This is a genomic window from Stackebrandtia soli, assembly GCF_965137155.1.
GTDB classification, from domain to species: domain Bacteria; phylum Actinomycetota; class Actinomycetes; order Mycobacteriales; family Micromonosporaceae; genus Stackebrandtia; species Stackebrandtia soli.
In genome coordinates, this window is the sequence record NZ_CBCRZX010000008.1 from 1 (window position 1) to 56,806 (window position 56,806).

A 56,806-nucleotide genomic window follows, 5' to 3' on the forward strand; every position below is an offset into this window, starting at 1 on the left:
CCCCCGCCCCCGCCTGCACGGCCGGAACACCCACTCAATTGGCCCTAGCCGACGAACTCCTGTCTCTGCTGCGGACGACCACGACCGAGACGCGCTCCGATGAACAGCTCGAAGCGCTCACCCTCGCCGTGGCAGCGGACCTGCCCGTGTTGCTCTGGGGCGAGCCGGGCATCGGTAAGACCGCGGTCCTGACACAACTCGCCGACTCCCTTGACCTGCCGCTGACGACCGTGATCGCCAGCGTCCATGAACCGTCCGACTTCTCCGGTCTGCCCATAGTGGGCGACGATCCGGAGCAGCGCGGCGTGCCGATGGCACCACCGCGGTGGGCTGTGGACCTCGTGCGGGCCGGTCGCGGGCTGCTCTTTCTGGACGAGTTGTCCACCGCCACTCCGGCCGTCCAAGCGGCACTGCTGCGGGTCGTGCTCGAACGGCGGGTCGGTGCGCTGCGACTCCCACCAGATGTGCGGATCGTGGCCGCCGCCAATCCGCGCGCCTCGGCGGCGGACGGATGGGAACTGAGTCCGCCGTTGGCGAACCGGTTCGTCCATCTCCATTGGGTGCACGACCGAGAGGTCGTCGTGCGGGGCTTGGGCGGGGTCTGGCCCCGGGCCGAACTGCCCCGTCTGGTGCCGGAGCGACTACCGGAGGCGGTGGCGTTCGCCCGCAGCGCGGTCTGCGGCTTCTTGACGGCCCGGCCGAAGCTGATCCACCGGCTGCCGAGTAGCGAGACCCGGCGAGGGGGAGCCTGGCCATCGCCGCGCAGCTGGGAGGCCGCGATGACCCTATTGGCCTTCGGGACTGCCGCCGCGGTCTCCAGGGACGTGCTGGCACTGCTGATTCGAGGTGTCGTGGGCGACGGCCCGGGGCTTGAACTCCTCGCTCACCTCGACCGGATGGATCTCCCGGATCCAGAGTCGCTATTGGACGATCCGGCGTCCGCAGAACTGCCCGTGCGCGGCGATCTGCGTCAAGCGGCGCTTGAGGCCATGGTGATCGCGGTCGGATCACGGCCGGAAAGGGAGCGATGGGAGGCGGCATGGGAGGTGCTGGCACGAGCTTTGGAGACCGGTGCTCCGGACCTGTTGGCCGCTCCTGCCATGGGCTTGGCGCGTTTGCGGCGCGACGACTGGGAGGTCCCCGAAACGATAGAACGGTTGACCGGATTGGTCGGCATCACCCGGCAGGCGAATCAATCGGTCGAACGGGTCGAGGCCGAGCGCGCGGCGGAGGCACACCGATGAGCGGAGATCGAAAGGCCCCAGTGCCCCGACCGACGGCGCAGCGTTCCACCCGACCGCGGCGGGCAGGGCCCGGTGGGTCGAACAGTCGGACCGGACCTCCGCTGGACATGGCGAAGTTGCTGACGGCCCGACTCCACGCGGTGAAGGTCCGGCCCTACCTGGCCGACGCGCTCTTCGCGCTCCACGTGGTCGAGGACTGGTCGGTGCCCACAATGGCGGTCGACACGCACTGGCGGTGCTACGTGTCGCCCGGTTTCGTGGCGCGAACCCCGGTGGAGCAACTCGCGGGCGTCTGGGTTCACGAGGTTTCCCACCTGCTCCGTGACCATCACGGTCGAGGTGAGCGGTATGCGGTGGAGCACGGGGAGCACGGGCCGGGAGAAAGGCTGCGTCGCAACATCGCCGCCGATTTCGAAATCAACGACGACATCTATGGTGACGGTCTGTCGGTGCCGGCCGGGGTGGTGCAGCCTTCCCTGTTGCGGCTGCCCAATGGGCTGCTGATGGAGGAGTACTTGCAGACGACATCGCTGTCCGGGCTCGCCACGGAACTCGCATGGCTCGACTGCGGCAGCGGTGCAGATGGGCACGAACGGCCGTGGGAGCTGGGCTCCGACGGAGCGCACGGCCTGAGCAGGCAGCAGCGGGACGCGGTCCGTTTCCGGGTCGCGGAGGGAATCAAAGGCCGGCCCGGGGACGCGCCGGAAGGCTGGCGCCGTTGGGCGCATCGGGCGTTCCAACAACCGCAGCCCTGGCGGCGACTGCTGGGGGCCGCGGTCCGTTCGGCGGTGGGAACACCGGGAGTGGGCGAGAACCACAGCTACCGGCGGCCTTCTCGGCGCTCCGCCGGGGTCCCCGGGGTGCTGTTGCCGAGCCTGCTTCGTACTCCACCCCGGGTCTGTGTGGTGATCGACACTTCCGGGTCGGTGAGCGACGCCGAACTGGGCAGTGCCCTCCTGGAAGTGGCGGCGATCTCGCGAGCCGTGGGCGGACGACGTGACCTGGTCTCGGTGATCTCCTGCGACGCGGCGGCCGGCATCGCCGTTCCACTGTGTCGCGCCGAGAACATCGAACTGATCGGTGGCGGTGGGACGGATCTGCGTTCCGGTTTCGCCCGCGCAATCCGTTCCCGGCCGCGCCCGGACGTGGTCGTGGCACTGACGGACGGGCAGACGCCGTGGCCGGTCACGCGACCACCCTGTCGTACCGTCGTCGGGCTTTTCCCCCGCACTTCCCGTGCGGTGGACGAGATGAACCTCGACTATGTTCCGGATGCCCCACCTTCGTGGGCGCGCGTCGTCACGATTGGCTGAGGACACTGGCGGCCCGTCGCCCGTCGCCCGTCGCCCGTCGCCCGTCGCCCGTCGCCCGTGAGGCGGTGAGCGAGACGGGCGATGGCGCTACCCGGTTCAGCCAAGAAACTGGACTCAAACCCGGCCCGGCCATTCTGTCCAGACCGTCCGAGCAGACGGCGAGTACGCACCATCCGTTTCGATGAAGTAACCCGAGATGTCGGTGGCCGACATAATGGACGATGCACCTTACTGCCTGATGGCGGCATTCTGCCGACGTCGTTCTCTGTGTCGTCCATGGCGTCCACCAATGGCGACATCGGTCCGCTTTCAGGCGAGACGTACTCCTCGGCGGCCGACTGCGCGGAGCTCCGTCGCAAAAGGATCAGGATCAGAACTCCTGAACCATAAGGCCTCAGTGGTATCCCGGAATGTCGCCAGTGGTCGCACCGTGCCGCACTTGGCTGCACATGGGAGAAGGCCCGCCTGTCAGGGTTTCCCCTGGCGGGCGGGCCTTCTCGGAGTTCGGAAGTTGTGGGGCGGGTCGGGCTCGAACCGACGACCGGCGGGTTATGAGTCCGCTGCTCTAACCAGCTGAGCTACCGCCCCTCGCGGCGTCATAATACCGGGTGTTCGCCGCGGCTCGCCACGTCCTATCGGACGGCCTCACGAGCAAGGTGGTGGCGATCAGGGTGGCGGCCATCGTCGGTGGTGCCATCCTGGCCGCCTGCCAGTGGGGGCGCGGTCACGTCGTCTCAGGTGGCTCGTTTCGCGGTATCGCGCGCCAGACGCGTTCGAGGCGTCCGCCGGGCGCCTGCCTGAAACCCGCGGTCTTGCAACCGGCGACCCCGTTTCGGCTGTGCGTCCACCTACCGTCGTCCGACCTCATGATCGAGAGGCCGCAGTGGTTGCATTCGGCTTCGACGGTGAGGGCGGCTCGTTCGGCCTCGTCCTCACGTTCACATTCGGATCGATACTCGATGAGCGCTTGGAGGACTTCATCTCCGGTCGAGTCGGGATTCGCGTCGAGTATCGCCTGGACCAGACTGACCGCCTGCTCCGCCGTGTACCGCTTGAACGCGCTGTCCAACAGGCCCATTGAATCTCATTCCATCGCCGGCTTCGACTGTTCGGGCAACGCATGGGAGACACCTGTGGTGCGAACGTCCAAAGGTCACATCGGATGTCCGATCGTGACGATCCGGGCATGCGTCGCCTGCGACCATCATGACACGATCCGTATATGGGGCGGACACGCGATCGTACGTCCGGGGACGACCGTCACGCCGCGATTCTCCGCCCGACATGGAAGCGATCCGCGTCGATGTCCTTGGTCGAGGTGGGGGCCATCCGTGCCTCAGCTCGCGCGGGAGCGGAGGATCTCCAGGGCTCGGTCCGCGTGCGCCGTCATCGAGACTTCGTTGTGGATCATGCCGAGGACGGTGCGGTCGGTGTCGATGACGATAGTCGTCCTCTTGGTGCGCAACGGTCCCAACGGAAGGGCGCGGCGGACGTCCAGTTTGGAGGCCACTGTGCCGTCCGGGTCGGACAGCAGCGGGTAGTCGAAGCCGTGAGCCTCCGCGAAGCGGCGCTGCGCGGCCACGTCGTCGCGGCTGATGCCGACGCGCTGCGCCCCCAGCGCCGCGAACTCGGCGCCGAGGTCGCGGAAGTGACACGCCTGGGCGGTGCAGCCCTTCGTCATCGCGGCCGGGTAGAAGAACAGGACCACCGGGCCGTCGGCGAGGAACTCGGTGAGGCTGCGGGCTTGGCCCTGGTCGTCAGTCAGGGTGAAGTCCTCGACCACGTCTCCAGCATGGACTGTCATTGCGGTCCGCCTTCCTGAGTTGTTGGGCCGATTCTACGGGCGGCCGCGAGACGCCGCCCACCGTGAGCCCCGCCCGAGCGGACCTCGGCGGTCAAGCCGGTGAGTGCTCCATGGCGAGCCCATGGGACTCAACGTGCTCCGATCGCTCCGGTTGGATCGACGAACGTGTCCTCCGGTTGGTCCGACAGCTCCCCGTCAACCCAGACCTGCATCCCATGGCTACCGCGGGCCCGCGCTTTAGGCGTCGGGGTGCATACCGGCGGTGTCGCGGAAGATCGGGCCACCGCTCGTTTCCCGCCTGGTACGCGCGGAGCGGAACTCGCGGATCGGTTTCCATCGTGTGGACTGATCCAATGCGGCTCCGGATCCGGCGCGCACCAAGCGAGGTGCCGGGTGAGCGGTCAGCAGCCGCCGCAGTTGTAGTAAGTGATGTCCCAGTGGTTGCCTTCGAGGTAATAGATGTTTCCCGATCCGGACTGCCACTTGCTGCCGCCGATCGAGGTGAACGTTCCCGTGATGTAGTTCTGGAGGCAGGTCGACAGGCTCGTGTCGAGCTTGTAACCGTTCCAGTGGCTGTAGGTGCCGTCGGCGTGCCCGGTCTCGGTTCCACCGGTGACGTTGATGGCGCAACCGCTGGCGGACTTGAGGGTGATGATGCCCGAGATCGTCGCCGAGTTGATCTGGGTGAAGGAGGTGCACGTGGGGTTGTTCCGGTCGGAACAGCCTCCGCTGGACGACCAGGTGATGCCCGCGGCGCTGAGGCGGCTGGCCGCTTGGGCGTGGGTCAGTTTGGCGTTCGCCTCGACGTCGCCGGCGATGGAGACACCGGGAGCGCCGAGGGTGAGCATGGCGGCGGCCGACATGGTCGCCAGCACGCGCATGATGAGTCTCTTGAAGGACATCCGGTAGGGCCTTTCATTCATGGTCATCGATTGACGACCATGAATGTCAGGATTGTCCATGTGTGAATCGATTGTCAAGGGATGTCGGGGCCGTCCCCATGTTTCCGTCTCGCAACGACGTCGATGCGTCCCACGTTCGCGGACTGATCGTCTCGGGGCCGATCACCGTCACGGCTGCGGCGTGCTCCACATCAATGTCCACATCGGCCATCGCGAAGATCGACGCGTCGTGGTTCGGCATCGAGACCAGCCGAGCCGGGTCGTCGGAGCCACTCACGATGACCGCCGACAGGGGAGCTCGCAGACCGTCCCCGGTGGCCTTGACGACCGACTCCTTGCGAACCCAGTACCGGTAGAACGCCGCAGTCCGCTCCGCACCGTAGAGCCGCTCCAGGAGGGCCCGTTCCGAAGCGGCGAGAACGATCGACACCGGCAGCTTCGCGCGCTCCGACACCTCCTCGACGTCCACGCCGACAGGACCCGACCGCGTCACCGCCACGACGACGTGGTCACCCGAATGCGACACGGACAGGTGGACGGGATCGCCGACGACGCGCGGCTTGCCGTGGGGCCGCTCGCAGGTCCCGCACTTGCGGGTCAGCGGCACTTCCGCCGGCGTGCAACCGAGGACATCGGCGACGACGAGGCGGCTCAGGGCGCAACCGACGATGAACCGTCCCCGATCGACGTCGTGGCGATACGCGGCGGCGCGGGTGCGTTCGGCGTCGGTGAACCACGACAGGTGGTCGTCCTTCGCGTCACTGGGGCGCGCCCACCACAGGTCGAGTGACATCGGTGCCTTTCGAAGATCGGAGGGGGTGACGATGATCCATGTCTCGCGGTCGAAGCGACCGCGAGTGCCTCGGTACCGTGGACGCGGTGAAGCTTATCGACCGGCTCGTTCCGCCATCGGACGCCACCGACGGGGCGCCCGAGGCGGCTCCCCCGTTTCGCTGGTGGGTCAACATCGTCTGGTGGGTGTGCCTGGCCGGTCCCGTCAACCTCGCGCTCGCGCTCGATTCCGGCTCGCATTGGCTCTTTGGCGTGGCTCTGCTCAGCGTGGCGATCGCCGCCGTCCTGCGGCTGCGCTACACGGTTCCCGTCGGCGCGTTCGTGCTCGTGGTCGTGCTGACGCTGTGGGCGGTTCTGGGGATGCGCGTAGCGTCCTCGACGCCCCAGGTGCTGCTGATCTCCCTGACCTTCCTCAGCTACCTCGTCGGGCGCCGCGATCACTCGCCGCTGCCGGTGACGGTGCAGCTCGGCGTGGCCAGCGTCGTTTGCCTCATCGGGGGACCGCTGACCGGTTTCCGGCTGATGGACTGGCTGTCACTCGTGCTGACGTTGACGTTCCTCATCATCTTCCCGTGGCTCGTCGGCCGATATCGCTACCAGCACGCCCGCCTGTCCGTGAGCGGCTGGCGTCGTGCCGAGCAACTCGAACGCGAGCAGCAGGCCGTCGCCGCGCAGGCGCGGCTGCGCGAACGGGCTCGCATCGCCGAGGACATGCACGATTCGCTCGGCCACGAGTTGAGCCTCATCGCGCTCCGCGCCGCCGCGTTGGAGATCGACCCGGCCCTGCCCTCGGCCCAGCAGGGTGCCGCCGGGGAACTGCGTCAGTCGGCGGCGATCGCGACGGAGCGTCTTCGCGAGATCATCGGGCTGCTGCGCGAGGACGCCGCCAGCATCACGCCTGTGGACGAGACGATCGCCGATCTGGTGACCCGCGCCCGCGAGTCGGGCATGACCATCACCCTGACCCACGACGCGGGTCGTGCGCTGCCGCGTCGGGCCGATCGGGCGGCCCACCGTGTTGTTCAGGAGGCGTTGACGAACGCCGCGAAACACGCGCCCGGCGTCGCTGTGATGGTGACCGTCGAACACGACGACGACATCACGGTCGTGCGGGTCGTCAATGATCTGGCCCCGGGCACGACCGGCTCCGGCATCGGCAATCGGACGGGTCTCGTCGGTCTCGCCGAGCGGGTGCGGCTCGCCGGCGGTGGCCTGACGGCGGTCGCGGTCGGGGGCCGGTTCGTCGTCACCGCGCGCCTGCCGCACGACGCGGACGCCCAGCCGGTGGCCGTCGTGGAGCCGCTCAGCGAGTCCGCGCAACGGCATGTCGCCGAGCGTCGGCGCACTCGCCAGCGGCTCATCACCGTCTTCGCGATCCCGACGGTCCTCATGGTGACCCTCGGCGTGGTCTCCTTGGCGACGAGTGTCATCGTGGCGATGGGTTCGACGATGACGCGTGCGGAGTACGCCGAGATCTCCATCGGGACGACGCGGGAGGAGCTCGAGGACACTCTGCCGATGTTCGAGACGATTGACCCGCCGACGTGGGTCAAGCCGCCGAAGGCCGTGGCCGGTCTCGACGCCGAGTGCCTTTACTATGATTCCGAAATGGAACCCACCATGCAGCAGTCCAATGTGTATCGATTTTGTTTCGTCGACGGAGTGCTGCGGTCCAAGGACATCGTCACCTCTTAACGAAGGGTAATCCGTGCGTATTGTGCTGGCCGACGACGAGGCGATGATTCGCGCCGGGGTACGGGCGATCCTCGCCAGCGACCCGACGATCGAGGTCGTCGCGGAGGCCGCCGACGGAGCCGAGGCGGTCACCGCCGTCGAGCGCCACCGCCCCGATATGGTGCTGCTGGACATCCGCATGCCACGTGTCGACGGATTGACTGCGGCGGAACGCATCCGCGACGCCCATCCCGACGTCGGCGTCATCATGCTGACCACCTTCGGCGAGGACGAGTACATCGCGCGGGCGCTCGGGATCGGCGCGAGCGGCTTCCTGCTGAAGTCGGGGGACCCGAGGGAGCTCATATCGGGCGTTCACGCGGTCGCGGCCGGTGCCGCGTTCCTGTCGCCGCAGGTCGCCAAGAGGGTGATCGACGATCTGTCGCGGAGCGCGTCGGGCGGGCGGATGACGCGGAGCGCTCGGGCGAGGGAGGCGATCGGCGGGTTGACGGCGCGCGAACGCGAGGTGTTGACCTTGTTGGGCGGGGGGCTCTCCAACGCGGAGATCGCCAAGCGGATTCACGTCGTCGAGGGAACCGTGAAGGCGTATGTCAGCGCGATCCTGGCACGGCTGGCTGTTCGGAACCGGGTGCAGGCCGCGATCGTGGCGTACGAGGCCGGACTGGTGGAGGGGCTGGAACGGTAGGGGGCCGGACGTGACACGGCGGTGGGGGGACGTCGTCCACACCCACCGCCTCGGTTCTCTGGGCTATTGCTTTCCGGAGTTGACCGGCTCGGCGGTGCTCTCGCTCTCGGTCGTCTCGGCGGCCTTGGCGCGCCGCTCCAGGATGTATCGAACCAGTTCGACGGCTCCGGCGCACGTCATGGCGACGGCGAAGCCGAGCGCCAAGGCGAGCAGCGGGCGACCTTGGAAGACCCAGCCCGCGAAGTAGCCGATGAGGCCGGAGTACACGCCCCACGAGATCGCCGCGATCGCGTCGAAGAACATGAACTTGCGGATCGGGTATCCGACGGCGCCGCACGTGATCGTGATGGCCGTCCGACCACCGGGGATGTATCGGGCGACGACGAGGACGATTCCGCCGCGTTTGATCAGGGCGTCGTGAGCCCAGTCGAACGCCTTCTTCTTCTTGGTCCCGGGTTTGAGCCGTTTGGCGATCGGCCCGAACGCGAATCGGCCGATGGCGTACGAGACGTGGTCGCCGCAGAACGCGCCGATCGCGGCGGCGGCGATGACGATGCCGATGTTCGGGACACCGATGGCGGCGGCTGACGCGCCGGCCGCGATGACCGTGGTTTCACCGGGCACGACCGGGAAGAACCCGTCGAGGAAGGCGATTCCAAAAACTACGAGATAGATCCAAGGCGAGGCCATGAAGACTTCGACGTACTCCATGATCGCGTGCTCCAGCTGTTCCACGCACAGAACAGTAGAGCACTCGCACAACCGGGGCAATGAACGATCGTCAGTGGCGTCGTTGACTTTCGGCGGGGGTGGAACGGGGNGNGCCGAGCGGTCTCGGCGCCCCGGAGAGGCAAGCGATCGAAGGGCATCGATGGTATTGAGCGTGGCCGGCGTCGTGACACCCTCGGTCAACACCTTGTCAGAATGTGGTCCGTCCGCCTGATGTATTCACACTCATGGATTGTTGATCTCGGCCGTAAGGACCATGTGATCGGCGAGGTTTCCTGCCATAGTTTGATGAGGCTGCCGTCGCCGGAGACGTTCAAATCGTCAATGCGACAGCGGTTCCACATAGCCAAATAGAGGAGTTCCACCGGCCCCGACAGGGTGCAATCGCTCGGTGCGTGGTGGGACCGGGTCACCCGCAACGGCTCGTCGGAGATGTGCAGGAACCAATCACCGGGTTCGTCGAGCTCATCGGTGGCGTGCAGACGCAGGACCCGTGGAACGGGAGAGCGCACACGACTTTTCGGACGTGAGTGCAGGCCGTTGAGCAGTTCGTCGATGCCATCGGCGGCGAAGCCGACGCCGATCGGTGAGATCTCGTCGCCGCGGGCACTTTCGGCGTCGACGCGATGGATCGCGGTCTCGTGGGCCTGCCGTCGCGCCCAGAACGCCAGGGGCGGCGCTCCCGGCAGCGATGTCCAGCACGAGAGGTCGTCTGGCGCGTCGCGCAGGGCGTTGACGAGCTGGCGCAGACTCTCCCGATACCACTCGACGAGCAGAGCCTCGTCGCAGATGGGGCCGGCGATCTTGGCGATTTCGTTGTCGGGCGGATCGTACGAGCGGGCTTCGGAGACGATCGTCTTGGCCCACCGGTGGACAGTTCCTGTGTGCCACAACAGATCCCGGATTGTCCATCCGGGACAGGTAGGTATCGGGGCTCTTATCCCTACCTCATCAGCGGACGCCGCGAGCAGGTTTCCCTCGCGTTGCAGCGCCTCAATGTGTTCCACTACTCCCATTGGCGAGAGTCTGGCAGCACACCGTGGACGGCGCAACAGCTGGACGCAGGCGATATGAAAACGTTAATGAAGCGTCACCCTCGGGCAGGATCGTCGTTCACCGATCTTCTGATTCAGCCCGATTCCCGAACGATCAGCTGGGTCGTCAACAGTCGCGGCGCCGGGCACGGCTTGCCCGAGAGCATCACGAGCGCGGCGCGTGCCATCGACCGGCCGAGGTCGACGGCCGGCTGACGGATCGTCGTCAACGGCGGGTCCGCGTACCGGGCGCTGTCGACGTCGTCGAAACCGACGACCGCGATGTCGGTGCCGATGCGCAACCCCGAGGCCCTTATGGCCGTCATCGCGCCGAAAGCCATCGCGTCGGAGGCCGCGAACACCGCGTCGATGTGCGGATAGCGCTTGAGCAGGCGGTACATCGCCGCTTCGCCGCTGGATCGGGAGAAGTCGCCGTACTCGACGATCGGTTGCCGGTGGGCGGAGGCGATCTCGGCGCGGTATCCGGCGAGCCGGTCCGATCCGGCCGTCAGTCCGGTCGGGCCGGCGATGGTGGCGATGTGCTGGCGCCCGCGCGTGGCGAGGTGCCGCACCGCCGCACGCGAACCCCCGACATTGTCGATGTCGATATAGGGCACATCGCAGTCGGCGGTGTGCCGACCACCGGAGATGACGGGTATCCCATTGCCCGCCAACGCTTCCGCGAGACGTCCGCCGTCATGGCTGGCGAGCACCATCACCGCGTCGACGTGCCCGGACATCGCGTACCGACGTACGCGTTCCTTGCTCGCGGCGGTCTGGGTGATCATGAGAACGAGCTGTCGATCAGCCGACTCCAATGTGGCGGACACGCCGCGCACGATGTCGTGGAAGAACGGGTCGTCGCCGAAGCGGATGTCGGGCCGTTCCGTGATGACGAGCGCGATCGAGTCGGTCCGTCGTGTGACGAGGCTGCGCGCGGCCCGGTTGGGCACGTAACCGAGTTCGGCGATGGCCTTGCGGACGGCGCTGCGCGCGGTCTCGGACACGCCGGGGGAGTTGTTGACGACGCGCGAGACCGTCGCCCGCGACACGCCTGAACGCGCCGCGACCTCCTCCAGCGTGGGGCGCTGACTCATGTGGACAGTCCATGGTGTCTGATGACGTTCGCGTACCATTCGGCGCTCGCCTTTGGAATGCGGCGACCGGTGTCGTAGTCGACTCGGACGATGCCGAAACGCTTGGTGTAGCCCTCGGCCCACTCGAAGTTGTCCATGAGGGACCACGCCAGGTATCCGCGGACGTCGGCACCCTTGGTGATCGCCTCGTCGACGGCGCGAAGGTGGGAGTCGAGGAAGGCGACGCGGTCGACGTCGTCCACATAGCCGTCGGCGTCGGCCTTGTCGTCGAAGGCCGCGCCGTTCTCGGTGATGGCCAGCGGCACCCCGTAGTCGCGGTGGGCCTGGAGCAGCAGATCGGACAGTCCACCCGCGTCGATCGGCCAGCCCATGGCCGTCCGGTCCAGATCGGAGGGCGCGGAGAAGTCGATGCCCTCGGTGCCGGGGTGCGCGGCGGAGCCTGGAGCCCCGGCCTTTCGGCGTACCCAGGTGGGGTTGTAGTAGTTGAGCCCGAGCAGGTCGATCGGTCGCGAGATGACGTCGAGGTCGCCGTCCTGGATGAACGAGTGGTCGGTGAAGCGTGCGGCGTGCTCCAGGACGTCAGAGGGATAGGCGCCGTCGAACAGCGGGCCCGTGAACACCCGGTTCGCGAGCCCGTCGACGAGTTTGACCGCTTCCGGATCGCCGCGCACGACGGAGTTGTTGAGGACGATGGACACCGACTCCGCCCCGGCGGCGCGCAGCGAGTCGACGGCCAGCCCGTGGCCGAGCAGTAGGTGGTGGGCGGCCGCGAAGGAGGCCCCCGGGTCCGTCATGCCGGGCGCGTGGATTCCCGCCGCGTATCCGAGGAACGCCGCGCACCATGGCTCATTCAATGTGGACCAATCGGCGACGCGGTCGGCGAGTCGGTCGGCCACGATCGTGGCGTACTCACCGAAGCGGTACGCGGTGTCGCGGGCCGGCCAGCCGCCGCAGTTGTGGACGGCCTGGGGCAGATCCCAGTGGTACAAGGTCGCCATCGGCGTGATGCCGGCTTCGAGCAGGCCGTCGACGAGTCGGTCGTAGAAGGCCAGGCCCGCCGGGTTGACGGGGCCGCTGCCGTCCGGCTGCACGCGTGGCCACGAGATCGAGAACCGGTACCGCTGGAGTCCCAGGCTCTTCATCAGGGTGATGTCGTCGCCGAAGCGATGGTAGTGGTCACACGCGATCCGGCCGGTGTGTCCGTGGGCCGTCGCACCCGGTGTCGCGGAGAAGGTGTCCCAAATGGACGGGCCACGTCCGTCGGTGTCGGCGGCGCCCTCGATCTGGTACGCGGCGGTGGCCGCGCCCCAGAAGAAGCCGTCGGGGAATCGAATGTCGCCCATGGGTCACCTCGGTGATCGTGCCATCACTAATGGTCAGTAGTCGTGAGTTTCGCGTGTGCCACAGGGAAGCTTTGTTGACGGTTCAGCGCTTGTCAAGAATCGACTGTTTCCACGGCTGTAACTATTTGGTAAAGGGATATTGACAATTATGAGGTGGAGCACCAACCTTGTGAGAGCGCTCTCAGCGTGCGCTGAGTCCGCCTGAGATAGGTATCAACCATCCCAAGCCGAGCCTGTCCTCCATGCTGGCCCGGTGTGAACAGGAGAGACCTAACATCCATGATCACCAATAAACGACGGCGACTCGCCACCATTGCCGTCGGCGGTTTGGGGCTCGCCCTCGTGGCCGCCTCATGTGGCGCGCCCGAAAACAACGCGTCGGACAAGCTCTCCGACGACGAACTGGACTGTGCCAACTACGAGCAGTTCGGCAGCTACAAGGACGGCGAGAGCGTCACCATCTACTCGCCGATCACCGCCGCCGAGGCGGACGCCTTCGAGGCGGCCTGGGCTCCGTTCCAGGAGTGCACCGGCCTTGAGATCGTCTACGACGGCAGCAATGAGTTCGAGGCGCAGATCAAGGTCCGCGTCGACGGTGGGGACGCGCCCGACATCGCCTTCTTCCCGCAGCCCGGTCTCATGCAGAACTACGCCGACAAGCTTGTGCCCGCTTCCGACAAGCTCGCCGAAACCGCCACGGCCGGTTGGAGCGAGGACTGGCTCCAGTACGGCACGATCGACGACACCCTGTACGCCGCGCCGTTGTCCGGCAACCTGAAGTCCCTCGTGTGGTACTCGCCCTCGTACTTCAAGGACAACAAGTACGAGGTTCCCGAGACCTGGGAAGACATGATGGCGCTCTCGGAGAAGATCGCCGAAGCCGGCACCAAGCCATGGTGCGCCGGCATCGGTTCCGACGCGGCCACCGGCTGGCCCGCCACGGACTGGCTTGAGGACATGATGCTGCGCGAGTCCGGCGGCGACGTGTACGACCAGTGGGTCAACCACGACATCGCCTTCGACGACGAGGCCGTCGTGACCGCGCTCGACAAGGCCGGCTCGATCTTGAAGAACGACGACTTCGTCAACGGCGGACACGGCAGTGTCAAGTCGATCGCGCAGACGTCCTTCGAAGAGGCCGGTCTGCCTATTCTCGACGGTGAGTGCGCCATGCACCGCCAGGCGTCCTTCTACGGCGCCCAGTGGGGCGAGGACGTGAAGGTCGGCCCCGACGGCGACGTCTTCGCGTTCTTCCTGCCGGGCAACACCGCCGAGGAGAAGCCGCTGCTCGGCGGCGGCGAGTTCGTGGCCGCGTTCAGCGACGCCCCCGAGGTCGACGCCTTCCGCACCTACCTGGCGTCCGGCCTGTTCGCCAACGCTCGCATGAAGACCGGTCCGTGGGCCTCGGCGCACTCCGAAGCCGACCCGGCCAACGCCTCCGACCCGCTCATGAAGATGGTCGTGGAACTGTTCGGCGACGAGAACGCCGAATTCCGCTTCGACGCCTCCGACCTGATGCCCGGTGACATCGGCTCCGGTGCCTTCTTCAAGGAGATGACGAACTGGATCAACGGGAAATCTTCGGAGGACGCCCTCGGCGCCGTCGAAAAGGCATGGCAGGACAGCTAACCGCTTAACCAGAGGTTGTCCCGTCGCCCAGCGCGTCGGTTCGCCGGACCTGAGTCATCGGGACAACCTCTACGGGGCCGCCTTCACCGCGAGGCGGCTCCGTCGTTCCCGGAGGATTCATGACTTTCGACTTTGTGGACGAGCTGCCGAAGCTCGGCGTTCTCGGCGTCGGCCTCATCGCGTTCGTGTTGGTCGTGCTCGGGCTACTCGCCCTGGCAAATCTCGCACCCAACCGCGAACGCGGTGGCGCCACCGCCTCCGTTTTTCTCATCCCGGCACTGATATTGCTGGGCATCGGCCTCATCGTTCCCGCCGTCCGCACCACCATTCTGTCCTTTTTCGATAAAACCACCGAGGTCTTCGTCGGCCTCGACAACTACATCTGGGTGTTCACTGATCCCGAGATACTTCTCGTCGTCCGCAACACCGTTGTCTGGGTCGTACTCACGCCGCTGCTCGCCACCGCGATCGGCCTCGTCTACGCCGTCCTCATCGACAAGACCCGCTTCGAGGCGCTCGCCAAGACACTGGTGTTCCTGCCGATGGCCATCTCCTTCGTCGGCGCGTCGATCATCTGGCGTTTCGTCTACGACTACAAGGAGGTCGGCGACCAGATCGGTCTGCTGAACCAGATCATGGTCTGGCTCGGGTTCACCCCCCAGCCGTGGCTGACCGAGACGCCGTGGAACAACGTCTTCCTGATCGTCGTGATGGTGTGGATCCAGGCCGGTTTCGCGACCGTCGTCCTGTCCGCCGCGATCAAGGGCATCCCCGCCGAGATCATCGAGGCGGCACGCCTCGACGGTGTCAACGCGTGGCAGATGTTCTGGCGTATCACCGTTCCATCGATCCGGGCCGCGGTCATCGTCGTCATCGTGACGATGTCGATCGCGGCGTTGAAGCTGTTCGACATCGTCCGCACCATGACCGGTGGCCAGAACGAGACGAGCGTCCTCGCCAACGAGATGTACTTCCAGGCGTTCGTCGGCGACCAGGACGGACGGGGCGCCGCGCTCGCCGTCGTCCTGTTCCTTCTCGTCGTCCCGATCATCGCCTACCAGGTGCACAACATCCGTAAACGCCGGGAGATCGCATGAAAACCGACACCGAACCGGTGACCGCCGTCGCGAAAACCCGCAAGCGTCTCACCAGCCGTACCGCCAGCGTCGTCGCCCTCGTCATCGCACTACTGTGGACGACGCCGACGATCGGTCTGCTCATCACCTCGTTGCGGCCGAAGGAGGACATCGACGACACCGGTTGGTGGACGATCTTCACCAACCCGTCGTTCACGGTCGACAACTACAACGAGGTCCTGTACGGAGCCAACTCCAGTGGGCGACTGGCCAGCGCGTTCGTCAACTCGCTCGTCATCACGATCCCGTCGGTGCTGTTCCCGATCGCGTTCGCCGCGCTCGCGGCCTACGCCCTGTCGTGGATCAGCTTCAAGGGCCGTGACTGGGTGTTCGTCGGGATCTTCGCGCTCCAGGTCGTCCCGTTGCAGATGGCGCTCGTGCCGATGCTGAGCTTCTTCTCCGAAGGCGTCAGCGTCGGCGGTGTCACGCTGCTCCCCGAATGGGGTCTGACCGGCGAATGGCAGTACATCCAGGTGTGGTTCGCGCACACCGCCTTCGGTCTGCCACTGGCGGTGTTCCTACTGCACAACTTCATGTCGGAGCTGCCAGGGTCCATCATCGAATCCGCTCGGGTCGACGGCGCCAGCCACGGCGCCATCTTCCGGCGGATCGTGCTGCCGCTCATCACCCCGGCGCTCGCGTCGTTGGCGATCTTCCAGTTCCTGTGGGTCTGGAACGACCTGCTCGTCGCGTTGATCTTCGCCTCCGGCCCGACGACCAAGCCGTTGACCGCGAAACTCGCCGACATGGTGGGTACCCACGGCACTGCCTGGGAACTGCTCACGGCCGGCGCGTTCATTTCGATCATCGTGCCGATCGTCGTGTTCCTCTGCCTGCAACGCTACTTCGTCCGCGGACTGCTCGCGGGCAGCGTCAAGGGCTGAACAATGTGGTGTGGGCCGTGGCCGTGTCGGTCACGGCCCACTCAGTTCTTCGCCTTCATGTGAACACGCTCGCCCTGCTCGCTGAAGATCGTCAACAACTCGACGGGCATGGAACCGCCGCAACCGAACCAGTGTGGAACGCGAGTGTCGAACTCGGCGGCCTCACCGGTGGTCAGCTGGATATCGCGGTCCCCGAGCAGCAGGCGCAATCGCCCGGAAAGGACGTACATCCACTCGTAACCGTCGTGGCTGCGCTGCTGCGGAGTCTCCTCGGTCGGTTGGATGATCATCTTGTACGTCCGCCGATTCCCCGGCACCTGGGACAGGGGGATGAGCGTTCTGCCGCAGACCGTCCGGGCCGTCTGCCGGACGCGCGGATCACCCGTCGGTTGGCCGATCAACTCGTCGAGTGGGACGCTCAGGGCACGCGCGATCGGCAGAATCAGGTCCAGATTCGCCCGCCGTTTGCCCGCCTCCAAACGGGACAAGGTGCTCGACGACACCCCCGTCGAGTCCGACAACTGCCGCAGCGTCACGTTCCGTTCCGTTCGCAGGGCCCGCAGTCGTTCGCCGATACCGGCGATCTGAGCCGCGATCGATTCGTCGTCCATCTCGCCAGTCTCACACCCCATTGCCGGTATCGCAACGGGACTTGCGCGAACGGCGACAGGCCGCTGGCCGCCCCGATCGCGCGGTCGCCCAGTGTCCCTGGCCTTCCCGCTGAACGCCGGCCGGTCCGACGTCGGGTCGGCAACGGACCGTGCGAAACCCGGACCGTCCGTTTTGTCCGGACGAGGGGCTCGGTATGCCTTCGGTCACGTGGCATCGGCGGGCGCTGCTCGAATGCGTATGTTGGGCGCATGGCACAAGACACCACTACCGTCCGTTTTTGGTTCGATCCGATCTGCCCGTGGGCGTGGATGACGTCCCGCTGGATCACCGAGGTGGAACGCATCCGCGACATCCGGGTCGAATGGAACATCATGAGTCTTCAGGTGCTCAACGAGCCGAAGCTCGACGAGCTCCCCGAGTTCTACGCCGAGCGCATCACCAGCGGCGCATGGTGGCAGCCCGTCCGCGTCATCGCGGCCGCGCGCGCCGCTCACGGCGACGAGGTCGTGGGCCCTCTGTACACGGCCCTCGGCACTCGTTTCCACAATCGTCAGGAACCGCACGAGCGGGCCACCTATGAGGCGGCACTCGCCGAGGTCGGGCTGCCGACTTCGCTGGCCGACGCCGCCACCAGCGACGCGCACGACGACGAGATCCGTCGATCGCACACCGAGGGCATCACCCTGGTCGGCCAGGACGTCGGTACCCCGGTCATCTCGGTGACCGGCGCCGACGGCGAACCGGTCGCGTTCTTCGGCCCCGTCGTGACCCCCGCTCCGAAGGGCGAGGCCGCGGGCCGTCTGTGGGACGGGACGCTGCTCGTGGCGAACACCCCGGGCTTCTTCGAGCTGAAGCGGACCCGCACGCAGGACCCGATCTTCGACTAGAGGTCGTCCCGTTATCTCAGGTCGTGTGAGGCACGGGCCAGGGCGTCACTCGGCAAGGCGGAGAAGCTCCTGCATACCGTGTCGTATGCAGGTGGTTCGCCGACGCGGTCGATGGCGTTCTGACGCTGCCGTAGCCGATCTGCTGGGTAACGGGAGAACCTCTAGGCGCTCGAATGACGAACGACGGCCGCGGAGCACCCCAATGCGGGGTGCTCCGCGGCCGTCGTATCGCGTGACGTCGGACCGTCAGTAGCCCGGCGGCGGGGGAGGCGGCCCGTAACCGGGCTGCTGGCCGTAACCGGACGGCCCACGGCCGGGATCATGTGGTGGGGGCGCCTGACCAGGGTCCCCGTACCCCGCTGGCGGGGCCGGATATCCCGGGTACTGCGCCGCACCCGGGTCCCCCTGTTGAGGATCGTTCGGATCCTGCGGCGGACGGCCGACCGGTGGCGGTGAATGCCGCCATTTGTCGCCGGCGCGTTGCATCATCCGACCCGTCGCCGACAGCATCTTTCCCGACAGCTTCTTCGCTCCGTACCCGACGCGTTGGCCGACGGACGGCGGAGGCCCGTCCGGCTGGCCGTGCGATTGCGCTGGGTCGCCGGGAAGCGGCGCCGGCTCGAGCGGGCCGGGCGAAGTCGGCACGAGATAGCCCGGACCGGCGGACGGCGGTGGGGGAGGCGGCGGTGGCACGTTCGCGGGCGTCGCCGGAACGAGGTACTCGCCGGGGGCGGTGCCGGGCATCGCGGCCGTCGACGGTGGCAGGCTGAAGGTCGGAGCCGACGGCGGGGCCGCGGGTACCTGCGAGGCGCTCGCCTGAGGCGCGTAAGCGACGCGCTCCGGATACAACGGCATGTTCGCCGAGGGCGCTGGCTTGCTCGGAGCCGGAGCCGTCGGTGCCGCGGCGGGTGGAGGCGCGGCCGTGGGCGCCGGTGCCGCTGGTGGCGTCGGCGCGGCCGCAGGGGCGATCGACGCGCTCGCGGTGGGGCGTTCCGCCGGTGGAGCCGGAGCGGGCGCCGGGGCCGCTGCCTCCGCTGCGGCCGCCTGTTTCGCCTGTTCTTCGGCCTTCTTCCGCGCGGCGGCCTCGGCGGCGGCGCGCTTCCGCGCGGCGAGTTGCGCCTGCCGTTGGGCCTCGGCCTCGCGCTGCTGCCGTTCGGCCTCAGCGGCGGTCCCCGGCCACAGTGGAAGATCCTTGGGCACGTGGGCCATCATGCATCCTTTCCGCAAGCCGACCTCGCACCCAAAGTCGATGATGGACACTTTTGGCCGGTATGGACGTACTCCTCAAGTATGCCGTGCGTTCGCTCAGCGGCTCGCATCCATCCGGGAAGGACGAGGAACGGCCCCGCAGTCAAACTGGACGGAGGGGGGTGCGAGTCGGGGGCCGGTCGTCGTGCCGCGTCTCGGGCGCGCGGTCGAAACGGGGATGGTCGTNGCGTGGAGCGGGGTGTGGATCGATCCACACCCCGCTCCACGCGGGAACTACGACACCTGCGACAGCCAGTGTTGGCCGCTGTCGTCGCCGGCGAACCGGTACGGCTCGAGCTCGTTGTCCCATTCCGCCCCGAGCAACTTGCTCAGGCCGTGGCGCAGGGCCTCCGCGTCCGTCGTCGTCGCCACCAGCGCGCGGATGCGGTCCTCGGCGACCATCAGGTCACCGTTGGCGCTTGTGGCGGCGCGGTACATGCCGCGACCTGGAACGAACATGATCCGTTCTCCATCGACGCCGGGGCTCGGGTCCTCGGTGATCTCGAATCGCAACATCGGCCACTGGTGCAGTGCGCTGGCGAGCTCGGCTCCGGTGCCCGCCTCGGCCATCCACACGTGGTCGGTACGCCAGCTCGACGGCGCCGCCGCCTGTGCCGTCCAATGTAGATCGACTGGGGTCTCCAGGACACGACCAATGGCCCACTCGACGTGCGGACACACTGCTGGTGGGCTGGAGTGCACATATATAACGCCACGCGTTGGCACGTCAAACCTCCTGGCAATATCGGCGTAATGCGCCTTCCCCCAACGCATTGCATTCGTATCTTGGGCCAGGTCTCGCACCACGTTGCGCGATTATGTGCTCCATCATGGCGTGGGTAACGGGTGTGGCGCTAGGGGTTTGTCGTGATTATTTTCGACAACTCCGTCGCCGCCCGTCGACGTCGGTGCGCGACCGGCGCGGTTGACCGGGTGGTGGACCGGTGCGGACTGACATGACGAAAACCCTGGATACGCCGTGGCGCCGGCATATCACGTTGGTATTCCCTCGGTCACCGAACACCTGTCGTGAGATGAAGATTACGTCAGTGACCGATCGCGCCGCAGCCCGGCCGCCAGCGGCGGCTCTCCAGACGCATCGGGTATCGTTGTTCGAGGCCGGTCTCTGTACCGGCCGTTATGACGTGCCACCGGGTGTTTCACTTGACCATTACCGGCGGCAGCACATCCACAAGCGATCCATTGATGAGGAGTGCCGGCAATGGCAAGTAACACCTCCAAAACCGCGCGGGCATCCGTCCGCGCCGGCCAAGCCGGTCAAGGCGGCGGCCTGAGCGTTCTCGGTGAGTTCAAGTACCTCATTCCGTTGAACAACGGCAAGCACGCCTACATCCGTAACCTGACGACGGGCAAGACCGTTCACTGCGCGACCGACTCGGAGCGGTTCGACACGGAGATCAAGGTCCTCGCCGAAGCGGGGCACGGCGAGAAGATCCGTGCCGAGCTGGACCAGTTCGCCGAGACGTTCCCGGACCAGGCCTGGGCCGACACGACGAAGCGTCTGGTCGACGCCGGCGCGTTCGGCGGCGAGTAGATCCGTCGTCCCGCATCGCTGCGGGGCGCACAGACACCACGAAGGGCCAGTGCCGACGGCACTGGCCCTTCGTCATGTCATCGGGCGGAGCGTTCCAACAGGTTTCCGTCGGGAATGACGATCCGCAGTTCCTCGGCGGCGAGTCGCGCCTCGAGCTCCTGCTCCTCACGGGTCGCGCGGTCGTACTCGGCGAGGGTCCGCTCCGCGATCGGTTCCCACGTGAATCGCTCGCGGACCATGTCGGCGGCGGAACTGCGCACGTTCTCGGCGAGTTCCGGGTCGGTCAGCATCGTGTCGAGCGCCATCGCCAGCGAGTCCGGGTCTCCGGGGATGTGGGTGAGCCCCGTCTGACGATCGATGATGAACTCGGCGAGCCCGCCGCTGTGCGCGGCGACGACGGGAGCGCCCGCCGCGATCGCCTCCAGAGCGACCATCCCGAAGGGTTCGTAGCGGCTCGGCATGGCGAAGCAGTCGGCGGCGGCGAGGAGCCGTGGCAGATCGCGTCCGTTGACGAAGCCCGTGAAGATGACAGACTCGTCGAGCCGTCGGCGGCGCACCTGGTCGCGCAGTTGCTCTTCGTGGGGTCCCTCACCGGCGATGACGATGGACAGCCCGGGGTGGCGACCTGCGATGATCGGCACCGCGTCGATGAGGTCCTGGACACCCTTCTCGTAGACGAGTCGACCCGCGAACACGACGAGCGGTCCGTCTCCGTAGCGGTGGCGCACCCGCGCGGTCTCCTCCGGTTCGACCGTGAAGGCGTCCACATCGACTCCATTGGGGACGATGGTGGTCTTGCTGTCGGGAAGGTCGAAGAGCTGGTCGATCTCCCACCTCATGTGGTCCGAGCACGCGAGCACCCGGCGGGCCTCGTAGGTCAGCCACCATTCGATCGAGTGGATCGCCTTGGACGTGTCGTCGGGGAGCCAACCACGGTGCCGCCCGGCCTCCGTCGAGTGGATCGTCGCCACGAGGGGAAGCCCGAGGTGGTGTTTCAGGGTGACGGCCGCGTGCGTCACGAGCCAGTCGTGGGCGTGGATGACGTCGAAGTCCTGGGTGCGGGTCGCGTACAGCGCCGCGCGGGTGAGCGCGTGGTTGAAGGCCATCGCCCACTGCATGAGGGTCGACGATCCGAACTCGAACAGCGGCGGGTCCTCCGGAGCCCGGACGATCCGCACTCCGTCGACGGTCTCGTCGAGCGCCGCGGGTGTTCCGTCGGGATTGAGGCCGTAACGGGTCGCGACGGTGACGTCGTGGCCGGCCGCCGCGAGGGCGGTGGCCAGGGCGTGGACGTGACGGCCGAGGCCGCCGACGAGTACCGGTGGGTACTCCCAGCTGAGCATGAGGATGGATCGTTTCGCCGTCACGGCAGTCCCTTCGTCGCTGATCGGTGGCCCGGTCTCGCCGGGCCGACGCCACGCGCACACTTCCCGTGGTGTCGATGGGCCCGGGCTCCTGGGCCGAGGCGAAAGCGACGGTGACCCGGCCGATTGTCGCAGACGTGCGGCGATCCTACCGGCGGGTCCGCCACAACGGACGGTGAGCGTTCGTGCCGTTCTCGGTGGCGATGGAGGGTCGAGGGCCGGACCGCTAGCTCGGCTTGTCCTTGTCCTCGCGGATCTTGCGTTCGAGATCACGCAGGAAGTCGGGGTCGTCGTCGGGAGCGCGGGGCGGGGTCACGGGGCGTCCACGTCCGGTGGAGGTGCCGTTGGGGCGCGGCCGACCGGTCGTGAACCACGCGATGGCGCCGATGACGGGCACGACGATGATGATCGTGGTCCACATGCCCCGGGACAACCGGCGCGGAGACTTGTCCCCGCCGAGGCAGTCGGCGAGGGCGGCGATGAGCAACGCCAGGTGTATGACGGCGGCGACGATGACGATGCGTCCCATGCCGTCAATCATGCCTGTCATCGAAGAGCTCCGGGAGCCCGGACCGGATGCGTGTGCGGACGGCCTCGGCGACGGTGTCGGCGTCTCCGGCGGCGTCGATGTGGGTGTAGTTGGCCGCTTCGGGCAGCGAGCGGTAGGCGGCGTCGAGTGCGGTGAGGGCGTCAACGCTCTCGTGATCGATGCCGCGGGCGGTGACGCGCTCGTGGGCGAGCTGGGGTGGGAGCTCGAAGAACAGGGTGATGTCGGGGCGGGGAAGTCGGCGCATCCGGTGCCGAACCCACGGTTCCAGGTCGGGGCACAGCATGCGGGTCCGGGCATACTGGCAGATGTGATAGCGATCGGCGATGAGCACCGTCGGTTGCCGGATGACGGAGAGGTTGGCGTGGCGCAACATCGTCTCGGCGCGGAGCGCCAGGCGTGGTCCGAAGAGCGCGATGGAGTCCGGTTTGCCGAGTCGTCGGGCGGTGTTGGAGAGGACACGGCGGCCCGTCGCCGCGAGTCGGTACGTCGACTTGATGTCGGCGTCGGCTAGCCAGGCGGCGAGTCGCGTCGCCTGGGTGGTCTTGCCCGCCCCGTCGATTCCGACGAAGGCGATGGTCGCCTGTCTGGGTTCTGAAGCCACACCTTAAGAGTAGAAGTCGACGGCTGAGCGTTCGCTGGCACGATCGGTGGCGTCGTGATTCGGTGGTTCGGGGACGGCGCGGTGATGGGCGGGTCGACGGTCGTCGGGGCGCCTCCCGGATCGCCCGCTCGCGGGCTTCGCGTACCGGTCGCGACGCGAATTTCCTTATATCGTCATGTTTCGGACGCTTCCCCGTGATGATCGTTGGGGGCACCCGTCGACCCGGCGAGTGTTACTCGGCGGTAACTTGAGAGGGTAGGATTCGCGACAACGCGCCACGGGCGTCGTCACCGGGCTCACCGCGCGATTCCCCCGGACGCGACGCTGCGGCGCCGACACGCGAAGATAGGCGCTGAACGCCAATTAAGTAGGAGGTTACGGGGTCTGATGAAGATCGTTGTCCTCGTCAAGCAGGTGCCGGATTCCAGTCTGGAACGAAACCTGCGCCCTGACGATTATCGCGTCGACCGTGCGTCGGCATCCAATGTCATCAGCGAAATCGACGAGAACGCCATCGAGGCCGCGTTGACGCTCGCCGAGGCGTCGGGGGGCGAGGTCACGTTGCTGACCGTCGGTCCCGACCACGCCACCGAGTCGATCCGCAAGGCGCTCTCGATGGGGCCGGACAAGGCCGTGCACGTCCTCGACGACGCCATCGCCGGTTCGTGCGCCGTCGGTACGTCCAAAGTGCTCGCCGCAGCTCTCGGCACCCTCGAGTACGACCTGGTCCTCGCCGGAGCGGAGTCCACCGACTCCGCGGTCGGTGCGATGCCGCACATGATCTCGGCGCGTCTCGGCATTCCGGCCCTCACCGGTGCCCGCAAGCTCAACGTGGACGGCTCGACCGTCAATGTGGAGCGGCAGACGGAGGACGGCTACGAGGAACTGACCGCGTCCACGCCCGCGATCGTGTCGGTGTGGGACTCGATGAACACGCCGCGGTACGCGTCGCTCAAGGGGATCATGGCCGCCAAGCGCAAGCCGATCACGACACTGTCGCTCGCGGATCTCGGCATCGCGGCCGATGAGGTCGGCGCAGCAGGTGCGACGAGCACCGTGTTGTCCGCCGCTCAGCGTCCGCCTCGCGAGGCCGGAGAGAAGGTCGTCGACGAAGGCGAAGGCGGCGTGGCGTTGGCCGGCTTCCTCGCCACCGAGAAGTTCGTGTAACGAGGGTTGGAGAAGAAAATGGCTGAAGTTCTTGTCGCAGCCTGGGCCGCGAACAAACTGACGTACGAGATGCTGACACTCGCCCGTGGTCTGGGGGAGGTGTCGGTGGTCGTCCTCGGTGGACCGGGCGGCGACATCGCCGACAACCTGGCCGAGTACGGCGCGTCCAAGATCTACCTGGCCGAGGACGAGGCCCTTGACGGGTACCTCGTCGCTCCGAAGGCGGAGGTCCTGGCCGGGCTCGTCAAGGAGCACTCGCCCGCGGCCGTGCTGCTGCCGGGTACGCAGGAAGGCAAGGAGATCGCGGGTCGCCTCGCCGTCCTCCTCGACAACGGCGTGCTGGCGGACGTGACCGGCCTCGACGCCGAGGGCGTCGCGACGCAGACGATCTTCGCGGGCGGAACCCTCGTCACGTCGAAGGTGACCAAGGGCATCCCGCTGGTCACGGTCAAGCCGAACTCGTTGACGCCGACTCCGGCGCCCGCGACGGCCGAGCGCGTCAGCGTCGCCGTGTCCGTGTCGGACGCCGCCAAGCAGGTCACCGTCAACAAGCGCGTCACCGAGCCGAAGGGTGATCGCCCCGAGCTCGCCGAGGCGTCCATCGTGGTGTCCGGCGGCCGTGGTGTCGGCACCGCCGAGCAGTTCTCGGTGATCGAGGAGTTCGCCGATCTGCTCGGTGCGGCGGTCGGCGCGTCCCGTGCCGCCACCGACGGCGGTCTGTACCCGCACAAGTTCCAGGTCGGTCAGACCGGCGTGACCGTCTCCCCGCAGTTGTACGTCGCGGCCGGCATCTCCGGCGCGATCCAGCACCGGGCGGGCATGCAGACTTCGAAGACGATCGTCGCCGTCAACAAGGACGACGGCGCGCCTATCTTCGAGATCGCCGATTTCGGCGTCGTCGGTGACCTGTTCGACGTGTTGCCACAGGCGGGCGAAGAGATCAAGAAGCGTCGCGGCTGACGCGTCGCTCCATCGTGACCCGCCCGGATACTTCGTCATGGAGTGCCGGGCGGGTTCTTTGTGCGTTCGTCGCCCCCTCCGGTCCATAGTGTTGTGGTCGTTTCCGCCGGTCGTGTCCGGGAGCGAGGAAGATTGGCGCGCAAGGAATTCCGCTCGGCCGGAGGCCCTTGTCGAGGCCGTCGCCCGCCGCTGCGGTAGCGTAACCGGCGCACCCTGAGTTGTAGGGTTCCGCCAAAACAATTTGGAGGCTTGACCGATGACCCTTCACGCCGCGAGCATCGCCCCCAACCGGGTGCTCGCCGACCTGATCCCCGCCACCAAAGTCAACGCTTACGCGCGCGACGCCGTCCTCGTCGCGGCCGGAGCCGGCCTCACCGGCCTCGCCGCGCAGGTCGTGATCCCGATCCCCGCGATCTCCCCCGTTCCGTTCGCCCTGTCGACGCTCACCGTTCTCCTGCTCGGGGCCGCTCTCGGCCCGGCCAGGGCCGTCGCGTCGATGACGTTGTACCTGATCGCCGGAGTCGCCGGCATGCCGTGGTTCGCCGAGGGCAACTCGGGCGTCGTCGGCCTCGTCAGCTTCGGTTACATTCTCGGTTACATCGCCGCGGCCGGGCTCGTCGGCGCACTCGCCAAGCGCGGTGGCGACCGCACGATCGGTCGCACCATCGGTGTCATGGTGGCCGGCTCCGCCGTCATCTACGCCTTCGGCGTGCCGTACCTGATGTGGGTCGCCGACATGGGCGTCGTCGACGGAATGACGAAGGGCGCGGCGGTGTTCATCGTCACCGACGTGATCAAGGTCGCGATCGCGGCGGCGCTGCTGCCCAGCGCCTGGGCCCTCGTTCGGCGCTTCCAGGGCTGACCGCGCGCGCTTCGGCGAACCCGCCGCGCGTCCTGAGAGTTCGATCGTTCGGCCCGTCCTCGATGACCACGTCAACAGTGGAGCATCTGAGGGCGGGCCGTTCGCGTGACGGCGGGGCCACCGTTCCGGTCGGCCTCGAACGTCCCGCGTCAGCGGCTCAGCCTGGCCACTCCCAGCCGATGCCCAAGGCGCCCGGGTCGACGTTCGAGCGGAACAGTTGCGCCGTCAGCCAGTCGTTGAGCTGGATGTCACCCGTCTCGTGCAGCACCGTCGCCAGTCGACTCTGCGCGAAACCGAAGACCCGCAAGGGAATGAACGACGGATCGAACCGCACCTGAAGCGTGTAGTGCCCGACCGGATATCGAAAGCCCTGACCGAAGCAGTTGGCGGGATTGCTCGTCCCGTCGCGCACCCCGAACCGGAACAGATGGCTTTCGCCTTGCGCCAGCTCCGTCCCGAAGATGATCTCCGCCAACAAGACCGGCTCCCGATGATGGCGTGAGATCCGGCCGATGGCGCAGTCGCGCCGAGCGACGACCCGGACGTCGTCGATGGAGCAACCGGGGTCGCCACGGAACATCGCGATGTATCGATCGACTCCGTCGCGCCGAGCCGTCACGAGCATCGTCACGTCGTGCTCCGCGTCGCGCCCGTCGCCGTCGATCGTCACGACGACCTGCTGTGTCTCCACGTCGAGGTGGTGCTCGCGGGCCAACGGCAGCTGATCGCACAGTTCCCGTAGCGGCTGGCCCGCGCCGAGCACGTTCTCGGGCCGTCGCTGTTTGACGCGCAGGCTGCGAGGTCCGCGCGCGCGCTTCGGCCCGAGCAGTGACCGCAGGCTGCCCCGGGGGAGCCGCAGGATCTCCTCCAACGCCGTCACCGCCTCGATCGACGAGGGGTGTTCCGGTTGCGTCCTGCCGTGCTGCCAATAACTCAGACTCGTCGTCGACACGTTCAGATCCCGTGCCCGCAGGTGATGGCGCAGCCGATCGAGGCCGAGACCGCGCGCCGCGATCGCCGCCCGCAACGCCACATGGAACGGACCCTGGGCCAGGGCCGCGGCCACCACCGGGTCCGTCACGGCCGGTTCGACCGCCGTTCCGTTCTTGTTCTCCGTCATCTCACGCTCACGCTCCACCAGGCTCACGTCGCGGTGAACCGGGGTATCACCGCGCACATCGAACGGTTCGCATTCGGGCGGCCGTCCGCCACCCGCTCGTCGGCCTCGCGCGGATCGACCGGACAACCTCTCCGACGACGTGACCCGCCACCCGCGCCACCGCAGAGCATCGTCGGTGCCGGGCCGTCGCGGTGCGCACGGTGAATCGCGCGGGGCTCAGGTCAAGTCTGGGAAGTCCACCCCTGCCACGGAAGCGACCTCCCCAACACGACCTGGACGGGGAAACACGACAGTCACGTCCATCCTGTCGGGTACTGACGCGTACGGCAAGACGTCGAGGCAGGTCAATACGGATGAAAACAGTGAATTAGCGGAACTCCGACAGCGCGCTCGCGGCCCGTTGCGGGTCAGCCCGTCGGCATCTATCGTGCAACCCCTGGTCAGCGCGCCGGACGGGTGGCGAGACGGGAGCGTCGGAGCCATGGGCCGCCATCGCGCCAAGGCGGCCGACACGGGCGACAATATAGGCTTGCCGACGTGTTCTCGTCGTCTCAACCACCGCACGACCGCGCCACCACCACCCCGCGAGGTGCTCGTTCATGACGTATCTCGATCACGCCGCGACCACCCCGATGCTGCCGGAGGCGATCGCCGCGTACGCCGAAGCCGCCGCCCGCGTGGGAAACGCGTCCTCTCTTCACTCCTCGGGACGGGCCGCCCGCCGACTCGTCGAGGAGTCCCGTGAGCGCATCGCCGACCGGCTCGGCGCGGCCCCCAGCGAAGTCGTCTTCACCGGCGGCGGGACCGAGGCCGACAATCTCGCGCTCAAGGGGTTGTTCTGGGGCGCGCGCGACGCGGACCCCGACCGGCGCGTGATCGTGACGACGGCGACCGAGCACCACGCCGTTCTCGACGTCGTCGCGTGGCTCCGCGACCACGAGGGTGCCGAAATCGAATGGCTGCCCGTCGACGAGCACGGCGCCGTCACCGCGGCCGACATGGCCTCCACGTTGGAGCGACACGAGGGTCGGGTCGCGGTCGCGTCGGTGATGTGGGCGAACAACGAGGTCGGCACGATAAACCCGGTCGCGGCGATCGCCGCCCGCTGCGCCGACGGGGGAGTGCCGGCGCACAGCGACGCCGTCCAAGCCATCGGCTCCGTCCCGGTCGACTTCGGCGCGACCGCGTTGACGGCGCTCTCCCTGACCGGGCACAAGATCGGCGGCCCGGTCGGCGTGGGCGCGCTGCTGTTGAGGCGCGACGCCGCTTGCGTTCCGTTGTCCCACGGCGGCGGGCAGGAGCGGGAGATCCGGTCGGGAACCCTTGACGTGGCGGGGACCGCGGCCTTCGCGGCGGCCGTCACTCTCGCCGTCGACACCGCCGCCACTGAGTTCGAACGGCTCGCCGGGCTGCGCGACGACCTCGTCGCCAGGGTCCGGCACGCCTTTCCCGACGTCATCTACAACGGACATTCGGTCGATCGACTGCCGGGCAACGCCCACTTCTCATTCCCCGGATGCGAGGGTGACGCGCTGCTGATGCTCCTCGACGCCGCCGGTGTCGAGTGCGCCACTGGCTCGGCCTGCTCGGCGGGGGTCGCGCAGCCGTCCCACGTCCTTCTCGCGATGGGCACACGCCCCGCCATCGCCCGCTCCTCGCTGCGATTCAGTCTCGGCCACACCTCGACCGCGGCCGACGTGGACGCCGTCATGGCGGCGCTGCCACAGGCCGTCGAACGGGCCCGCGCGGCCGGGCTCTCCTGACACCGTCGGGTCGGAATCCACAACAGAGAATGTGACGAGGGAGACGGCGCGATCCAGGTTCCGGCGTGCTCGACGAAATCACAGCGCCGGGCCGTCTCGCCTGGGTTGTGCGACGGGCCGGCATCACGCCGAAACACCTGGCCGCGTGCGGCGCGTGGCCGCACGGGCGGACCGGGCGAGCCGCGGAGGCGCCGCGATCACTAGCCCCGACGGGGCCGCCGTAGCCGAGTTGCTGGGTAACGGGGCAGCCTCTAGGCTTGCACGGTGACTTTGCGAGTATTGGCCGCCATGTCCGGTGGCGTTGACTCGGCGGTGGCCGCCGCCAGAGCCGTCGAGGCGGGGCATGACGTGACCGGCGTGCACCTTGCGTTGTCGTCGAACCCGCAGACGTTCCGTTCGGGCGCGCGCGGCTGCTGCACCCTGGAGGACTCCCGGGACGCTAGGCGGGCGGCCGACGTCATCGGCATCCCCTTCTACATCTGGGACATGGCGGAACGGTTCAAGGAGGACGTCGTCGACGACTTCGTCGCCGAGTACGCGGCCGGTCGCACCCCGAACCCCTGCCTGCGCTGTAACGAGAAGATCAAGTTCGCGGCGGTTCTCGACCGCGCGATCGCCCTCGGTTTCGACGCCGTCGTCACGGGTCACCACGCCCGACTCTCGGACGGCGTGCTGCGCCGCTCCGTCGACATCGGCAAGGATCAGTCCTATGTGCTCGCGGTACTGACGCCACGTCAACTGTCCCGCGCGATCTTCCCGCTGGGGGACGCGACGAAGGCGGAGGTCCGGGAGGAGGCAGCCCGCCGCGACCTGGCCGTCGCCGACAAGCCCGACAGTCACGACATCTGCTTCATCGCCGACGGGGACACCCGCGGGTTCCTCAACGCCCGTCTCGGCACCAAGACCGGAGACATCGTCGACTCCCGCACCGGTGATGTCGTCGGCAGCCACGAAGGCGCCCACCAGTACACCGTCGGACAGCGGCACGGCCTCGGCCTGGAACGGCCGGCGGCCGACGGCAAGCCCCGATACGTCCTGTCGATCACGCCCGTCACGAACACGGTGACGGTCGGCCCGCGCGAGGCGCTCGACGTCGACGTCGTCGTCGGCGAACGACCGGTCTGGCTGCGCGACGTCGGTGACGTCGACGCGCTGGAGTGTCAGGTCCAGCTGCGCGCCCACGGGGAGGCGATCCCCGCGACGTTGACCTGGGACGAGGACACGATGACCGCCACCCTGCACCGCCCCGCCAAGGGCGTCGCCACGGGCCAGGCCCTGGTCGTGTACCTGCCGGACGACGACGGTGACGTCGTGGTCGCGAGCGCGACGATCAGCGACACGAGTCGGGTGGCCACCCATGCCTGACCTGCCGGGCGGCGTCGCCACCGGGATCGGGTCCCTGCCGGGCACGGACGTGCGCGCGGCCATCGCGGAGGTGTTCGCCGCCTTCGCGGATTTCCCGCACCTGCCGGAGCTGCCCGGGCGTGGTCCGGGCGCCGACATGATCGGCCGGACCGCGACCCTGCTCGTCGATCTGCCGGTGGAGCTGTACGCGGCGCGCTGGCAGCTGACGTCGCGGCGGGGCCGGGACCTGCGGGTCGCCGCCGACTTCCTCGAACGGGACCTCGACGTCCTCACCGAGAACGAGTCCGATCACGACGGTCCATTGAAGATTTCGGTGGCGGGGCCGTGGACGCTCGCCACGTCGTTGAACCGCCCGATCGGCGGTCCGATGCTGCGCGACTTCGGCGCGGTCCGAGAGCTGGCCGCCTCGGCGGCGGAAGGCATCGCGGCGCACGTCGCCGACGTGTCGGCGCGGTTGCCGCGAGCGGAGATCGTGCTGCAGCTCGACGAGCCCTCGCTGCCGTCGGTCCTCGCGGGCACCGTCCCGACCGAGAGCGGGCTGTCCCGTTATCGGCCGGTCGCCTCCGACGTCGCGCGGGACACCCTGGCCATGATCGTGGACGCGGTCGGCGTGCCCGTCGTCGTCCACTGTTGCGCGCCGAACGTACCCGTTGGGCTGCTGCACGGCGCGGGAGCCGCGGCCGTATCCATGGACCTGACGCTGTTCGACATCGCCGACACGGCCGCGATGGACGAGTTCGGGGCGGCGATCGAGGCCGGTCTGCGGTTGTACGCCGGAGTCGTCCCCGCTCTCGGCGAGTCCACATCAGACGACAAGGTGGCGGCGGCGCGGGTCACGGACCTGTGGCGCGCTCTCGGCTTCGATGCCGGGTCGCTGCGCCAGGTCGTCGCGACGCCGACGTGTGGTCTGGCGGGCGCGTCGCCGCAGCGTGCGGCCGACGTCATGAGGGTCGCGCGAGAAGCCGCCAAACGCATGACGGACGAGGTCTGAGCGCGCCCCGACCGGCCGGTCACGCGGCGGAAACGTCGCACCCACCGACTAAGTTCGTGGTATGAGTTCACAGCTTGAAGCCGGTGAGGGCGCGGAATTCGACGCCGCGCGCACGGAGCACGAAAGGCTCGCGGCAGAGGTCGACAAGCATCGGCAGTTGTATCACCAGAAGGACGCGCCGGTCATCTCCGACGCGGAGTACGACGCGTTGATGCGTCGCCTGATGGCGATCGAGGACAGCTTCCCGGTCCTTCGGACGCAGGATTCGCCGACGCAACTGGTCGGCGGTGACCTGTCGTCCCTGTTCGCCTCGGTCGAGCACGCCGAACCCCTGCTGAGCCTCGACAACGCGTTCTCTCAGGAGGAACTGACGGCCTGGGCCGAGCGGGTCACCACCGAGGTTCCCGGCGCGCGATACCTGTGCGAGTTGAAGATCGACGGTCTCGCGGTGAACCTGACCTATGAGAACGGCGTGTTGACTCGCGCGGCGACCCGTGGCGACGGCCGGGTCGGCGAGGACATCACCGCCAACGTCCTCACCATCGCGGATATCCCGCACCAGCTGACGGGGACGGACTACCCGGTACCGGAGTTCGTCGAGGTGCGCGGCGAGGTCTACATGACCACGAAGAACTTCGAGGCCGTCAACGCGGAACGGATGGCGGCCAACGAGGCGATGGCCGCCGACAACGTCGAGCGCGTCAAGGCGGGCAAGCGCCCGCACAAGCTGCTGGCCCTGTACGCCAATCCGCGCAACCTCGCGGCGGGCTCGCTGCGCCAGAAGGACCCGGCGGAGACGGCGAAGCGCCCGCTGAGCATGACCGTTTACGGCATCGGCGCGCGACGCGGGTTCGAGCCGACGCACCAGTCGGAGGGCTACGCCGCGCTCGCCGCGTGGGGCCTGCCGACGAGCGAGTACTGGAAGGTCGTCGACACCCTCGACGAGGTTCGTGCCTATGTGGATCATTACGCGAAGCATCGGCACGACATCGAGCACGAGATCGACGGGGTCGTCGTCAAGACCGACGACATCGGCGTGCAGCGGCGGCTCGGCGCGACGAACCGCGCCCCGCGCTGGGCGATCGCCTACAAGTACCCGCCGGAGGAGGTCACGACGGTCCTGCGGGACATCAAGGTCAGCCTCGGCCGGACGGGCCGGGCGACGCCGTACGCGGTGCTTGAACCGGTGCGGGTGGCCGGTTCCGAGGTCGAGTTCGCGACGCTGCACAACGCCGACCAGGTGAAGGCGAAGGGCGTGCTGATCGGGGACCGGGTGATCATTCGGAAGGCGGGCGACGTCATTCCCGAGATCCTCGGTCCGGTGGTGGACGTGCGCGACGGCGACGAGCGGGAGTTCGTCATGCCGGAGCACTGCCCCGAGTGCGGTACCGAGCTGGCGCACATGTCGGAGGGCGACGTCGATCTCCGGTGCCCGAACGCGCGCGGTTGTCCGGCGCAGCGGCGTGAGCGCCTGGCCTATCTCGCCGGTCGTACCTGTTTGGACATCGACGGCCTGGGCTACGTGGCGGCGACCGCGCTGACTCAGCCGTTGGTCCCGTCGACGCCGCCGCTGTCCGATGAGGGTGACCTGTTCAACCTGACGTTGGAGCAGTTGATCCCGATCAAGGTCGTGGTTCGGGACCCGGACACGGGATTGCCGAAGAAGGACGCTCGAACGGGCGAGGACAAGGTCGTGTCGTTCTTCGCCAACGACAAGGGCGAGCCGAAGAAGAACGCGACCGATCTGCTGGCGAACCTGGAGGCGGTCAAGGAGAGCCCACTGTGGCGGGTCATCAACGGCCTGTCGATCAGGCATGTCGGGCCGGTCGCGGCGCGGGCCCTTGCCCAGCGGTTCGGCGACATCGAGGCGATTCGTGCGGCGACGGAGGAGGAGCTCGCGGCCGTCGACGGCGTGGGTCCGACGATCGCCGCAGCCGTCACGCAGTGGTTCGCCGTCGACTGGCACGTCGCGATCGTGGAGAAGTGGCGGGCGGCGGGTCTGCGGATGGTCGAGGAGCGGGAGGAGGGCGTCGAGCAGAACCTCGCGGGCGTCACCGTCGTCATCACCGGTACGCTGGACGGCTGGTCGCGTGACGGCGCCGCTGACGCGGTGCGCGCTCGCGGAGGAAAGGTCTCCGGCTCCGTCTCCAAGAAGACTTCCTATGTGGTGGTGGGGGAATCGCCGGGCTCCAAATACGACAAGGCCGTGACCCTCGGAGTGCCGGTTCTGGATTCGACCGCTTTCGGGCAATTGCTCGAGAATGGCCCGGAAATTCCCGAGGAGAACAATACCGAATCCAACGAAGAGTAATCGTTAGATTTGATTATTGTCCTATAAGGTCAATCGCCCTCGGTGTCGATCTCGGCACCGAGGCGGTTTTGTCTAGAAGTACATCCAAGTTCGGCTATTTTGTTGTGTCGCGGTCCCGGTAAACGGATATTGGCGACATAATGCTCCTGGTGTTCGGTCGTCAATGTGAGGGCAAGCGATTGCCGATTCCATTCGGTCATAGACGTCAATCACTACGTTGCCGCCTGCCGTCACTTCACCGAATACTGATCGTTGCCTTAAACGGGGGTTCCAGGGTAGGACTAGTTGTGTCACTCTCAAGAGGAAACGGCTAGCCAGCCGAAACGCCATTGGTTCCACCGGTGGCGACGTGGGAGGGTTAGATGACGGCGACTTCGCTGCGCAATACCGCGCCGACTAGACGACGTGGTGCATTCTTCGGGTATATGGCCGCCGTCGTGGCCGCGGCCGTCGTGGCCGTGGCACTCACGCTCGCGCTCAGTCCGCCAATGTGGATACCGACGATGGCCGCCGTTCCGGTCGCGGTCTGGCTGATGGCGGTCCTCGCCGTCCTCGTCGAAGTTCGACCGGTGCTACCACCGGGATCTCGATATTCCCAGGCGGCGATGATCTCGCTCAGCTTCGTCATCGCGTTGCTGCTGTTGTGGGGGTTCCTGCCCGCGCTCATCGTGCAGACGGTCGTCGCGGTGCTCATCTTCACCGGCCTGCACGCGACCGCGTGGCGAATGGCGTTCAACGCGGCACAATGGGCACTCGCCCTGACCGCCGCCCACCTCGTCCTCATCGCGCTCGACGCCCCGACCACCATCAGCGGTCGCGACGACGCCGCGTCGGCGGTCGGCGCTCTCCTGCTCGCGGGGCTCGCCTGGTTCGTCGTCAGCCACATCCTCGTCACGACGACGTGGGCGCTGCGCATCCACGTCTCGTGGTGGCGGTTGTGCGTTCGATCGCTGCGCTACGAGATGGTCGTGCACGGCGCCCTGCTGGCGTTCGCGCCCCTGCTGGCGATGGCGGCGAGCCTCAGCCCCGTGCTCGTGCTCCTGTCGGCCGGGCCGATCTACGCCGTATACCGGATGGCTCGACTGTCCACTGAGCGCGAACGCGTCGCCATGACGGACATGCTGACCGGGCTGCCCAACCGCAAGGGCTTCCAACAGGTCGTCAACGAGAACATCGACCGCTGCGCCGACGCCGGAACCAAACTCGCCGTGCTCGTCCTCGACCTGAACCGCTTCGCCACCGTCAACAGCGCCCTCGGGCACGACGTCGGCGACCGCCTGCTCCAGGAACTCGGCCGTAGATTCGAGCGCGCCTGCGACGGTTCGAGCCGCGTCGCGGCCCGCATCGGTGGCGACGAGTTCGCCTTCCTCCTCGCCGAGATCACCGGTGAGGAGGACGCGAAACGGCAGGCCGTCCGCGTCCAAGCCGCGCTCGCGGACGCCGTGTGGCTCGACGAGGTCAGTGTGGACGCCTCCGGCGCGATCGGCGTCGCCTGCTATCCCGAGCACGGCCGTGACTTCGATTCGCTGTTCAAACACGCCGACGTCGCGATGTCGGAGGCGAAGAGCCGCGACTCCGGCCTGGCCGTGTACGCCCCCGAGTTCGATCACCACTCCGTCGAACGACTCGGCCTGCTCGGCGACCTGCGCCGGGCCCTAGAACTGCCCGATCCCCCCGGTGTCGAGTTGTACTACCAACCACAGATCGAACTGTCCACAGGAGAGGTCGTCGGAGTGGAGGCGCTCCTGCGCTACCACCATCCGACGCAGGGCCGCATCGACCCGGGCGAACTCATCGCCATCGCCGAGCACTCCGCCGTCATGCGAATCCTCACGTACCGCGTCCTCGACGAGGCGGTCGGCCAGCTCTCCCGCTGGCGCGCCTCCGGGCTCAGGCTGCGGGCCGCCGTCAACGTCAGCGTCCGCGACCTGCACGCTGCCGACTTCTGCGAATACCTCACCGACCGACTCGAACACCACGGCGTTCCCCCGGAAGCGCTGCAACTGGAGATCATCGAGAGCGCCCTGATGGCGGACCCGCGCCGGGTCGTGGCGACGCTGACCAAGCTGGAGGCGCTCGGTGTCGGGCTGAGTCTCGACGACTTCGGCACCGGCTTCTCGTCGATGCAGCACCTGCGCCGACTTCAGGTGTCCGAGGTGAAGATCGACAAGTCCTTCGTCCTGGCGATGAACGGCGACCCCGACTCCGTCGCCATTGTACGGTCCATTATCGACCTCGGGCGGGCGCTGGGTCTGCGCGTCGTCGCCGAGGGCGTCGAGGACGAACGCACGTGGCGGCACCTGCTCAGCCTCGGTTGCGATCTCGCTCAGGGTTGGTTCCACGCCAAGCCGATGCCCGCCGCCGAACTCGCGGCCTGGCTCGCCCGGTACCGCCCGCCCGCCGTCATGCGCGCGGTTCGTGCCGTCCCCGAACCCGCCGAGACCCGCTGACGGCCGCGCGGGGCCGCCACGCCGTTGACGTCGCCGACGCGCGCGCGAAACGGCGTCGTCACATTGTTGACGCAGGTGATGCCCGTGCGTGACGGTGCCGACGGAGTCCTTAGACTCAATCGGTCCCAATATTCCGCAGACCGTTTTAAGGACCATTCCGATGAGCGCAATCTCCCGTGACGAGGTCGCACATCTGGCGCACCTGGCGCGCCTCGACGTGACGGACGACGAACTGGACCGGTTCGCGTCCCAGCTTGACGTGATCCTCCAGTCCGTCAATCGCATCGGCGAGGTCACCGCCGAGGACATCCCGCCGACCTCTCACGCGGTGCCGCTGACGAATGTGTACCGTGCCGACGAACCGGTGCCGAGCCTGCGTCGTGAAGACGTGCTGGCGGGCGCGCCCGACACGGACTCCGACCGATTCCGGGTTCCCCGCATTCTCGGGGAGGAAGAGTAACGATGACCGACATCACGAGCCTGACCGCCGCCGAAATCGCGGCGTCCATCAAGGACGGAACGGTGACGGCCGAGGCCGTCACTCGCGCGTTTCTCGCGCGGATCGACGAGCTGGAGCCGACGATCCACGCGTTCCTCCACATTGATGCGGAAGGCGCCCTGGCGACCGCGCGCGAAGTCGACGCCGCTCGCGCGGCGGGCGAGACGCTCGGTTCGCTCGCGGGCGTCCCGATCGCGATCAAGGACATCGTCGTCACCAAGGGCATGCCCACGACGGCCGCGTCGAAGATGCTGGAGAACTGGGTCCCGCCGTACGACGCGACGATCACCGAGCGGATCCGGGCCGCCCGGATGCCGATCCTCGGCAAGACCAACCTCGACGAGTTCGCGATGGGTTCGTCCACCGAGTACTCCGCGTTCGGTCCGACCCGCAACCCGTGGGACACCGCCCGCATTCCGGGCGGCTCCGGTGGTGGCTCGGCCGCGGCCGTGGCCGCGCGCATGGCGCCCCTGGCGATCGGCACCGACACCGGCGGCTCGATCCGTCAGCCCGGCGCCGTGACCGGCACCGTCGGCGCCAAGCCGACCTACGGCGGCACCAGCCGGTACGGCCTCGTCGCCTTCTCGTCCTCTCTCGACACCCCGGGGCCGGTGGCGCGCACGATGCTCGACGCGGCCCTGCTGCACGAGATCATCGCCGGCCACGACCCCCGCGACTCGACGTCGATTCCGCAGGCCGTTCCGCCCGTCGTCGCGGCGGTCGAACAGGGCCTCACCGGTGACCTGTCGGGGCTGCGCCTCGGTCTCGTCACCGAGTTCGAGGTCGGCGAGGGCGCCGAACCGGGCGTCATCGCCGCGTACCGGGACGGGGTCGAGACCCTGGCGAAGCTCGGCGCCGACATCGTCGAGGTGTCGTGCCCGCACTTCCAGTACGCGCTGCCCGCCTACTACCTCATCGCCCCAAGCGAATGCTCCTCCAACCTCGCCCGCTTCGACGGAGTCCGCTACGGGCTGCGCGTCGGCGACAACGGCGAACGGTCCCTGGAAGAGGTCATGGCGTCTACGCGTGAGGCCGGATTCGGCGCAGAGGTCAAGCGCCGCATCATCCTCGGCACCTACGCGCTCTCCTCGGGCTATGTGGACGAATACTACGGCCAGGCGCAGAAGGTCCGCACCCTCATCACCCGCGACTTCGAGGCGGCGTTCGGCCGCGTCGACGCGCTCATCTCGCCGACGACGCCGTTCGTCGCCTTCGAGTTCGGTGCCCGCACGGGCGACCCGTACCTGATGTATCTCGCCGACCTGTACACGATCCCGTCGAACCTGTACGGCGGTCCCGCCGTGTCGGTCCCCGTCGGACTGTCCGACGGTCTGCCCGCCGGGCTCCAGGTCATGGCGCCCACCATGCGCGACGACGTCGCCTACCGCGTCGCCGCCGCCCTCGAATCGACCCAGACACCGCTACTGGCCGACCAGGCCCCCGACCCGGCGAAAGGAGCCTGAACACCATGAGCTCACTCATCCTGCTGCCTAGCTACGCCGAGGCGACCGCCGAGTACGACCCGGTCATCGGCCTCGAAACGCATGTCGAACTCGGCACCCGCACGAAGATGTTCTGTGGCTGCACGACCGTCTTCGGCGCCGAACCGAACACCCAGGTGTGCCCGGTGTGCCTCGGTCTCCCCGGAGCGCTGCCCGTCGCCAACGTCGCCGCGATCGAGGCGACGATCCGGATCGGGCTCGCCCTCAACTGCAGCATCGCGAGCTGGTGCCGCTTCGCCCGGAAGAACTACTTCTACCCGGACATGCCGAAGAACTTCCAGACCTCCCAGTACGACGAACCGTTGTGCGGGGAGGGCTACCTCGACGTCAACGTCGACGGCCGTACCGTGCGCATCGACATCGAGCGGGTCCACTTGGAGGAGGACACCGGCAAGTCGCTGCACGTCGGCGGTGCGACCGGTCGAATCCACGGCGCGACCGAGTCCCTCGTGGACTACAACCGCGCGGGCATCCCGCTGGTCGAGATCGTCACCAAACCCGTCACCGGCACCGGAGCGCTCGCGCCGGAGATCGCGCGCGCGTACGTCACCGAACTGCGCGAGGTGATCCGCTCTCTCGGCGTGTCCGATGTGCGCATGGAGCAGGGCTCGATGCGGTGCGACGTCAACACCTCGCTGAACCGCCCCGGCGACGAGTGGGGCACCCGCAGCGAGACCAAGAACGTCAACTCGCTGCGCAGCGTCGAACGCGCCGTCCGCTCCGAGATCATTCGCCAAGCGGGTGTGCTCGACGCGGGTGGACGTATCGTCCAGGAGACCCGCCACTTCCACGAGGACACGGGCGAGTCGACTCCGGGCCGCAGCAAGGAGACCGCGACGGACTACCGGTACTTCCCCGAGCCCGACCTCGTTCCCATGGCGCCGGACCCGGAGTGGGTCGCGGCCCTGAAGGCGGCCCTGCCGGAACTGCCTCGCGTGCGACGTCAACGACTCCAGGAATCGTGGGGTCTGTCCGATCACGACATGGAGTCGGTGCTCAACGCGGGAGCCGTGGAACTCATCGAGGAGACGATCGCGTCCGGCGCCTCGTCGGACGGCGCTCGCAAGTGGTGGATGGGCGAGTTGTCCCGACGCGCCAACGAGTCCGGCGTCGAACTGACGGATCTCGCGATCACGCCCGCCCAGGTCGGCGAGCTTCAGTCGCTGATCGACGACGGGAAGCTCAACGACAAGCTCGCCCGGCAGGTCATCGACGGCGTGCTCAACGGTGAGGGCGGTCCCGCCGACGTCGCGAAGGCCCGTGGGCTCGAGGTCGTCTCCGACACCGGTGCGCTGCAAGCGGCCGTCGACGAGGCGATCGCGGCGAATCCGGCCGTGGCCGAGAAGATCCGCGCGGGTACCCACGCGGCGGCGGGCGTCCTGATCGGAGCGGTCATGAAGACCACGAAGGGACAGGCCGACGCCAAGACGGTTCGCGAACTGATCATTCAGCGATTGTCCTAATGCGATTCAGTGCCGGGGCTCCATCGCGGGCCCCGGCACCGTCGTGTTCGGGCTCGGCGGTACTGGCAGGGGCCAAGGGGTGGCGCTTGATGTCGTTGTTCTCGACGACCAGGTGGTGGCCGCAATCGAACGGCGCTGTCCTTGTGGGCCGACGCTCCCGGTCTCGCCGAACCGTTCGGCCAAGACCTGTGGCGGCCGTGCGAACCGGATCCCGGAAGCGCGACGCCCCTGGCGTGGTTCGCCACGGCGAAGGGGTCGACTGTCTGTCGCCTGCACGGGTTCGGCCGAAGAACTCGTGCAGAAGCCGGTGCGTGGCCACATAGCTTGAGGTTCATTGGCCGTCAACTGTCAAAGGTGGACCTGTGAACCAGCAAGCGCCCTACCCGCCCCAACCACCAGCCCACTACCCCGGATATCAGTCCCCGCCCCCGCCGATGGCGCCACCGGGCCATTACGCGCCGATCAAGAAGCCGAACACCGGCCTGATCATCGGACTGGTCGTTGGTGGCCTGGTACTCGTGCTGCTGATCGGCGCCGTGGTCTGGCTGTTCGTCGCCAACGAGGAACCCGAGCAACCGGTCGCTCTCAAGTACGGGGACGGGTTGGACAGCTGCGAGACCCTCACGGACCCGAAGTTCACCGGAGGCTACACCGAACTGATCGGCGGCGGGATGTACGTCCGCTCGGATGAGCACAATAGCGGCAACTCCTCGTCGCGCCTGGACTGTGGCTACACCTCAAACGATCCCGAAATCGATGACGCCGTATACCAGGACAGCCTTGGAATCGAGGTGACGACCAGGGCCAACCCCTCGAACGCCAGAGCCCTGTACGAGGGAAGACAGGAGTACTGGGACGCGCAGGCACCCGAGGCCGTGGAGCTTCCCGACTTGGGCGAGTCGGCCTTCTACATCGCCGAACTCACCGACAACGGGCGATGGACAGTGGATGTGTACGTACTGGACCGCAATCTGTACCTGGCCGTGAACATCCAGACAGTGAATCCCGCAGTGACCGAGGATTCCGCTGTGGACATGCTCACCGGCATCGCCGCCGCGATCATGCCGGAGATGGAGAACTGATGTCCTTCCAATCGCCCCATCCGCAGCAGCAATCGCCCTACCCGGTTCAGCAGTCGCCGACCGGCTTCGGGCACCTACCTCCGCCACCGCCGATGGCGCCGCCACCGCCCGGATACCACCCGCCCCCCGCGAAGTCCAATACCGGCCTGATCATCGGACTGGTCGTCGGTGGCCTGGTGCTCGTGCTGGCCCTCGGCGGTTTCGCCGCTTGGAGGTTCGTGATCACACCCGAGCAGGAGCCCCAGTACCAGCCGGTCTTCAACGGCGACTACGCCATGACGAGCAGTCCCTGTGCGGGCTTCGACTTCGTCGGCTACGGCCAACTGGTGGGCAGTGGACCGCACATTCCCTACGCGGACCCGGCCGAGGGCTTCCAGCAGCAGTCCTCGGGCCAACCGGCCCACGACGTGTGCGGGTACTCCGCGGCCGAGAGCGAGACGATCTATCTGCTGGGCCTCGACATCGCGGTGTTCACCGACGCGAACGCCGCGGCGTTGGACTTCGAGACGATGACCGCCGACGACGCGGACCGTGTGGAGCCGGCGAAACCCTTGGGGGAGCAGGCCTTCTTTTCGGTGAGCGATCCGGAGAGGTTCGCTCGCATCGAGTTGCATGTTCTGGCGGGCAACCTGTCGATGATGATCACCTTCAGCCCCGACCACGACTTCGGCTTCGAGGACTGTCAGGAGATGCTGATCGGTGTGGCGGAGGCCGCCATGGCGGACCTGGCGAAGAAGTGAGCGTGCCCTCTGAGGACATCACGCACCGCGCGACGGTACTGGGAGTCGTTCCACGACGCCTGGCCGGAACGTGCGGTGCCGGGGCTCCATCGCGGCCCCGGCGCCGTCATTGCGGGACGGATCGATTCGCGCCCACGCCGTTCGAGACACGGGCGTCGGCCGATTCGGCGTGGCGTAACTACAGTGGATGTGTCGTGCTCGCCGTCGATCGCGCGAAGGAGCCGCACGACGATCGGTCGAATTGAGTGGCGCCGCCGCGCGGTGGGGCCGAGGATGGGCACATGGTTGACACCTTCGAACGACTCGTCGCCGAGGCCGACGCGGTCGACGTCTCCGGCTGGGACTTCTCTTGGCTGGACGGCCGGGCGACGGAGGAGCGTCCGCCGTGGACGTATCAGCGGTCGATGTCGCGCCGAATGGCCACGGCGGCGAGAGCTCTCGACATTCAGACCGGTGGGGGTGAGGTCCTCGCGGGGGCCGCGCCGCTGGCGCCGAACACCGTCGCCACCGAATCGTGGCCGCCCAACGTGCGGGTCGCGGCCGAACGTCTCGAACCGCTCGGTGTGTCCGTCGTGGAGCATGACGACGCGACGCCGCTGCCATTCGCCGACGGCGCCTTCGATCTCGTCGTGAGCAGGCATCCCGTCGCGACGAACTGGGCGGAGGTCGGACGCGTCCTGCGTCGAGGTGGCGTGTTCTACTCGCAGCAGGTGGGTCCGCGCACGTCCATCGAGTTGACCGAGTACTTCCTCGGACCGCAAACGGGGCCACAGTATCGGGATCCGGCTTTGGCCCGGGCGAGCGCCGAGGCGGCGGGCCTGGAGATCGTAGATCTGAGGGAAGCCCGGTTGCGGATGGAGTTCTTCGACATCGGCGCGGTGGTGTACTTCCTGCGCAAGGTCCTGTGGACGGTCCCCGATTTCACCGTGGATCGATATCGGGATCGCCTGCGGGACTTGCACGAGCGGATCGCTCGCGATGGTGTGTTCCTGGCCCACTCGACCCGTTTCCTGATCGACGCCGTCAAGCGCTGAGGCGTCAGTCGCCCGACCAGAGCGTGACCTGGAGGGTGTACCCGTAGTTCGGTGGGTCGTGCTCCATGGCGAGGACGTGGAACCAGACGACGTTGGCGTCGGTCGTGACGAGGCAGTATCCGGCGCCGCGTTCCAGCGGATCGCTGGACTGTCTCAGATAGTTCGGGAGGGGCGAGTCGAGCACCGCTTGGGCGCACACGGTCGGATCGGTGGGCCGTTCGTCCGGGCCGTATCCGAAGAGGACGCCATTCTCGTGGTTGAGGCGAAGGATGGCGGATGGTTCCTCGGCGAACTCGTTGTCGTAGAACAGATCGTAATCGGGATGGTCGGCGGCTTCGCCGTCCATGAGTCGCGGTCCGTCACCGTCCAGATCCACGAGCGTCGCGTGTTCGTAGCCGAGTTTCGGCGGGTCGAGGGTGAGTGCGACGCCGGAGTACAGGGGCGTTTCCGGTGACGCCGACTCCGACGACGGCGTCGGTTCGGCGGCTGAGGACGGATTCGGCGTGCTCTTCTCCCACCACACCGCGGCGACACCGATAAGCGCCGCCACGAGGCCGCCGACGGTCGTGATGATCGCGGCGCGCAGGGAGAACCGCGCCGAGATCGTGGCGATCCGTACGGATTCGGAGGGCGCATCGTCCTTTGATGGCCCGCGTTCGTCGTTCGGCACCGTCGAGTCCCCAATCCATGGATGATCGTGGCGCATGAAATCCGGACCACGGCGGAGTACTTGGGCATAGGCTACATCGTTTGGCGCGCACGGTAATGGCGACGGATTCCATGGTAGTCGTCGATCGCCGTAGATCCACAAAGGGCCGGTCCATCACGCGATGGACCGGCCTGCCTCGTCAGGCCGGTGCGTCGAGAACCAGCCTGACGGCGAAGTTCTCGTAGCCGTTGCGCTCGAACGCGCGCGCCATCGGGACGTTCGTGACGTCCGTGTCGGCGATGATCTGCTGGGCGCCGTCTGCGGCGTGGATGCGGGTGATCTCGTTGAGGAGCTCGTCGACGAGACCCTGCCCGCGATACTGCGGAAGCGTGCCCAGGTAGCCGACGACGGGGCCGCCCATGTTGGCCGACGGCATCGCGAAGCCGACGACATGGCCGTCGAGATACGCGATCCTCCACATACTTCGGTCGCCCGGCATCGAGAGGTTGCTGTCGAGCGTCTCGCGGGCCTCCTCGGCCGCGCCGGTCCTGGCGATCCCCTTTCGGGTTCCGGCGTCGAGGCTGCCGACCGCGGCCCGTTCGAACAGGTCGAGGAACACGGCGTCGTCGGGTTCGGCGCGGAACGCCAGCCGTGTCGACGCCTCGGGAACGCCCGCGTCAGGCGTCCACCGGTAGCGGAGCCGTTCGAGCTCATCGGTCATGCCGATCCGCGCGAGCGCGGCGCGTCGCCATCCCACGGCGGTGACGATCGCGTCGTCGTCGCGCCAGCCGGCGGGTAGGAAGATGTGGTAGCCCGGCAGTTCCTTCATACCGTTCGACGTGAAGACGCGGTGCGCAGCGTCGAGCAGGTCCGCACCGAGCGCGTCGCGGTCGGACACGCCCGGATCGACGTACAGGCAGTCGAGCGCGAGCGGGATCGGATCGCCGGGGAAACTCCACCAGACGGCGCGGGCGAGGATCCGACCGTCGTCGTCGGTGGCGACCCAGATTCGGTCGTGGCGGTATTCGCCGGAGGCGAGATTGTTCGTGAGCCGCTCGGGATCGGCCCAGCGGATCGGTTCGGTGACGGTGCAGGAGGTGAGGCTGTCAAGGTCGGCCTCGACCGAGGAACGAAAAAACACGTGGTGCCTTCCAATATGGAACGAAGGCGCCCGGTGGTGCGTCAGTCGCGCACCAGGTGTGTGTGTCGCGGGCGCCGGAAACGGGTGTACATCTCGGTGCCTCCTCTCCATGTGATCGGCGATCATCGCCGGGCCTGACAGTACCGGGTCTCAGTCGGAATCGACATCGGTTTTCCCGAGACCCGCGCCACATATTCCGCTGTGGATGGTCAGGCGTCGAGGTTCACCCTGGCCGTTCGCGCTTCGGTGAGCAGGGGTTCGTCGGGGTTGGCTCCGAGAACGTGATCGAGGCAGCGTCGGTACGCCATGTCGAGCGCCTCGGGCGCCCCGCACGCGATGTCCGGTGTCACGCCGACCCCTTCCCAGTTGGTGCCCGTGATCGGAGATACGGTGCGGCCGTTTGGAACCCGGATGTCGATGTGCGTGTCGATCCAGTACGTCGACGTCGGATGCGCACCGCCCCGCGTCGTCTCTCCCACCGTCGTCGCCCTGCCGTGCGCCGCGAGGGTGTACGCGATGTCCTCGGCACCGGAGAACGTGCGTCCACTGAGAAGCACGTACACCGGACGGTCGAGATAACGCGGCCCGGCGAGGTGGGACAGGCTCCACATCTGACGCGGGGTCGGATCGCCGTCGAGGTGGATGTCGTTGAGGTGCACCGGTTCGGCGCCGAGGAAGTAACTGCACCACAGGGCCGCGCCGTCGGTGGAACCGCCGCCGTTGGCGCGCAGGTCCAGGATCAGGCATTCGGTGTCGGCGACGATCCGCATCGCGGCGGCGTAGGCGTCGCCGCCGGACTTCGGCTCGCCGACCATGTTCAAGGCGACGAGCCCGATGTTGCCGGGGAGCACCTGGACCTTGTCGACGCCTTGGCCGTGCGTGCGGAGAACCTGCCGCCAGGCGGCGAACTGGCGTTCGGCGTGGGCGTCGTCGTCCTCGACTCGTTCCCTGGCCTCCGCGTGCCAGCGCAGGCGCAGGTGAAGATCACTGTGGACGGAATGCAGGTCGCTGGTGAGGGCCTCGCACAGTTCCTCATCCGACAGTCCCTCGTAGGCGCCGTCGGTCAGGCTTCTTCTTATGGTGGAGGCCATCTCGGCGGCCCGTTCCGGGAAGACGTAATGCCTCGTGAGCAGTTCCGCGGCCGTGGTGACGATGGTCGAGGTGTCCATCTGCCGAATCGTAGACGCAGCCGCTCGGTCGATCGTCGATCCGGTCGCGAGAATGCTGCCGGCGAGCGCCATGGGCGTCGGCGTCAAGCGCTTTCGCAAGGGACACAGGGGTCCCCGCCCTCGTGAGCGCCGTCAATCGTCCTCGGGCTCGCGAGCGGGCTCGGGATAGACGTACTCGCCTTCGGGCGGCGGCTCGGGGATGAAGTCGCTCGGGTCGTCGGGCATCCCGTCCGCGAGGATGTGCCGTTGCAGCGTCACCTCGGTCTCTCCGTGACCCCCGACGGCGATGTCGTCGAACGCCTGAAGCCGTTTGTCCTCCTCGCTGAAGTACAGGACGGACATTTGCAGCGGCACGGGAGTCGCCTTCTGCAGACCGCGAAGGCCCGCTCCGCCCGTCGACCCCTCGACCATCATCAGGGTCTCGGCGTCGAGCGCCCACACCTGCCGTTCGTGCCGGTGTCCGGCGAGGACGAGCGGAACGCTGTCGGCGAGCGGGAAGCCCGAACGTGGGTCGTGGACGAGAGCCACGTCCGCGCCGCCCTCGTCGAGGATCGTCTGCCGCAGTTCGGTTCCCGCGTCCGAGAGCACCTGTTCCTCGCGGACGTCGGACGGTTCGGCGCTCTTGTCGGGAGTGAAGCGGGGATCACCGATGCCGGCGATCGTCAGGCCGGCCACCTCGGCGACCTCGTCGTCGAGCACGACCGCGTTGGACTGCTTCGCGATCTCGCTGACCGTCTTGTCCGAGTCGTGGTTGCCGCGAATGTATACATAGGGCACTCCGGCGCGCGCGATGCCGTTCGTGTACATCTCGGCCTCCGGTTGGCTGCCCCAGTCGGTGATGTCGCCGGTGTCGATGACGACGTCGACCTTGAACTGACGCGCGACGGACTCGATGAGGTCGAACGACGCCGGATTCAGGTGCAGGTCGGACACGTGCAGGACCCGGATCGTCCCCGGATCCGGCTCGAACGCGGGAAGCGTGCGAGCGATCGTGTAGAACTGCGACATGTTGACGATGAACTGCTGCAACTGATCGCGGTACTTCTCGTATCGATCGGCGAAGGTCTGCGCGGAACCGACCACGGCGGGCGCGTTCGCCAGCAACCCCTCGTATCTGGGCTCCTCCACCGACTGCGGGCGGATCGTCGCGCCCGCCACACCGATCGCCGCGATCGCGACGACGAGGGAGAGTCCACCGCACAGGGCGGCCTTACGCGCCGTCCGGTACACGATCCCGCCGATGACCAGGCCGCCGAGCGTCGCTCCGGCGAGGGCGCTCAGCCCGACGTTGATGACCCCCGTCATCAGATCTCCGGGAACGGATTCGCTGGCCTTGCGGACACCTTCGGGGTCGGTGATGAGCGCCTGCGTGCGTCCCTGGTCGAGCGAGTCGAGACGCACGGTCAACTTCAACGGTCCGTCGTGGCTGTCGAAGACGAGCGCTCCCAACGGTGGCAGGTCCACCTCGGATTCGCCGATGACGGACGGCTGAACCGACACCGTCGTGCGGAACGGGCCGAGATCGACGCCGGCGGAACCACCGAGCCACAATCCGATGCCGGACGCCCCGATCGTCAACAGCGCGAAACCCGTTACGGCCGCGGCCCGCCGCGGCCCCTTGCCGCGAAGCCACGATCCCGATCGCCGGATGGCCGTCCCGAGGGCGCGGCTCGATCGTCGCCACGGGGAGGTGGGCCGGGGCGAGGAGGCGGGTTCGGTGGTGTCGGCGATGGCGGCGATCCTTCCGTGTGAGCGCGGCATCCATACTTAGCCACCATAACCACAACCGGGCCTCGTCGACGAGGTCAAAACACGTGTGAAGGGCCGCCCGCTCGTTTCACTGGCCACCGCCGAGCTCTGGCGACGACACCACAATCGTTGCGGCCCATAAAGAATCATGCGAACCACAACGGAACGGACCGCTTTGCGGCATTCGCGCCTCGGGCTCGTGCCCTCGGCGCAGAAGTGGGGGACGGTCACGTCTCCGCGTCGACGGTCGGAACGCCCGCGTCAGGTCTTGCTCTCGGAGGAACCTCCGACGATGATGCGGATGATCTTGTCGTCACCGTCGCGTTCGGTCCCCCGACCGTCCTTGTTGGATGTGCTCACCCACAGCGACCCGTCCGGCGCCGCCGCGACGAAGCGAAGTCGTCCGAGCTCACCGGTGAGACTCTCCGTCGGCTCGCCGACGATCGTCCCCTTCGTCGTGAACTCGACGCTCCACAGCCGCTCGCCGCGCAGACAAGCGGTCAACAGGATCGTGTCGGCGAACGCCGCGCCCGCGCAGGACGCGTCCTCCGTCGGGAAGGTCAACACGGGGTCGATGAGGTCGCCCTTCCCGCCGGTGCCCTCCACGTCGGGCCAACCGTAGTTTCCACCCGCCTCGATCTTGTTGATCTCGTCGGCCGTCTGCTCGCCGAACTCCGTCGCGAACAGCGTCTCGTTCGGGCTCCACGCGAGCCCCTCGATGTTGCGGTGTCCCATCGAGTAGACGAGCGAGTCACCGAACGGATTCCCCGGGGCCGCGTCGCCCTTCTCCGTCATGCGCAGGATCTTGCCCGCCAGGTTGGACCGCTCCTGGGCACGGTCGCCCTCCCCGGCGTCGCCCGTCGACGCGTACAGATAACCGTCGGGGCCGAACGCCAGCTGACCGCCATTGTGGTTGCCCGCCTTCGGGATGCCCGTCACGATCGGATCGGGATCCTCGCCGAGTTTCAATGACGCGATCCGGTTGTCGCTCTCGGCGGTGTAGTAGATGTACACCGTCTCGTCGTCCTCGTAGTCCGGGGACGCGGCGATTCCCAACAGGCCGCCCTCACCCGAGGGAACGGCCTCGGCGATCGTCTGCACCTCGTCGACGACCGGCTCCGCGCCCTCCTCCTCGGGCAGCGTGATGTGCAGGATCCGCGCCGAATCCCGCTCCGTCACCAGCGCCGAGCCGTCCGGCAGGAACGTGATCCCCCAGGGCACCGCCAGACCCGAGGCGATGACGCCTTCCATCACGGACGGATCGGGAGCCCCCTCCGACGGCGATGGCGACGGCAGGTTCGGGGGAGTACCCGTCTCGTCCGGTGGCGGTGGGCCGAAGCTGCAGCCCGACAACACCGTCAGTGCGACGGTCATGGCGAGCAGTGCGTGGGTTCGTGGCGTCCTCACCCGCTCAGGGTATCGGGCCGCGACACCCTCATGATCGGCCGTGCTCGGCACCCTGGAACGTGTCCCGCCGCACAGTCGTACGCTGGGGCCTCATGAAGGCATGGGTGGCTCACGAGCAAGGTATCGCCGCGTTGGGGACGATCCCCGACGACGTCACGATCGAGGTGTACGGCGGTACCGGCGACTATCCGTCCGACCCTGCGACGGTTCGGTTCTGGACGCCGCCGTTCCTGTCGACGTCGAGGGCGACCGCCCCGCTGGCCGACCTGACCGGCCTACAGGTCCTTCAACTCCTGACCGCCGGCGCGGACGTGTGGGCACCCGTCGTGCCCGACGGCGTGACTCTGTGCAATGCCAAGGGCGCTCACACCGCGGCGACCGCGGAGTGGGCGCTCACCGCGACCTTGGCGTCCCTGCGCGGGTTCAACCACTTCGCGCTCGCCCAAGACCGCGCGGAATGGGCCCCCCGCGTCACCGAGTCGCTCGCCGACAAGAAGGTCCTGATCATCGGTGCAGGAGACATCGGTTCCGCGATCGCGCGCCGAGTCGAGGCCAGTGACGGGATCGTCACCATGGTGGGAACGCGCGCTCGCGACGGAGTCCGCGGGGTCGACGAACTGCCCGAACTGCTTCCGCCGGCGGATGTGGTGATCCTCATCGTCCCGCTCACGGAGGCGACGAACGGCATGGTCGACAGGGAGTTCCTCGCCGCGATGAAGGACGGCGCGCTGCTCGTCAACGCGGCACGGGGACCAGTGGTCGACACCGACGCGCTCGTCGCGGAACTGGACGGTGGCCGGCTGCGCGCGGCGCTGGACGTCACCGACCCCGAACCGCTCCCCAGTGATCATCCATTGTGGCGATCGCCGAACCTGCTGATCACCCCGCACGTCGGCGGCGCGGTCGAGGGGATGGTGTCGAAGGTCTACGAGGTCGTCGGCGAACAGCTGCGCCGCTTCGCCGCGGGCGAGCCCCTTCAGAACATCGTTCGGGGCAAGGGCTACTGAGTCGTCAGGGGGCCTCGACCGGCTCCCCGGCGTCGTCGGCGCGAACCACTTCGGTTCCCGACGCGGCGACGAGGCGCGGCAGGTCGTCGGCGCCTACTCCCGGCAGTGCCACCCTCGAACCGTTAGTGAGCTGCGCGTACACCCGCGTGTCCAGCGTCGCGAAGCCCGAGATGTCGTCCCAGGCGAAGCGGCGACGGCCGATCGGCGCGCGAACCACGACACCCTCGGCGGACGCGTCGACGCCGGTCCGCAGTGACCACAGCGCGAAACCGACCGCGATGACGAGGGCCGCCACCGCCAGCGGCAGCAGAATCGCCATCAGGGTCGTGTTCTCGCTGCCGGTCGCGAGCCCGTAGAAGACCGAGGCGGAGAACGGCAGGACCGACATCACCCCGAGCACTGAGGCGATGAAACCCGCCCCGCTGCGCCGGAATCGCACTCGTGTCGGGGTCGTCTCGATGACGGTCATGCGGGTGATCGTGCCATAGACGTCGTCGCCGCCGTGAACGTGGTCGCGGACCGCGGTCCCGCCGCGGCGACACGCGAAATGCCCGATCCGTCCCTGGAGTCCAAAAATGTCGGACCGCTGCGCGAGACTGTGAACGACATCGCACCTTCATCGACGCAAGGGAGCGTCTCCATGTCCTATCTCCTGTTGATCGGGACGAGCAAGGGCCTGTTCACGGCCACCAGTACCGATCGCCGCGCCTGGGAGTTGACCGGCCCGGTCACCCTCGACGGCGCGGGTGAGTACCTCTCCTCGGTCTACGCCGTCGGCATCGACACCCGTCGAGACAAGCCACGGCTGCTCGTCGGCTCCGACAGTTCTCACTTCGGCCCGAGCGTGTGGCACTCCGACGATCTCGGCGCCACCTGGAACGAGCCGTCCGACGCCCCGCCCATCTCCTTCCCCGACGGCGGTGACACGTCCTTCGCCCGGGCCTGGCAGTTCGCGTTCGGGCCCGAGAAGGACGTCGTCTACGCCGGCGTCGAGCCGACGGCGCTGTTCCGTTCCGACGACGGGGGCGTGACCTTCGCGCTCAACCAGGGCCTGTGGGACCATCCACACCGTCCCAATTGGGCTCCCGGCTTCGGCGGCGCCGCCGTTCACACGATCCTGCCGCACCCGGACGACCCGTCGCGCGTGGTCATCGCCATGTCGACGGGCGGCGTCTACCAGACCGAGGACGGCGGCGCGAGCTGGACGCCCACGAACCACGGCATCGCCGCTGACTTCCTGCCGGACGAGACGCCGGAGTACGGTCAGTGCGTTCACAAGGCCGTTCGGGACGCGATGGAACCGAGCCGCTTCTTCGCGCAGAACCACGGCGGCGTGTATCGCAGCGACGACGACGGTAACGACTGGGGGTCCATCGCGGCGGGCTTGCCGAGCGACTTCGGCTTCGCGATGCTCGCGCACCCGCACCGCGCCGACACGGTGCTCACCTTCCCGGTCTCCACAGAGGGCAACCGGTTCCCACCCAATGCGCGCCTTCAGGTGCAGCGCTCCGACGACGGTGGACGACACTGGCGCAGCGTCAGCGACGGTCTCCCCGAAGAGCCCTACTACGGCATCGTCCTGCGGGACGCGGCCTGCACCGACGGCGACACCGAACCGGGCTGGTACTTCGGCACCCGCAACGGTGACGTGTTCGTATCCACAGGGGATGACCACCGGTGGAGTCAGGTCGCCGCACACCTTCCCGACGTCCTATGCGTCCGCGCGGCCCGGATCTAGGTGGTGTCCGTGTCGGTCACGGTCTACATTCCCAGCGCTCTCCGCGTCGAGGCGGACGGGCGGTCCAAGGTGACGATCGACGCCGCGCGGGCGGCGACGCTCGCGGACGTGCTCGACGTCCTCGCCGAGCTGCACCCCCGGTTGAACCGCAGGGTTCGCGACGAGCAGGGGCGGCTTCGCAGGTACGTCAACGTCTTCATCGACTCGGACGAGTCGCGGGCTCTGTCCGGCACCGCCACGCCGGTGCGTGACGGTGCCGAGGTTCGGATCCTGCCGTCCGTGGCGGGCGGTTGAGGGAATAGCCAAGATTCGTATCTGAAGAACTGTCGCTCGTGCGGTACCGGCCGGAGGTCGTCCCGTCGTCTCGGATCAAACGAGATGGACGGGACGACCGCTAGTCGCCGGTACCGCCCGCGCGTCGGTAGAGGTCCCTGGCCTGGCGGGTGATGTGCCACCGTGTCCAGGGGTCCTTGCACCAGTCCTGGTGCCGCTGGAAGATCACCAGTTCGGGCTCGTCCAGGTCGAGTCGCTTGATCGTTCCCAGGTCACTGTTATCCACATTCGACATCTGTACGACGAGCCAGGCGGTCGTCGCGACGTCGTCGCGCATGTTGACGCTCACCGATCGTCCGTCGGCCTGGAACGTTCCCAGTTTCACCATTCTGTCGTTCATGGCCGGTCCCCGATCCGAACGCCCACCGCGTTCGATCCGAAACCTTCCGCATTCCCCGACCACAAGGGATACGCTGCGTGATCGTCGGGCGCCTCTTCTTGATTACCCTCTGTCGTGCTGGATGCTGATCCGTCCCCAATGACGTCCACCTGTGATGCCATGAGGAGAAGCTAAGACCCTTGGTGGGTAAAGAGAAGGCGAAACGCGATGGAGCATTTGCACCACCTAATACGCACCAGCCCCGGCGCGCCAAACGCAGTGTGACCTGTAACACTTGGGGTATGGACAATACCCAGCCGACCCTAGCCCGGTGGACGCTCGGCGAAGCGCTTCGCCGTCTGCGGCAAGCGAAAGGCATCTCACGTACTGAGGCGGCCGAGGCCATCGGCTATGGCAGACACACGATCCGCCGAATCGAGGAAGGTCTGCAATCGACCAAACCGCCCGTTGTCAAAGACCTGTGCGACCTGTATGGTGCGCCACCCGAACAGCGCAGCGAACTGTGTCGGATGGCCCTCGAAGGCGGCAAACGCGGTTGGTGGGAGAGCCACAAGAAGGGCGTCAAGCCAAAATGGAAGATGTTCGCCGAGGCCGAACAGGACGCCTCGATCATCCGGACATGGGAACCTGAGTACATTCCAGGCCTCGTCCAAGTCCCCGAGTACTTTCAGGCGCTACAGTCCACTTCGATCGATTATGACGCCGAACTCGCCGAGATGTCCCGCGAGTTCCGTTTCACCCGGCAGGAGCTCCTGTGGAACCGGGATCCCCTGCCACAAATGTCCATGTTGATCGGCGAATCGGCGCTGCGATACCTCACGAACCTGCCGGACGTCCAGTCCCTGCAACTGCAGCGGCTACGCGAAGTCACGAAGTTGCCCACAATCGATGTACGCGTTGTGACGAGCCTTCATTCGGCGATGACCGGCGCCTTCACAATCCTGACACCGGCTCACAAGGCCAAGGGCACGTTTGTTTACATGGACGCGCTGGACGGCTGTCGCTATGTCGAAGATCACGACATCGTGTCGACGTATCAACAGACCTTCGACGCTGTCCACAAAGCCGCATCACCGATAGAGGAGTACATACCATGACGCCCGGAAAATGGCGTAAGTCCAGCCGCAGCGCGCCGCAAGGAGCCAACTGCGTCGAGACGCGCAAGGCCACCATGTTCGAGGTTCGCGACTCCAAGTTGGGCGACACGTCGCCGATCCTGGCGGTGTCGCGTGAGGACTTCGTGGGACTGCTCGACAGTGTGACCCACTGACCCCAGGGCACGACTGATCACGGCCCTCACTTGCAGGGTGGGGGCCGTGCCGTTCGCCGGTGGGAGGCGAACGACGAGGGTTCCGTTCTGCGGGGAACGGCGCGATCGGTTGGCGTGTCGTTTCCCGTTCGTGACCATTGACCATGCTTCGATCAGAGCCGACAATGACGGCGGTGGACGGGGTGGGCATGTCGCGACTGTGGCAGACGAAGAGCGTCGAACAATCCATTGCGGACACCACCGAACCCGGACATCAACTGCGGCGCACGCTCTCCGCCTGGGACCTGACCGTATTCGGCGTCGCGGTCGTCATCGGTGCCGGTATCTTCACCCTCGCCGCCAGCACCGCCGGTGACCTCGCCGGCCCCGCCGTCTCACTGTCCTTCGTGCTCGCGGCCGTCGCCTGTGGATTGGCGGCACTGTGTTACGCCGAGTTCGCCTCGACCGTCCCCGTGGCGGGAAGCGCCTACACCTACGCCTACGCGACATTCGGCGAGTTCATCGCGTGGATTCTCGGCTGGGACCTGGTTCTCGAGTTCTCGTTGGCGTCCGCGGTCGTCGCGAAGGGCTGGTCGACCTATCTGGAACAGGCGGCCGCCCAGGTCGGCCTGGTCGTACCGACGATGATCTCGGTCGGTGGCATCGTCATCGACTGGGGCGCCATCATCGTCGTGCTCGCGCTCGCCGTCGTCCTCGCCACCGGCACGAAGATGTCCGCCCGTTTCAGCGCCGCCATCACCGCCCTCAAGGTCGCGGTGGTCCTCCTCGTCATCGTCGTCGGCGTCGGCTACGTCAACACCGACAACTACACCCCGTTCGTGCCACCGTCCATTCCGGCCGAAGGCGGCGCGAACGGGCTGCACGCCTCCCTGTTCGCGTTCGTGATGGGCGACATCGGGTCCGACTACGGGTGGTTCGGCGTGCTGGCCGGGGCGTCCATCGTGTTCTTCGCGTTCATCGGCTTCGACATCGTCGCCACGACGGCCGAGGAGACCCGCAACCCGCAACGCGACATGCCGCGCGGCATTCTCTGGTCGCTTCTCATCGTGACCGTCCTGTACATCGCGACCTCGCTCGTCATGACCGGGATGCGGCCGTTCAGCGACCTGGCCACCACACCGGACGGCCAACGGTCCACATTGGCGACGACGTTCACCGAGATGGGCGTCGACTGGGCCGCCGCCGTCATCGCCTTCGGCGCGCTCGCCGGTCTGACCACCGTCGTCATGGTGCTCATGCTCGGGCAGATCCGCGTGCTGTTCGCGATGTCGCGCGACCGCCTGCTCCCCGCGAGCTGGTCGCGGACGAGGGAGAACGGCGTTCCAGTCCGGGCGACCCTCGGCGTCGCGGTGTTCATCGCGATCCTCGCCGGTTTCTTCCAGGCCGGGGCGTTGGAGGAGATGGTGAACGTCGGCACCCTCTTCGCGTTCGTCCTCGTCGCGGCGGGCGTGCTCGTCCTGCGTCGGCGCAGGCCCGATCTGAAGCGCGGATTCCGCACCCCGCTCGTGCCGCTGGTGCCGATTCTCGCCATCCTGGCGTGCGTGTGGCTCATGGTCAACCTGACCGTGCTGACCTGGCTCCGGTTCGCTGCGTGGATGATCATCGGCCTGTTCGTCTACTTCGCGTACGGCTATCGCAAGGCGAAGCTCGGGCGTGACACCGCATCGACCGCCGTCGACCAATAGTTGGGCGATTTGTCCCGCCATATGGGAAGTGGCAGACTGGCAGCATGCCAGCACTGCGTTCCCGCACCTCAACCCACGGCCGGACGATGGCCGGGGCGCGCGCCCTGTGGCGTGCCACCGGCATGACCGACGACGACTTCGGCAAGCCGATCATCGCCGTCGCCAACAGCTACACGCAGTTCGTACCGGGGCACGTGCACCTCAAGAACATGGGCGAGATCGTCGCGGAGTCCGTCGCGGCCGCCGGTGGCGTCGCGCGTGAGTTCCACACGATCGCCGTCGACGACGGCATCGCGATGGGTCACGGCGGCATGCTCTACTCGCTCCCGAGCCGGGAACTCATCGCCGACAGTGTCGAGTACATGGTCAACGCGCATTGCGCGGACGCCCTCGTGTGCATCTCGAACTGCGACAAGATCACTCCGGGGATGCTGCTGGCGGCGATGCGGCTGAACATTCCCGTCGTGTTCGTCTCCGGCGGTCCGATGGAGGCCGGGAAGACGGTGTCGCGGGACGGCGTCGTGACGCGAAAGCTCGACCTGGTCGACGCGATGATCGCGTCCGCCGACTCCGACGTGTCGGATGACGCGCTGGACGAGATCGAACGGTCGGCCTGCCCGACGTGCGGTTCCTGCTCCGGCATGTTCACCGCGAACTCGATGAACTGCCTGACCGAGGCGATCGGACTCGCGTTGCCCGGAAACGGTTCCACCCTGGCGACCCACGAGGCGCGGCGCGCCCTGTTCTCGGAGTCCGGTCGCGTGATCGTCGAGCTGGCGAAACGGTACTACGACGGCGATGACGAGTCGGTGCTGCCGCGTTCGATCGCGAACCGCGCGGCCTTCGAGAACGCCGTCGCACTCGACGTGGCGATGGGCGGGTCGACGAACACGGTCCTGCACCTGCTGGCGGCCGCCCGCGAAGGCGACGTCGACTTCGGAGTGTCCGATATTGACGCGATTTCGAGGCGGATCCCGTGCCTGGCGAAGGTCGCGCCGAACTCACCGCAGTTCCACATGGAAGATGTACATCGAGCCGGAGGCATTCCGGCGATACTCGGCGAGCTCCGTCGCGGAAACCTGCTCAACACCGAGGTGGGCTCCATCCACTCGTCGAGCCTCGACGAGTGGCTCGACGAGTGGGACATCCGTTCCCCCAACGCGAGTGAGGCGGCACTGGAGCTGTTCCGCGCCGCGCCCGGGGGCGTCCGGACGACGGCCCCGTTCTCCACGACGAACCGTTGGGGGAGTCTCGACACCGACGCCGTCGACGGTTGCATCCATTCCGTCGAACACGCCTACTCGGCCGATGGCGGTCTCGCGGTCCTGTTCGGGAACGTGGCGCCGGACGGCTGTGTCGTCAAGACCGCCGGCGTCCCAGACGAGAACCTCGTCTTCACGGGGACGGCTCGGGTGTTCGAATCGCAGGAGGACGCCGTGTCGGGCATCCTGAACAAGGTCGTCGAGGCGGGTGACGTCGTGGTGATCCGTTACGAGGGTCCTCGCGGCGGTCCGGGCATGCAGGAGATGCTGCACCCGACGTCCTTCCTCAAGGGCAGGGGCCTCGGTCGGGCGTGCGCGCTCATCACCGACGGTCGATTCTCGGGCGGCACCTCGGGACTGTCCATCGGGCATGTCTCCCCGGAGGCGGCCGACGGTGGGCCGATCGCGCTCATCGCGGACGGCGATCCGATCACACTGGACATACCGCGGCGAAGCATCACGGTGGACGTGTCGGAGGAGGAGCTTTCCGCGCGTCGCGTGGCTCAGGAGAAGCGCGATCGGCCCTACACGCCGGTGGCGCGGGAACGCGCGGTCAGTGCGGCGTTGCGCGCCTATGCGTCGATGACGACTTCCGCCAGTGACGGGGCGTATCGCCGCGTTCCGTGACGGTCGGTGCCCAGAT

The 56,806-nt window shown here is 67.4% G+C and carries 52 protein-coding genes and 1 tRNA gene; 30 read left to right on the forward strand and 23 right to left on the reverse strand.

The genetic code is table 11. From position 1 onward, the window contains the following. Window positions 1-38 precede the first annotated feature (38 nt). The gene (locus ACM9NP_RS07045) at window positions 39-1,244 is read left to right on the forward strand and encodes an AAA family ATPase (protein ID WP_415645920.1); all 1,206 of its coding nucleotides are present in this window, start codon (window positions 39-41) and stop codon (window positions 1,242-1,244) included. Between the two features lie 107 nt (window positions 1,245-1,351). Next, on the forward strand, window positions 1,352-2,557 hold the full coding sequence (locus ACM9NP_RS07050) for a vWA domain-containing protein (protein ID WP_415645793.1): 1,206 nt from the start codon (window positions 1,352-1,354) through the stop codon (window positions 2,555-2,557). Window positions 2,558-3,071: 514 nt separating this feature from the next. On the opposite strand, the gene ACM9NP_RS07055 is transcribed toward ACM9NP_RS07050, so the two are convergent. The 5 genes from ACM9NP_RS07055 to ACM9NP_RS07075 all read right to left on the reverse strand — a co-directional run bounded on the left by ACM9NP_RS07055 (window position 3,072) and on the right by ACM9NP_RS07075 (window position 6,056). After that, window positions 3,072-3,145: transfer RNA gene (locus ACM9NP_RS07055), tRNA-Ile, on the reverse strand. Between the two features lie 136 nt (window positions 3,146-3,281). Beyond that, window positions 3,282-3,635: a hypothetical protein gene (locus ACM9NP_RS07060; protein WP_415645794.1), complete on the reverse strand. Its 354-nt coding sequence runs from the start codon at window positions 3,633-3,635 to the stop codon at window positions 3,282-3,284. Between the two features lie 258 nt (window positions 3,636-3,893). Beyond that, complete coding sequence (locus tag ACM9NP_RS07065; RefSeq protein ID WP_415645795.1) at window positions 3,894-4,361, reverse strand: peroxiredoxin; 468 nt, start codon at window positions 4,359-4,361, stop codon at window positions 3,894-3,896. Window positions 4,362-4,762: 401 nt separating this feature from the next. Then, window positions 4,763-5,209, reverse strand: coding sequence for a hypothetical protein (locus tag ACM9NP_RS07070; RefSeq protein ID WP_415645921.1), 447 nt, complete (start codon window positions 5,207-5,209; stop codon window positions 4,763-4,765). A 100-nt stretch (window positions 5,210-5,309) separates the two neighbouring features. After that, a complete protein-coding gene (locus ACM9NP_RS07075; protein WP_415645796.1) occupies window positions 5,310-6,056 on the reverse strand; it encodes a 4'-phosphopantetheinyl transferase family protein in 747 nt (248 codons plus the stop codon). Window positions 6,057-6,142: 86 nt separating this feature from the next. Here ACM9NP_RS07075 and ACM9NP_RS07080 point away from each other — a divergent pair, with 86 nt between their 5' ends. After that, the gene (locus ACM9NP_RS07080; RefSeq protein ID WP_415645797.1) at window positions 6,143-7,750 is read left to right on the forward strand and encodes a sensor histidine kinase; all 1,608 of its coding nucleotides are present in this window, start codon (window positions 6,143-6,145) and stop codon (window positions 7,748-7,750) included. A 13-nt stretch (window positions 7,751-7,763) separates the two neighbouring features. Further along, window positions 7,764-8,435 (forward strand): response regulator, encoded by a 672-nt coding sequence (locus ACM9NP_RS07085; RefSeq protein ID WP_415645798.1) that lies wholly within the window; start codon window positions 7,764-7,766, stop codon window positions 8,433-8,435. 63 nt (window positions 8,436-8,498) lie between these two features. Here ACM9NP_RS07085 and ACM9NP_RS07090 read toward each other — a convergent pair whose 3' ends face one another. The 4 genes from ACM9NP_RS07090 to ACM9NP_RS07105 form a co-directional block, all read right to left on the reverse strand. Further along, window positions 8,499-9,170 carry a DedA family protein gene (locus ACM9NP_RS07090; RefSeq protein ID WP_415645799.1) on the reverse strand — a complete coding sequence of 224 codons (672 nt, stop codon included), beginning with the start codon at window positions 9,168-9,170 and terminating at the stop codon, window positions 8,499-8,501. A 173-nt stretch (window positions 9,171-9,343) separates the two neighbouring features. After that, window positions 9,344-10,180 carry a maleylpyruvate isomerase family mycothiol-dependent enzyme gene (locus ACM9NP_RS07095; protein ID WP_415645800.1) on the reverse strand — a complete coding sequence of 279 codons (837 nt, stop codon included), beginning with the start codon at window positions 10,178-10,180 and terminating at the stop codon, window positions 9,344-9,346. Window positions 10,181-10,293: 113 nt separating this feature from the next. Beyond that, on the reverse strand, window positions 10,294-11,295 hold the full coding sequence (locus ACM9NP_RS07100; RefSeq protein WP_415645801.1) for a LacI family DNA-binding transcriptional regulator: 1,002 nt from the start codon (window positions 11,293-11,295) through the stop codon (window positions 10,294-10,296). After that, entirely contained in the window at window positions 11,292-12,638 is a 1,347-nt protein-coding gene (locus tag ACM9NP_RS07105; RefSeq protein ID WP_415645802.1) for a GH1 family beta-glucosidase, read from the reverse strand. Before ACM9NP_RS07105 ends, ACM9NP_RS07100 begins: the two co-directional genes overlap by 4 nt. Window positions 12,639-12,917: 279 nt before the next feature. Between ACM9NP_RS07105 and ACM9NP_RS07110 the strand changes: the two genes are divergently transcribed. From ACM9NP_RS07110 to ACM9NP_RS07120, 3 genes are all read left to right on the forward strand, one after another. Continuing rightward, on the forward strand, window positions 12,918-14,267 hold the full coding sequence (locus ACM9NP_RS07110) for an ABC transporter substrate-binding protein (RefSeq protein WP_415645803.1): 1,350 nt from the start codon (window positions 12,918-12,920) through the stop codon (window positions 14,265-14,267). 119 nt (window positions 14,268-14,386) lie between these two features. After that, a complete protein-coding gene (locus ACM9NP_RS07115) occupies window positions 14,387-15,364 on the forward strand; it encodes a carbohydrate ABC transporter permease (RefSeq protein WP_415645804.1) in 978 nt (325 codons plus the stop codon). After that, a complete protein-coding gene (locus tag ACM9NP_RS07120; RefSeq protein ID WP_415645805.1) occupies window positions 15,361-16,287 on the forward strand; it encodes a carbohydrate ABC transporter permease in 927 nt (308 codons plus the stop codon). Before ACM9NP_RS07115 ends, ACM9NP_RS07120 begins: the two co-directional genes overlap by 4 nt. Window positions 16,288-16,328: 41 nt before the next feature. Here the strand turns inward: ACM9NP_RS07120 and ACM9NP_RS07125 are convergent, their stop codons facing one another. After that, entirely contained in the window at window positions 16,329-16,898 is a 570-nt protein-coding gene (locus ACM9NP_RS07125; protein ID WP_415645806.1) for a helix-turn-helix domain-containing protein, read from the reverse strand. A 249-nt stretch (window positions 16,899-17,147) separates the two neighbouring features. On the opposite strand from ACM9NP_RS07125, the gene ACM9NP_RS07130 reads away from it, so the two are divergent. Further along, window positions 17,148-17,786, forward strand: coding sequence for a mycothiol-dependent nitroreductase Rv2466c family protein (locus ACM9NP_RS07130; RefSeq protein ID WP_415645807.1), 639 nt, complete (start codon window positions 17,148-17,150; stop codon window positions 17,784-17,786). A 246-nt stretch (window positions 17,787-18,032) separates the two neighbouring features. On the opposite strand, the gene ACM9NP_RS07135 is transcribed toward ACM9NP_RS07130, so the two are convergent. Then, window positions 18,033-18,986 carry a hypothetical protein gene (locus ACM9NP_RS07135; protein ID WP_415645808.1) on the reverse strand — a complete coding sequence of 318 codons (954 nt, stop codon included), beginning with the start codon at window positions 18,984-18,986 and terminating at the stop codon, window positions 18,033-18,035. A gap of 282 nt (window positions 18,987-19,268) precedes the next feature. After that, window positions 19,269-19,760 (reverse strand): DUF3145 domain-containing protein, encoded by a 492-nt coding sequence (locus ACM9NP_RS07140; RefSeq protein WP_415645809.1) that lies wholly within the window; start codon window positions 19,758-19,760, stop codon window positions 19,269-19,271. Window positions 19,761-20,256: 496 nt separating this feature from the next. Between ACM9NP_RS07140 and ACM9NP_RS07145 the strand changes: the two genes are divergently transcribed. Next, window positions 20,257-20,589 (forward strand): hypothetical protein, encoded by a 333-nt coding sequence (locus ACM9NP_RS07145; protein ID WP_415645810.1) that lies wholly within the window; start codon window positions 20,257-20,259, stop codon window positions 20,587-20,589. A 77-nt stretch (window positions 20,590-20,666) separates the two neighbouring features. Here the strand turns inward: ACM9NP_RS07145 and ACM9NP_RS07150 are convergent, their stop codons facing one another. From ACM9NP_RS07150 to ACM9NP_RS07160, 3 genes are all read right to left on the reverse strand, one after another. Beyond that, on the reverse strand, window positions 20,667-21,956 hold the full coding sequence (locus ACM9NP_RS07150) for a glycosyltransferase family 4 protein (protein ID WP_415645811.1): 1,290 nt from the start codon (window positions 21,954-21,956) through the stop codon (window positions 20,667-20,669). A 223-nt stretch (window positions 21,957-22,179) separates the two neighbouring features. Further along, window positions 22,180-22,503, reverse strand: coding sequence for a PLD nuclease N-terminal domain-containing protein (locus tag ACM9NP_RS07155; RefSeq protein WP_415645812.1), 324 nt, complete (start codon window positions 22,501-22,503; stop codon window positions 22,180-22,182). Continuing rightward, complete coding sequence (locus ACM9NP_RS07160; protein WP_415645813.1) at window positions 22,487-23,104, reverse strand: dTMP kinase; 618 nt, start codon at window positions 23,102-23,104, stop codon at window positions 22,487-22,489. The genes ACM9NP_RS07155 and ACM9NP_RS07160 overlap by 17 nt, the downstream gene beginning before the upstream one ends. Before the next feature lie 387 nt (window positions 23,105-23,491). On the opposite strand from ACM9NP_RS07160, the gene ACM9NP_RS07165 reads away from it, so the two are divergent. The 3 genes from ACM9NP_RS07165 (at window position 23,492) to ACM9NP_RS07175 (ending at window position 26,093) form a co-directional block, all read left to right on the forward strand. After that, window positions 23,492-24,271 (forward strand): electron transfer flavoprotein subunit beta/FixA family protein, encoded by a 780-nt coding sequence (locus tag ACM9NP_RS07165; protein ID WP_415645815.1) that lies wholly within the window; start codon window positions 23,492-23,494, stop codon window positions 24,269-24,271. Window positions 24,272-24,289: 18 nt separating this feature from the next. Next, window positions 24,290-25,231 (forward strand): electron transfer flavoprotein subunit alpha/FixB family protein, encoded by a 942-nt coding sequence (locus ACM9NP_RS07170; RefSeq protein WP_415645816.1) that lies wholly within the window; start codon window positions 24,290-24,292, stop codon window positions 25,229-25,231. Between the two features lie 256 nt (window positions 25,232-25,487). After that, a complete protein-coding gene (locus tag ACM9NP_RS07175) occupies window positions 25,488-26,093 on the forward strand; it encodes a biotin transporter BioY (protein ID WP_415645817.1) in 606 nt (201 codons plus the stop codon). A 157-nt stretch (window positions 26,094-26,250) separates the two neighbouring features. Here ACM9NP_RS07175 and ACM9NP_RS07180 read toward each other — a convergent pair whose 3' ends face one another. Next, window positions 26,251-27,231, reverse strand: coding sequence for a helix-turn-helix domain-containing protein (locus tag ACM9NP_RS07180; protein ID WP_415645818.1), 981 nt, complete (start codon window positions 27,229-27,231; stop codon window positions 26,251-26,253). A gap of 581 nt (window positions 27,232-27,812) precedes the next feature. Between ACM9NP_RS07180 and ACM9NP_RS07185 the strand changes: the two genes are divergently transcribed. The 11 genes from ACM9NP_RS07185 (at window position 27,813) to ACM9NP_RS07235 (ending at window position 42,413) form a co-directional block, all read left to right on the forward strand. Further along, on the forward strand, window positions 27,813-28,976 hold the full coding sequence (locus ACM9NP_RS07185; RefSeq protein ID WP_415645819.1) for a cysteine desulfurase family protein: 1,164 nt from the start codon (window positions 27,813-27,815) through the stop codon (window positions 28,974-28,976). Window positions 28,977-29,246: 270 nt separating this feature from the next. Then, window positions 29,247-30,341: a tRNA 2-thiouridine(34) synthase MnmA gene (mnmA, locus tag ACM9NP_RS07190; RefSeq protein ID WP_415645922.1), complete on the forward strand. Its 1,095-nt coding sequence runs from the start codon at window positions 29,247-29,249 to the stop codon at window positions 30,339-30,341. After that, complete coding sequence (locus tag ACM9NP_RS07195) at window positions 30,334-31,332, forward strand: uroporphyrinogen decarboxylase/cobalamine-independent methonine synthase family protein (protein WP_415645820.1); 999 nt, start codon at window positions 30,334-30,336, stop codon at window positions 31,330-31,332. Before mnmA ends, ACM9NP_RS07195 begins: the two co-directional genes overlap by 8 nt. Before the next feature lie 61 nt (window positions 31,333-31,393). Continuing rightward, window positions 31,394-33,643 carry an NAD-dependent DNA ligase LigA gene (gene ligA, locus ACM9NP_RS07200; protein ID WP_415645821.1) on the forward strand — a complete coding sequence of 750 codons (2,250 nt, stop codon included), beginning with the start codon at window positions 31,394-31,396 and terminating at the stop codon, window positions 33,641-33,643. A gap of 425 nt (window positions 33,644-34,068) precedes the next feature. Further along, complete coding sequence (locus ACM9NP_RS07205) at window positions 34,069-36,093, forward strand: putative bifunctional diguanylate cyclase/phosphodiesterase (RefSeq protein ID WP_415645822.1); 2,025 nt, start codon at window positions 34,069-34,071, stop codon at window positions 36,091-36,093. A gap of 160 nt (window positions 36,094-36,253) precedes the next feature. Further along, window positions 36,254-36,553 (forward strand): Asp-tRNA(Asn)/Glu-tRNA(Gln) amidotransferase subunit GatC, encoded by a 300-nt coding sequence (gene gatC, locus ACM9NP_RS07210; protein ID WP_415645823.1) that lies wholly within the window; start codon window positions 36,254-36,256, stop codon window positions 36,551-36,553. 2 nt (window positions 36,554-36,555) lie between these two features. After that, window positions 36,556-38,055, forward strand: coding sequence for an Asp-tRNA(Asn)/Glu-tRNA(Gln) amidotransferase subunit GatA (gene gatA / locus ACM9NP_RS07215; RefSeq protein WP_415645824.1), 1,500 nt, complete (start codon window positions 36,556-36,558; stop codon window positions 38,053-38,055). Between the two features lie 5 nt (window positions 38,056-38,060). Next, entirely contained in the window at window positions 38,061-39,557 is a 1,497-nt protein-coding gene (gatB, locus tag ACM9NP_RS07220) for an Asp-tRNA(Asn)/Glu-tRNA(Gln) amidotransferase subunit GatB (protein ID WP_415645825.1), read from the forward strand. Between the two features lie 362 nt (window positions 39,558-39,919). Beyond that, on the forward strand, window positions 39,920-40,639 hold the full coding sequence (locus ACM9NP_RS07225) for a hypothetical protein (protein ID WP_415645826.1): 720 nt from the start codon (window positions 39,920-39,922) through the stop codon (window positions 40,637-40,639). Further along, entirely contained in the window at window positions 40,639-41,379 is a 741-nt protein-coding gene (locus ACM9NP_RS07230; protein WP_415645827.1) for a hypothetical protein, read from the forward strand. Before ACM9NP_RS07225 ends, ACM9NP_RS07230 begins: the two co-directional genes overlap by 1 nt. Window positions 41,380-41,660: 281 nt before the next feature. Next, entirely contained in the window at window positions 41,661-42,413 is a 753-nt protein-coding gene (locus ACM9NP_RS07235) for a class I SAM-dependent methyltransferase (RefSeq protein WP_415645828.1), read from the forward strand. A gap of 4 nt (window positions 42,414-42,417) precedes the next feature. Here the strand turns inward: ACM9NP_RS07235 and ACM9NP_RS07240 are convergent, their stop codons facing one another. The 5 genes from ACM9NP_RS07240 to ACM9NP_RS07260 form a co-directional block, all read right to left on the reverse strand. Further along, window positions 42,418-43,083 (reverse strand): hypothetical protein, encoded by a 666-nt coding sequence (locus tag ACM9NP_RS07240; protein WP_415645829.1) that lies wholly within the window; start codon window positions 43,081-43,083, stop codon window positions 42,418-42,420. Between the two features lie 178 nt (window positions 43,084-43,261). Next, complete coding sequence (locus ACM9NP_RS07245; protein WP_415645830.1) at window positions 43,262-44,203, reverse strand: GNAT family N-acetyltransferase; 942 nt, start codon at window positions 44,201-44,203, stop codon at window positions 43,262-43,264. Between the two features lie 209 nt (window positions 44,204-44,412). Then, window positions 44,413-45,372 (reverse strand): S41 family peptidase, encoded by a 960-nt coding sequence (locus tag ACM9NP_RS07250; RefSeq protein WP_415645831.1) that lies wholly within the window; start codon window positions 45,370-45,372, stop codon window positions 44,413-44,415. Window positions 45,373-45,504: 132 nt separating this feature from the next. Beyond that, the gene (locus ACM9NP_RS07255; RefSeq protein ID WP_415645832.1) at window positions 45,505-47,133 is read right to left on the reverse strand and encodes a metallophosphoesterase family protein; all 1,629 of its coding nucleotides are present in this window, start codon (window positions 47,131-47,133) and stop codon (window positions 45,505-45,507) included. Between the two features lie 249 nt (window positions 47,134-47,382). After that, window positions 47,383-48,495, reverse strand: coding sequence for a PQQ-dependent sugar dehydrogenase (locus ACM9NP_RS07260; protein WP_415645923.1), 1,113 nt, complete (start codon window positions 48,493-48,495; stop codon window positions 47,383-47,385). A gap of 125 nt (window positions 48,496-48,620) precedes the next feature. Between ACM9NP_RS07260 and ACM9NP_RS07265 the strand changes: the two genes are divergently transcribed. Then, entirely contained in the window at window positions 48,621-49,535 is a 915-nt protein-coding gene (locus ACM9NP_RS07265) for a 2-hydroxyacid dehydrogenase (RefSeq protein ID WP_415645833.1), read from the forward strand. A gap of 4 nt (window positions 49,536-49,539) precedes the next feature. Here the strand turns inward: ACM9NP_RS07265 and ACM9NP_RS07270 are convergent, their stop codons facing one another. Further along, complete coding sequence (locus ACM9NP_RS07270) at window positions 49,540-50,004, reverse strand: PH domain-containing protein (RefSeq protein WP_415645834.1); 465 nt, start codon at window positions 50,002-50,004, stop codon at window positions 49,540-49,542. 171 nt (window positions 50,005-50,175) lie between these two features. On the opposite strand from ACM9NP_RS07270, the gene ACM9NP_RS07275 reads away from it, so the two are divergent. Then, a complete protein-coding gene (locus ACM9NP_RS07275) occupies window positions 50,176-51,273 on the forward strand; it encodes a WD40/YVTN/BNR-like repeat-containing protein (protein WP_415645835.1) in 1,098 nt (365 codons plus the stop codon). Window positions 51,274-51,282: 9 nt separating this feature from the next. Next, window positions 51,283-51,567: a ubiquitin-like small modifier protein 1 gene (locus tag ACM9NP_RS07280; protein WP_415645837.1), complete on the forward strand. Its 285-nt coding sequence runs from the start codon at window positions 51,283-51,285 to the stop codon at window positions 51,565-51,567. 100 nt (window positions 51,568-51,667) lie between these two features. Here the strand turns inward: ACM9NP_RS07280 and ACM9NP_RS07285 are convergent, their stop codons facing one another. Beyond that, entirely contained in the window at window positions 51,668-51,946 is a 279-nt protein-coding gene (locus ACM9NP_RS07285; RefSeq protein ID WP_415645838.1) for a hypothetical protein, read from the reverse strand. Window positions 51,947-52,128: 182 nt separating this feature from the next. Here ACM9NP_RS07285 and ACM9NP_RS07290 point away from each other — a divergent pair, with 182 nt between their 5' ends. The 4 genes from ACM9NP_RS07290 (at window position 52,129) to ilvD (ending at window position 56,790) form a co-directional block, all read left to right on the forward strand. Continuing rightward, the gene (locus ACM9NP_RS07290; protein ID WP_415645924.1) at window positions 52,129-53,043 is read left to right on the forward strand and encodes a helix-turn-helix domain-containing protein; all 915 of its coding nucleotides are present in this window, start codon (window positions 52,129-52,131) and stop codon (window positions 53,041-53,043) included. Beyond that, window positions 53,040-53,216 carry a DUF397 domain-containing protein gene (locus ACM9NP_RS07295; RefSeq protein ID WP_415645839.1) on the forward strand — a complete coding sequence of 59 codons (177 nt, stop codon included), beginning with the start codon at window positions 53,040-53,042 and terminating at the stop codon, window positions 53,214-53,216. Before ACM9NP_RS07290 ends, ACM9NP_RS07295 begins: the two co-directional genes overlap by 4 nt. A 164-nt stretch (window positions 53,217-53,380) precedes the next feature. Continuing rightward, on the forward strand, window positions 53,381-54,901 hold the full coding sequence (locus ACM9NP_RS07300; RefSeq protein WP_415645840.1) for an amino acid permease: 1,521 nt from the start codon (window positions 53,381-53,383) through the stop codon (window positions 54,899-54,901). 44 nt (window positions 54,902-54,945) lie between these two features. Next, entirely contained in the window at window positions 54,946-56,790 is a 1,845-nt protein-coding gene (gene ilvD, locus ACM9NP_RS07305; protein WP_415645841.1) for a dihydroxy-acid dehydratase, read from the forward strand. The last annotated feature ends 16 nt before the right edge of the window (window positions 56,791-56,806 follow it).

What these genes read in the sequence shown, in the direction of transcription:
- ACM9NP_RS07050 (WP_415645793.1), top strand. Translation starts at nt 1,352, where the DNA reads ATGGCGAAGTTGCTGACGGCCCGACTCCACGCGGTGAAGGTCCGGCCC.
- ACM9NP_RS07060 (WP_415645794.1), bottom strand. Translation starts at nt 3,635, where the DNA reads ATGGGCCTGTTGGACAGCGCGTTCAAGCGGTACACGGCGGAGCAGGCG.
- ACM9NP_RS07065 (WP_415645795.1), bottom strand. Translation starts at nt 4,361, where the DNA reads ATGACAGTCCATGCTGGAGACGTGGTCGAGGACTTCACCCTGACTGAC.
- ACM9NP_RS07070 (WP_415645921.1), bottom strand. Translation starts at nt 5,209, where the DNA reads ATGCTCACCCTCGGCGCTCCCGGTGTCTCCATCGCCGGCGACGTCGAG.
- ACM9NP_RS07075 (WP_415645796.1), bottom strand. Translation starts at nt 6,056, where the DNA reads ATGTCACTCGACCTGTGGTGGGCGCGCCCCAGTGACGCGAAGGACGAC.
- ACM9NP_RS07095 (WP_415645800.1), bottom strand. Translation starts at nt 10,180, where the DNA reads ATGGGAGTAGTGGAACACATTGAGGCGCTGCAACGCGAGGGAAACCTG.
- ACM9NP_RS07100 (WP_415645801.1), bottom strand. Translation starts at nt 11,295, where the DNA reads ATGAGTCAGCGCCCCACGCTGGAGGAGGTCGCGGCGCGTTCAGGCGTG.
- ACM9NP_RS07105 (WP_415645802.1), bottom strand. Translation starts at nt 12,638, where the DNA reads ATGGGCGACATTCGATTCCCCGACGGCTTCTTCTGGGGCGCGGCCACC.
- ACM9NP_RS07110 (WP_415645803.1), top strand. Translation starts at nt 12,918, where the DNA reads ATGATCACCAATAAACGACGGCGACTCGCCACCATTGCCGTCGGCGGT.
- ACM9NP_RS07115 (WP_415645804.1), top strand. Translation starts at nt 14,387, where the DNA reads ATGACTTTCGACTTTGTGGACGAGCTGCCGAAGCTCGGCGTTCTCGGC.
- ACM9NP_RS07120 (WP_415645805.1), top strand. Translation starts at nt 15,361, where the DNA reads ATGAAAACCGACACCGAACCGGTGACCGCCGTCGCGAAAACCCGCAAG.
- ACM9NP_RS07125 (WP_415645806.1), bottom strand. Translation starts at nt 16,898, where the DNA reads ATGGACGACGAATCGATCGCGGCTCAGATCGCCGGTATCGGCGAACGA.
- ACM9NP_RS07130 (WP_415645807.1), top strand. Translation starts at nt 17,148, where the DNA reads ATGGCACAAGACACCACTACCGTCCGTTTTTGGTTCGATCCGATCTGC.
- ACM9NP_RS07145 (WP_415645810.1), top strand. Translation starts at nt 20,257, where the DNA reads ATGGCAAGTAACACCTCCAAAACCGCGCGGGCATCCGTCCGCGCCGGC.
- ACM9NP_RS07155 (WP_415645812.1), bottom strand. Translation starts at nt 22,503, where the DNA reads ATGACAGGCATGATTGACGGCATGGGACGCATCGTCATCGTCGCCGCC.
- ACM9NP_RS07165 (WP_415645815.1), top strand. Translation starts at nt 23,492, where the DNA reads ATGAAGATCGTTGTCCTCGTCAAGCAGGTGCCGGATTCCAGTCTGGAA.
- ACM9NP_RS07170 (WP_415645816.1), top strand. Translation starts at nt 24,290, where the DNA reads ATGGCTGAAGTTCTTGTCGCAGCCTGGGCCGCGAACAAACTGACGTAC.
- ACM9NP_RS07175 (WP_415645817.1), top strand. Translation starts at nt 25,488, where the DNA reads ATGACCCTTCACGCCGCGAGCATCGCCCCCAACCGGGTGCTCGCCGAC.
- ACM9NP_RS07185 (WP_415645819.1), top strand. Translation starts at nt 27,813, where the DNA reads ATGACGTATCTCGATCACGCCGCGACCACCCCGATGCTGCCGGAGGCG.
- ACM9NP_RS07195 (WP_415645820.1), top strand. Translation starts at nt 30,334, where the DNA reads ATGCCTGACCTGCCGGGCGGCGTCGCCACCGGGATCGGGTCCCTGCCG.
- ligA (WP_415645821.1), top strand. Translation starts at nt 31,394, where the DNA reads ATGAGTTCACAGCTTGAAGCCGGTGAGGGCGCGGAATTCGACGCCGCG.
- ACM9NP_RS07205 (WP_415645822.1), top strand. Translation starts at nt 34,069, where the DNA reads ATGGCCGCCGTCGTGGCCGCGGCCGTCGTGGCCGTGGCACTCACGCTC.
- gatC (WP_415645823.1), top strand. Translation starts at nt 36,254, where the DNA reads ATGAGCGCAATCTCCCGTGACGAGGTCGCACATCTGGCGCACCTGGCG.
- gatA (WP_415645824.1), top strand. Translation starts at nt 36,556, where the DNA reads ATGACCGACATCACGAGCCTGACCGCCGCCGAAATCGCGGCGTCCATC.
- gatB (WP_415645825.1), top strand. Translation starts at nt 38,061, where the DNA reads ATGAGCTCACTCATCCTGCTGCCTAGCTACGCCGAGGCGACCGCCGAG.
- ACM9NP_RS07230 (WP_415645827.1), top strand. Translation starts at nt 40,639, where the DNA reads ATGTCCTTCCAATCGCCCCATCCGCAGCAGCAATCGCCCTACCCGGTT.
- ACM9NP_RS07235 (WP_415645828.1), top strand. Translation starts at nt 41,661, where the DNA reads ATGGTTGACACCTTCGAACGACTCGTCGCCGAGGCCGACGCGGTCGAC.
- ACM9NP_RS07250 (WP_415645831.1), bottom strand. Translation starts at nt 45,372, where the DNA reads ATGGACACCTCGACCATCGTCACCACGGCCGCGGAACTGCTCACGAGG.
- ACM9NP_RS07255 (WP_415645832.1), bottom strand. Translation starts at nt 47,133, where the DNA reads ATGCCGCGCTCACACGGAAGGATCGCCGCCATCGCCGACACCACCGAA.
- ACM9NP_RS07260 (WP_415645923.1), bottom strand. Translation starts at nt 48,495, where the DNA reads ATGACCGTCGCACTGACGGTGTTGTCGGGCTGCAGCTTCGGCCCACCG.
- ACM9NP_RS07265 (WP_415645833.1), top strand. Translation starts at nt 48,621, where the DNA reads ATGAAGGCATGGGTGGCTCACGAGCAAGGTATCGCCGCGTTGGGGACG.
- ACM9NP_RS07270 (WP_415645834.1), bottom strand. Translation starts at nt 50,004, where the DNA reads ATGACCGTCATCGAGACGACCCCGACACGAGTGCGATTCCGGCGCAGC.
- ACM9NP_RS07275 (WP_415645835.1), top strand. Translation starts at nt 50,176, where the DNA reads ATGTCCTATCTCCTGTTGATCGGGACGAGCAAGGGCCTGTTCACGGCC.
- ACM9NP_RS07285 (WP_415645838.1), bottom strand. Translation starts at nt 51,946, where the DNA reads ATGAACGACAGAATGGTGAAACTGGGAACGTTCCAGGCCGACGGACGA.
- ACM9NP_RS07295 (WP_415645839.1), top strand. Translation starts at nt 53,040, where the DNA reads ATGACGCCCGGAAAATGGCGTAAGTCCAGCCGCAGCGCGCCGCAAGGA.
- ACM9NP_RS07300 (WP_415645840.1), top strand. Translation starts at nt 53,381, where the DNA reads ATGACGGCGGTGGACGGGGTGGGCATGTCGCGACTGTGGCAGACGAAG.
- ilvD (WP_415645841.1), top strand. Translation starts at nt 54,946, where the DNA reads ATGCCAGCACTGCGTTCCCGCACCTCAACCCACGGCCGGACGATGGCC.